Annotated in this window: 55 protein-coding genes and 1 tRNA gene (2 of these 56 only partly in view); 40 read left to right on the top strand and 16 right to left on the bottom strand. The window is 39.1% G+C overall.

Features of this window, described 5'->3' with window-relative positions; translation table 11 throughout:
- From J1G40_RS02800 to J1G40_RS02760, 9 genes are all read left to right on the top strand, one after another.
- On the top strand, positions 1–1,246 hold the 3' portion of the coding sequence (locus tag J1G40_RS02800) for a peptidoglycan D,D-transpeptidase FtsI family protein (RefSeq protein WP_265240771.1). It extends 623 nt beyond the left edge of the window; only the last 1,246 of its 1,869 coding nucleotides appear in the window; its start codon lies beyond the left edge, outside the window; its stop codon occupies positions 1,244–1,246.
- On the top strand, positions 1,236–2,519 hold the full coding sequence (gene rodA / locus J1G40_RS02795; protein WP_265240769.1) for a rod shape-determining protein RodA: 1,284 nt from the start codon (positions 1,236–1,238) through the stop codon (positions 2,517–2,519). Before J1G40_RS02800 ends, rodA begins: the two co-directional genes overlap by 11 nt.
- Positions 2,520–2,753: 234 nt before the next feature.
- Positions 2,754–3,215: a peptide-methionine (R)-S-oxide reductase MsrB gene (gene msrB / locus J1G40_RS02790; protein WP_265240767.1), complete on the top strand. Its 462-nt coding sequence runs from the start codon at positions 2,754–2,756 to the stop codon at positions 3,213–3,215.
- Positions 3,208–3,765, top strand: coding sequence for a peptide-methionine (S)-S-oxide reductase MsrA (gene msrA / locus J1G40_RS02785; RefSeq protein ID WP_265240765.1), 558 nt, complete (start codon positions 3,208–3,210; stop codon positions 3,763–3,765). The genes msrB and msrA overlap by 8 nt, the downstream gene beginning before the upstream one ends.
- A gap of 108 nt (positions 3,766–3,873) precedes the next feature.
- Positions 3,874–4,371 (top strand): peroxiredoxin family protein, encoded by a 498-nt coding sequence (locus J1G40_RS02780; protein WP_265240763.1) that lies wholly within the window; start codon positions 3,874–3,876, stop codon positions 4,369–4,371.
- Positions 4,368–4,898 carry an N-acetyltransferase gene (locus J1G40_RS02775; protein WP_265240761.1) on the top strand — a complete coding sequence of 177 codons (531 nt, stop codon included), beginning with the start codon at positions 4,368–4,370 and terminating at the stop codon, positions 4,896–4,898. The genes J1G40_RS02780 and J1G40_RS02775 overlap by 4 nt, the downstream gene beginning before the upstream one ends.
- A 1-nt stretch (position 4,899) precedes the next feature.
- Positions 4,900–5,148: a peptide methionine sulfoxide reductase gene (locus J1G40_RS02770; RefSeq protein WP_265240759.1), complete on the top strand. Its 249-nt coding sequence runs from the start codon at positions 4,900–4,902 to the stop codon at positions 5,146–5,148.
- A 2-nt stretch (positions 5,149–5,150) separates the two neighbouring features.
- Complete coding sequence (locus J1G40_RS02765) at positions 5,151–5,675, top strand: peptide-methionine (S)-S-oxide reductase (protein WP_265240757.1); 525 nt, start codon at positions 5,151–5,153, stop codon at positions 5,673–5,675.
- A gap of 11 nt (positions 5,676–5,686) precedes the next feature.
- On the top strand, positions 5,687–5,953 hold the full coding sequence (locus J1G40_RS02760; protein ID WP_265240756.1) for a hypothetical protein: 267 nt from the start codon (positions 5,687–5,689) through the stop codon (positions 5,951–5,953).
- 79 nt (positions 5,954–6,032) lie between these two features.
- Here J1G40_RS02760 and J1G40_RS02755 read toward each other — a convergent pair whose 3' ends face one another.
- Positions 6,033–8,162 carry a carboxy terminal-processing peptidase gene (locus J1G40_RS02755; RefSeq protein WP_265240754.1) on the bottom strand — a complete coding sequence of 710 codons (2,130 nt, stop codon included), beginning with the start codon at positions 8,160–8,162 and terminating at the stop codon, positions 6,033–6,035.
- 200 nt (positions 8,163–8,362) lie between these two features.
- Between J1G40_RS02755 and surE the strand changes: the two genes are divergently transcribed.
- The 5 genes from surE to J1G40_RS02730 all read left to right on the top strand — a co-directional run bounded on the left by surE (position 8,363) and on the right by J1G40_RS02730 (position 13,360).
- Positions 8,363–9,142, top strand: coding sequence for a 5'/3'-nucleotidase SurE (gene surE, locus J1G40_RS02750; protein WP_265240752.1), 780 nt, complete (start codon positions 8,363–8,365; stop codon positions 9,140–9,142).
- Complete coding sequence (locus J1G40_RS02745) at positions 9,135–9,419, top strand: hypothetical protein (RefSeq protein WP_265240751.1); 285 nt, start codon at positions 9,135–9,137, stop codon at positions 9,417–9,419. Before surE ends, J1G40_RS02745 begins: the two co-directional genes overlap by 8 nt.
- 32 nt (positions 9,420–9,451) lie before the next feature.
- On the top strand, positions 9,452–10,567 hold the full coding sequence (gene lpxB / locus J1G40_RS02740) for a lipid-A-disaccharide synthase (protein WP_265240749.1): 1,116 nt from the start codon (positions 9,452–9,454) through the stop codon (positions 10,565–10,567).
- A gap of 120 nt (positions 10,568–10,687) precedes the next feature.
- A complete protein-coding gene (locus J1G40_RS02735) occupies positions 10,688–11,251 on the top strand; it encodes a C40 family peptidase (RefSeq protein ID WP_265240747.1) in 564 nt (187 codons plus the stop codon).
- 87 nt (positions 11,252–11,338) lie between these two features.
- Entirely contained in the window at positions 11,339–13,360 is a 2,022-nt protein-coding gene (locus tag J1G40_RS02730) for a ComEC/Rec2 family competence protein (protein WP_265240746.1), read from the top strand.
- On the opposite strand, the gene J1G40_RS02725 is transcribed toward J1G40_RS02730, so the two are convergent.
- The gene (locus tag J1G40_RS02725) at positions 13,357–14,901 is read right to left on the bottom strand and encodes a peptide MFS transporter (RefSeq protein WP_265240744.1); all 1,545 of its coding nucleotides are present in this window, start codon (positions 14,899–14,901) and stop codon (positions 13,357–13,359) included. The genes J1G40_RS02730 and J1G40_RS02725 overlap by 4 nt on opposite strands.
- Before the next feature lie 32 nt (positions 14,902–14,933).
- Complete coding sequence (locus J1G40_RS02720; protein ID WP_265240742.1) at positions 14,934–17,153, bottom strand: S9 family peptidase; 2,220 nt, start codon at positions 17,151–17,153, stop codon at positions 14,934–14,936.
- 165 nt (positions 17,154–17,318) lie between these two features.
- Between J1G40_RS02720 and J1G40_RS02715 the strand changes: the two genes are divergently transcribed.
- Positions 17,319–18,638 carry a hydroxymethylglutaryl-CoA reductase, degradative gene (locus tag J1G40_RS02715; RefSeq protein WP_265240740.1) on the top strand — a complete coding sequence of 440 codons (1,320 nt, stop codon included), beginning with the start codon at positions 17,319–17,321 and terminating at the stop codon, positions 18,636–18,638.
- On the top strand, positions 18,639–19,547 hold the full coding sequence (locus J1G40_RS02710; protein ID WP_265240739.1) for a GYDIA family GHMP kinase: 909 nt from the start codon (positions 18,639–18,641) through the stop codon (positions 19,545–19,547).
- Positions 19,548–19,550: 3 nt separating this feature from the next.
- Here the strand turns inward: J1G40_RS02710 and J1G40_RS02705 are convergent, their stop codons facing one another.
- From J1G40_RS02705 to J1G40_RS02675, 6 genes are all read right to left on the bottom strand, one after another.
- Positions 19,551–21,665 (bottom strand): peptidylprolyl isomerase, encoded by a 2,115-nt coding sequence (locus J1G40_RS02705; protein ID WP_265240737.1) that lies wholly within the window; start codon positions 21,663–21,665, stop codon positions 19,551–19,553.
- Between the two features lie 134 nt (positions 21,666–21,799).
- Positions 21,800–23,089 carry a hemolysin family protein gene (locus J1G40_RS02700; protein WP_265240736.1) on the bottom strand — a complete coding sequence of 430 codons (1,290 nt, stop codon included), beginning with the start codon at positions 23,087–23,089 and terminating at the stop codon, positions 21,800–21,802.
- Between the two features lie 202 nt (positions 23,090–23,291).
- Positions 23,292–23,897 (bottom strand): LPS export ABC transporter periplasmic protein LptC, encoded by a 606-nt coding sequence (lptC, locus tag J1G40_RS02690; RefSeq protein WP_265240734.1) that lies wholly within the window; start codon positions 23,895–23,897, stop codon positions 23,292–23,294.
- A gap of 2 nt (positions 23,898–23,899) precedes the next feature.
- Positions 23,900–25,273 carry a tetratricopeptide repeat protein gene (locus tag J1G40_RS02685; RefSeq protein WP_265240733.1) on the bottom strand — a complete coding sequence of 458 codons (1,374 nt, stop codon included), beginning with the start codon at positions 25,271–25,273 and terminating at the stop codon, positions 23,900–23,902.
- A gap of 40 nt (positions 25,274–25,313) precedes the next feature.
- Entirely contained in the window at positions 25,314–26,579 is a 1,266-nt protein-coding gene (locus tag J1G40_RS02680) for a hypothetical protein (protein WP_265240732.1), read from the bottom strand.
- Positions 26,580–27,308, bottom strand: coding sequence for a type III pantothenate kinase (locus tag J1G40_RS02675; protein ID WP_265240731.1), 729 nt, complete (start codon positions 27,306–27,308; stop codon positions 26,580–26,582).
- Positions 27,309–27,410: 102 nt separating this feature from the next.
- Between J1G40_RS02675 and J1G40_RS02670 the strand changes: the two genes are divergently transcribed.
- The 8 genes from J1G40_RS02670 (at position 27,411) to J1G40_RS02635 (ending at position 33,598) form a co-directional block, all read left to right on the top strand.
- Positions 27,411–27,483, top strand: a tRNA-Phe gene (locus J1G40_RS02670).
- Positions 27,484–27,888: 405 nt separating this feature from the next.
- Positions 27,889–28,443, top strand: coding sequence for an REP-associated tyrosine transposase (locus J1G40_RS02665; RefSeq protein ID WP_265240730.1), 555 nt, complete (start codon positions 27,889–27,891; stop codon positions 28,441–28,443).
- A 212-nt stretch (positions 28,444–28,655) separates the two neighbouring features.
- On the top strand, positions 28,656–29,129 hold the full coding sequence (locus J1G40_RS02660; RefSeq protein ID WP_265240729.1) for a hypothetical protein: 474 nt from the start codon (positions 28,656–28,658) through the stop codon (positions 29,127–29,129).
- A gap of 522 nt (positions 29,130–29,651) precedes the next feature.
- Positions 29,652–30,062, top strand: a complete 411-nt coding sequence (locus tag J1G40_RS02655) for a nuclear transport factor 2 family protein (RefSeq protein WP_265240728.1) — start codon at positions 29,652–29,654, stop codon at positions 30,060–30,062.
- A gap of 360 nt (positions 30,063–30,422) precedes the next feature.
- Positions 30,423–30,593, top strand: coding sequence for a DUF6747 family protein (locus tag J1G40_RS02650; RefSeq protein WP_265240727.1), 171 nt, complete (start codon positions 30,423–30,425; stop codon positions 30,591–30,593).
- Positions 30,594–30,981: 388 nt separating this feature from the next.
- The gene (locus J1G40_RS02645; protein WP_265240726.1) at positions 30,982–31,206 is read left to right on the top strand and encodes a hypothetical protein; all 225 of its coding nucleotides are present in this window, start codon (positions 30,982–30,984) and stop codon (positions 31,204–31,206) included.
- 125 nt (positions 31,207–31,331) lie between these two features.
- The gene (locus tag J1G40_RS02640; protein ID WP_265240725.1) at positions 31,332–32,303 is read left to right on the top strand and encodes a phosphotransferase; all 972 of its coding nucleotides are present in this window, start codon (positions 31,332–31,334) and stop codon (positions 32,301–32,303) included.
- Positions 32,300–33,598, top strand: a complete 1,299-nt coding sequence (locus J1G40_RS02635; protein ID WP_265240724.1) for an ADP-ribosylglycohydrolase family protein — start codon at positions 32,300–32,302, stop codon at positions 33,596–33,598. The genes J1G40_RS02640 and J1G40_RS02635 overlap by 4 nt, the downstream gene beginning before the upstream one ends.
- 19 nt (positions 33,599–33,617) lie before the next feature.
- Here the strand turns inward: J1G40_RS02635 and J1G40_RS02630 are convergent, their stop codons facing one another.
- Positions 33,618–35,006, bottom strand: coding sequence for a type IX secretion system membrane protein PorP/SprF (locus J1G40_RS02630; RefSeq protein WP_265240723.1), 1,389 nt, complete (start codon positions 35,004–35,006; stop codon positions 33,618–33,620).
- A gap of 212 nt (positions 35,007–35,218) precedes the next feature.
- A complete protein-coding gene (locus J1G40_RS02625; RefSeq protein WP_265240722.1) occupies positions 35,219–36,790 on the bottom strand; it encodes a glycoside hydrolase family 32 protein in 1,572 nt (523 codons plus the stop codon).
- Between the two features lie 114 nt (positions 36,791–36,904).
- On the opposite strand from J1G40_RS02625, the gene J1G40_RS02620 reads away from it, so the two are divergent.
- From J1G40_RS02620 to J1G40_RS02595, 6 genes are all read left to right on the top strand, one after another.
- Positions 36,905–37,399: a rhodanese-like domain-containing protein gene (locus J1G40_RS02620; protein WP_265240721.1), complete on the top strand. Its 495-nt coding sequence runs from the start codon at positions 36,905–36,907 to the stop codon at positions 37,397–37,399.
- Positions 37,400–37,463: 64 nt separating this feature from the next.
- Positions 37,464–38,087 carry a TIGR04282 family arsenosugar biosynthesis glycosyltransferase gene (locus J1G40_RS02615; protein ID WP_265240720.1) on the top strand — a complete coding sequence of 208 codons (624 nt, stop codon included), beginning with the start codon at positions 37,464–37,466 and terminating at the stop codon, positions 38,085–38,087.
- Positions 38,080–38,898: a purine-nucleoside phosphorylase gene (locus tag J1G40_RS02610; protein WP_265240719.1), complete on the top strand. Its 819-nt coding sequence runs from the start codon at positions 38,080–38,082 to the stop codon at positions 38,896–38,898. Before J1G40_RS02615 ends, J1G40_RS02610 begins: the two co-directional genes overlap by 8 nt.
- 10 nt (positions 38,899–38,908) lie before the next feature.
- Positions 38,909–39,874, top strand: coding sequence for an arsenosugar biosynthesis arsenite methyltransferase ArsM (arsM, locus tag J1G40_RS02605; protein WP_265240718.1), 966 nt, complete (start codon positions 38,909–38,911; stop codon positions 39,872–39,874).
- An 88-nt stretch (positions 39,875–39,962) separates the two neighbouring features.
- Positions 39,963–40,751, top strand: a complete 789-nt coding sequence (locus J1G40_RS02600) for a DUF547 domain-containing protein (RefSeq protein ID WP_265240717.1) — start codon at positions 39,963–39,965, stop codon at positions 40,749–40,751.
- A complete protein-coding gene (locus J1G40_RS02595) occupies positions 40,744–41,442 on the top strand; it encodes a TIGR04283 family arsenosugar biosynthesis glycosyltransferase (RefSeq protein ID WP_265240716.1) in 699 nt (232 codons plus the stop codon). Before J1G40_RS02600 ends, J1G40_RS02595 begins: the two co-directional genes overlap by 8 nt.
- 12 nt (positions 41,443–41,454) lie before the next feature.
- On the opposite strand, the gene J1G40_RS02590 is transcribed toward J1G40_RS02595, so the two are convergent.
- The 5 genes from J1G40_RS02590 to J1G40_RS02570 form a co-directional block, all read right to left on the bottom strand.
- On the bottom strand, positions 41,455–42,438 hold the full coding sequence (locus J1G40_RS02590; protein ID WP_265240833.1) for an N-acetylmuramoyl-L-alanine amidase family protein: 984 nt from the start codon (positions 42,436–42,438) through the stop codon (positions 41,455–41,457).
- A gap of 63 nt (positions 42,439–42,501) precedes the next feature.
- Entirely contained in the window at positions 42,502–43,764 is a 1,263-nt protein-coding gene (locus tag J1G40_RS02585) for an outer membrane protein assembly factor (protein ID WP_265240715.1), read from the bottom strand.
- Between the two features lie 117 nt (positions 43,765–43,881).
- On the bottom strand, positions 43,882–44,883 hold the full coding sequence (locus J1G40_RS02580) for a glycoside hydrolase family 113 (protein WP_265240714.1): 1,002 nt from the start codon (positions 44,881–44,883) through the stop codon (positions 43,882–43,884).
- 46 nt (positions 44,884–44,929) lie between these two features.
- On the bottom strand, positions 44,930–45,832 hold the full coding sequence (locus tag J1G40_RS02575) for a hypothetical protein (protein WP_265240713.1): 903 nt from the start codon (positions 45,830–45,832) through the stop codon (positions 44,930–44,932).
- A 33-nt stretch (positions 45,833–45,865) separates the two neighbouring features.
- Positions 45,866–46,588, bottom strand: coding sequence for a DUF547 domain-containing protein (locus J1G40_RS02570; RefSeq protein WP_265240712.1), 723 nt, complete (start codon positions 46,586–46,588; stop codon positions 45,866–45,868).
- 226 nt (positions 46,589–46,814) lie between these two features.
- Here J1G40_RS02570 and J1G40_RS02565 point away from each other — a divergent pair, with 226 nt between their 5' ends.
- The 10 genes from J1G40_RS02565 to proC all read left to right on the top strand — a co-directional run.
- A complete protein-coding gene (locus J1G40_RS02565; protein ID WP_265240711.1) occupies positions 46,815–48,116 on the top strand; it encodes an NAD(P)/FAD-dependent oxidoreductase in 1,302 nt (433 codons plus the stop codon).
- A 2-nt stretch (positions 48,117–48,118) separates the two neighbouring features.
- The gene (locus J1G40_RS02560) at positions 48,119–49,702 is read left to right on the top strand and encodes a 4Fe-4S binding protein (RefSeq protein ID WP_265240710.1); all 1,584 of its coding nucleotides are present in this window, start codon (positions 48,119–48,121) and stop codon (positions 49,700–49,702) included.
- Positions 49,703–49,746: 44 nt separating this feature from the next.
- Positions 49,747–50,166, top strand: a complete 420-nt coding sequence (locus J1G40_RS02555; protein WP_265240709.1) for a toxin-antitoxin system YwqK family antitoxin — start codon at positions 49,747–49,749, stop codon at positions 50,164–50,166.
- Entirely contained in the window at positions 50,163–50,852 is a 690-nt protein-coding gene (locus tag J1G40_RS02550; RefSeq protein WP_265240708.1) for a glycosyltransferase family 2 protein, read from the top strand. Before J1G40_RS02555 ends, J1G40_RS02550 begins: the two co-directional genes overlap by 4 nt.
- A 1-nt stretch (position 50,853) precedes the next feature.
- A complete protein-coding gene (locus J1G40_RS02545; RefSeq protein WP_265240707.1) occupies positions 50,854–52,338 on the top strand; it encodes a glycosyltransferase in 1,485 nt (494 codons plus the stop codon).
- A 229-nt stretch (positions 52,339–52,567) separates the two neighbouring features.
- Positions 52,568–53,929, top strand: a complete 1,362-nt coding sequence (locus J1G40_RS02540) for a mannosyltransferase (protein WP_265240706.1) — start codon at positions 52,568–52,570, stop codon at positions 53,927–53,929.
- A gap of 216 nt (positions 53,930–54,145) precedes the next feature.
- Positions 54,146–54,763 (top strand): GNAT family N-acetyltransferase, encoded by a 618-nt coding sequence (locus J1G40_RS02535; protein ID WP_265240705.1) that lies wholly within the window; start codon positions 54,146–54,148, stop codon positions 54,761–54,763.
- Complete coding sequence (locus J1G40_RS02530; RefSeq protein WP_265240704.1) at positions 54,760–55,950, top strand: argininosuccinate synthase; 1,191 nt, start codon at positions 54,760–54,762, stop codon at positions 55,948–55,950. The genes J1G40_RS02535 and J1G40_RS02530 overlap by 4 nt, the downstream gene beginning before the upstream one ends.
- Entirely contained in the window at positions 55,943–56,917 is a 975-nt protein-coding gene (gene argC, locus J1G40_RS02525; RefSeq protein WP_265240703.1) for an N-acetyl-gamma-glutamyl-phosphate reductase, read from the top strand. Before J1G40_RS02530 ends, argC begins: the two co-directional genes overlap by 8 nt.
- A gap of 50 nt (positions 56,918–56,967) precedes the next feature.
- A protein-coding gene (proC, locus tag J1G40_RS02520) for a pyrroline-5-carboxylate reductase (protein ID WP_265240702.1) crosses the window boundary here: on the top strand, positions 56,968–57,671 show its 5' portion. Its footprint extends 97 nt past the window's final position; the window shows 704 of its 801 coding nt (coding positions 1–704); it begins with the start codon at positions 56,968–56,970; its stop codon lies beyond the right edge, outside the window.

Here is a 57,671-nt window from a genome sequence, read left to right as displayed (position 1 = left end):
TGGCCGCTATAAAGGCGGTATTCTGGATACCCTCCCAGAACAGGGAAAAGAAATCCATATCAGTATTGATAAATTATTGCAGGAATACGGGGAACGACTGATGCATGGAAAACGAGGCGGAATTGTTGCTATAGAACCTGCATCCGGAGAGATATTATCAATGATCTCAGGACCAACTTATGACCCTGCATTGCTGGTAGGGCGTGAAAGATCAAAGAACTATAGCAAACTACATTACGATACTATTTCAAAACCATTGTTCGACAGATCCATTTCCTTTGAAAAAGAACCGGGCTCACCTTTTAAAACACTTAATGCTCTTGCGGCATTACAGGAAGGTGTCATAAATCCGATGACCAAAGTCAGATGCTACAACGGATTTTATGTTGGCCGGAATAAAAAAGGGTGTCATTGCGGTGGTGGTTTACGTAATCTCAACAGTGGAATCTATAAATCCTGTAATGCCTATTTCGCGGATACCTTCAGAAAAATATTCGATAAATTTCCCACTACAGATGAAGGAATGGATGTCTGGGAAAAGCATATGAGAAGTTTTGGTCTTGGTGGATACCTCGGTTCGGATATTTATACAGGTCGTCCTGGTAGGATTCCTAATAAAGCATTTTATGACAAATGGTATGGGGACAATCGCTGGACAGCCTCTTACATCATTTCAAATGCCATAGGACAGGGTGAAGTTGCAGCAACACCTCTTCAGCTGGCAAATATGGCGGCCGCAATAGCCAACCGTGGATTTTACTATACCCCGCATGTATTAAAAAAAGTGGAAGGGAAAGACATTACCAATCCAAAGTTTGTGGAACCCAAGCATACCACCATAGACAGAAAACATTTCGATGAGGTAATCAGGGGTATGGCAGATGTGTATAAAAAAGGTACTGCCAAGTGGATTCAAGTACCGGGAATTGAAATTGCAGGAAAAACGGGTACAGTCGAGAATTTTACCCTTATTGATAGTGTAAAAACTCAGTTAACAGATAACTCTGTATTTGTTGCATTTGCCCCTGTAGACCAACCTAAAATAGCTATTGCCGTTTACATTGAGAATGGATATTATGGCGGAAGATACGCTGGTCATATCGCTTCCCTGATGATAGAAAAATATCTAAAGGGAGAAATCACCCGTAAAGATTTGGAAAAAAGAATGTTGGAGAAAACTTTAGAACACGAATATGCCAAACCATACAGCGGAGAAGAATTCAAGATAAACGAATATGTCTGGTAAAAATGTCCTGAAACGGATAGATTGGTTAACCATCTTATTTTTTCTTTTGCTTGTTGCAATTGGTTGGGTAAATATTTATTCCAGCACCTTTTCAGGAAACGAACAATCCATATTCAATTTTGATACACTTTACGGGAAACAATTTTTCTTTATCGGAGTTAGCTTTGCAGCTATTATATTAATACTGGCCCTGGAATCCAGTTTTTATGAGCGTTTTTCAAGTGTCCTGTATATTATATCATTAGTACTGCTATTAGGGTTGTTCCTTTTTGGGAAAACAATTGCCGGTGCCACCTCATGGTACGATCTTGGTTTTTTTAACCTGCAACCTTCGGAACTCGCCAAAGTAGCCACAGCTCTGGCACTTGCAAAATATCTAAGTGACATTCAAACCGATATTAAAAGGAGAAAAGATCAGCTTTATGCCTTCCTGATCATTTTTATCCCGGCCTTATTAATTGTACCTCAGCCAGACCCGGGAAGTGCCATGGTCTTCTTTGCCCTGGTTTTTGTCATATTCAGAGAGGGCCTCCCCTTGTATTACCTCGGGATAGGACTAATGGCCGTTCTTGTTTTTATTACTACCCTTATGTTCGGAACCACCTGGGTAGGGGTTGGATTGGCACTTTTAATCACCGTATTTCTCACAGTCAAAAAGGCAACATTTAAAGTTCCCTTGTTCCCTTTGGCATCATTTTTTGTAATTGCCATCGCTTTTTCACTCTCTGTTAATTTTGTTTTCAATAACGTTTTTGAACAGCGACACAGAGATAGGTTTAGTCTCTGGTTGCGCTTGGAAAAAGACCCCGACAAACTAGAGGAGATTCGGAAAACAATTGGTTACAATACTTATCAATCGGAAAAAGCCATTGAATCTGGCGGGCTATTTGGAAAAGGGTTCCTGGAAGGCACACGAACAAAGGGCGATTTTGTGCCGGAACAGCATACGGACTACATTTTTAGCACAGTAGGAGAAGAATGGGGATTTCTGGGTACTACAACCGTGGTAGTGCTTTTTACGCTACTCCTATTGCGACTTGTATATTTGGCTGAGCGCCAACGTAGTGATTTTAGCAGGATGTACGGATATGGTGTAATTTCTATCCTATTTATTCATTACTTCATAAATATTGGAATGGTCATCGGTGTTTTACCAACCATTGGTATCCCATTGCCGTTTTTCAGTTATGGCGGATCCGGACTTCTAGGGTTTACCGCCCTTCTTTTTATTTTTTTGAAACTCGATGCCAATAGACTAAACGAATGGCTTTAGGCCGCGATATCTGCATTTCTTTCACTTTCACCATCAGGTATATCAAGTTTCTTTATCTATCCTTAAGCACCGTTTTTTCATCTGCCAAATTTACCCTAATTTAAACGCCATTACCCGCTCGTAAAATGTAAGGAAAAGGAATTAAATTCGACCAATATGGTTCATAAACCCTTGCTTCTTAATACTAAGTCTGCGAGGGATTTTTTTAACCAAATAAAAAGAGAAAGGATTTTTATGCTTACCTGGAAAGATGTAATTCATTATTCGGTCAATGGAAATCCCGTGCCCGATAGGAGAGTTGAAAAAACCGAAGAAGAATGGCGAAATCAACTAACTGCTGAACAATTTAGGATAACGAGAAAAAAGGGAACAGAAGCACCACATTCCGGGGCGCTGTGCAGTATTTATGAGGCAGGCAAATACGCATGTGTTTGTTGTGATACCCCACTCTTTGATTCTAGCATTAAGTTTGAGTCAGGTACCGGTTGGCCCAGTTTTACCCAACCGATACAAAACAATGCCATTAAATACGAGAAAGACACTGCCTTTGGAATGGTAAGGGTAGAGGTAATGTGCAATACCTGTGATGCACATTTAGGACATGTGTTTCCTGACGGGCCAGAACCCAGCGGCCTGAGGTACTGTATTAATTCGGAATCTATGAACATTATAAAAGAAGAGATCACTAATGAATAGCAATAAAATGGAATTAGCCACCATAGGCGGAGGATGCTTTTGGTGCATTGAAGCGGTATTTCGCGAAGTAAAGGGAATAGAAAAGGTAGTTTCCGGTTATAGCGGTGGCAATGCCCCCGGCAAACCCACATATAAAGAAGTCTGTTCTGGCTTAACAGGCCATGCCGAGGTAGTTCAGATCTCTTTCGATGCCAATATTATATCGTATGAAGACCTGTTGATTATTTTTATGACCAGTCATGACCCTACAACACTTAACAGGCAAGGTGGGGATGTGGGCACTCAATACCGCTCGGTTATTTATTACCATGATGCACCTCAAAAAGAGATAGCGGAAGTTGTGGTTAAAGAACTAAAAAATTACTATGATAATCCAATTGTTACTGAAATAAGTGCTTTAGAAACGTTCTACGAAGCCGAAGACTATCATCAGGATTATTACGCTAATAACAAAGCCCAGGGCTATTGTAGCGCAGTAATTACGCCCAAATTGGCCAAATTACGGAACCTACATGCCGATAAACTAAAAAATACCGCAGTAGGTTCGTAAAACAATTCAAGAGGTATTAGCTGCAGCAGTTGTTTCTGATTAATCAAGAGCAACTGCTGTTTGCTTTTCAACCTGTATAATTACTAAAAGTAAACAGAATGGTGAATAATGTATAAGAGAGTGAAAGAAGAAAATAGTTTAAAAGCACAAGAATTTGAAGTGAATTTATGGATAGATTCTAAGGGCAACCCAGCTGAACCAATACAACTAATAGATTTAAAAGGGAAATTTAAGGTACTTTATTGCTTCCAGAACTGGTGTCCCGGCTGTCATAGTAAAGGACTTCCCGACCTTAAAAAAATGGTTACTGCATTAGAGCAAAAGCAGGATATTGTTTTTCTGGCCATCCAAACGGTATTCGAAGGGTTTGAAAGCAATACCTATGATAAAATAGCGAAGGTTCAAAAGGACTACGATTTAAGGATTCCTTTTGGTCATGATGCGGGAAAAGATGATAAATCTGTATCTAATATTATGATAAATTATAAAACGGGAGGAACTCCCTGGTTCATATTTATAGATAAGGAAGATAATATAGTTTTTTCAGATTTTCATTTAAATGCAGCGGCAGCAATTCAATATCTAAAAGCACTAGAAACAATATGAACAACATTCCGGCAATTAAACTATACGGCACCTCATCTTGTCATAAATGCCAGTATTACAAATCTTTGTTAGACGAATTATCCTTGCCCTATGAATTCCTGGATGTCCAAAAAAATGAAGAGTATGCCATGGAATTAAAGGGACTTTACAGGAGCGGAAAATTAAATTTTCCAACAATTACCATTGGGAGCAAGAAGCTCAGAAATCCTGACAAGGAGACACTGATCTATTGGTTAAACCTGCTCATCCCTGATAGATTGCCCTTAGTGCATGATAAAGATAACAACCGTTTTACACTATTACTCAACGGTAATCTGGCAGTTGTAACATATTCGCTACATGAGGGTAAAATGTACCTGAATCATTCAGAGGTGCCAATTCATCTAAGAGGGCGTGGAATCGGCAAAGTACTGGTTAACAAGACCTTTGAGCAATTAACCGCTGAAGGGTATATTGCTGTGGCAGTTTGCCCTTTTATTAAAGCAATTGCCAGGCGAAACCCAAAATGGAATGCGATAATACAATAGTATGGAAGTAAGAGAGATTCAAAAAATACCGCTGGGATACTCAGAGGTACTTTATAAGGGTAACAGATATGGGGTCAGCAGAGCAGATTTCAACAATGGAAAAAGTATAAAGCTGTATGCTGAGGAATTGGGTGGCAAAGATTTTATTAGTCTTAACTATTATATTACGGAAAAAGGAGAGGGGTTAAAACCTTGTGAAATGTCTGCTAAAAAAGTGAGACATTTTTTAAACAACTTTAGACAATTGTAATCATGGAACGTTCAAATAAAATTACCAAAATAGGCCTTGGTGGTGGGTGTCATTGGTGCACGGAAGCCGTTTACCAATCGCTTCTGGGGGTCAGGAAAGTGGAGCAGGGTTTTATTACTTCAATAAATGAGGCCAGCAACCCCTCTGAGGCTGTAGTGGTATTTTTCGATCCGGAAATCATTTCTCTGGAGACACTAATCGAAATTCATCTGAATACACACCAAAGTACCTCAGAACACAGTTTTAGGGAAAAATACAGATCTGCCGTTTATCCCTATTCTGATGAACAACAAAGTAAAGCGGAATTGATAATTGGTAATTTGCAGGGGAGTTTTCCCGCGCCAATAATTACCAAAGTCTTGCCTTTTGAAGACTTCAGATTTTCTACTGAAAATTTTCACGACTATTATTATTCAAATCCTGATAAACCTTTTTGCAGAATTTATATAAACCCTAAATTGCAATTGTTGCAGAAAAAATTTGCTGCTGTGACAAATTCGGATAAAATTAGAGCAAGTATCAACTAAACATTACAATCATGATTTTAGACAGTATAAAGAATTTTTTTAAAGCAAAACTAGAAGGTAAAGCAACCGCTGATGCCCCTGAAGGGGTATGCCCTAACTGTTGGGGAAAACAAGAATGGGAAGGGCAGATTTACGAAAAAATTAAAGCTCAAAATATTACCCCGGAGTCTAACACCTATAGTAGTTTTATATATGAGGTTGTGCAAAAATTAGATAAAATTACATTAAAGGAAGATACCTATACCTGTACCACTTGTAATGTTAAGTATCCCAAATAAAGAAAACAGTAAAACACATTTACTATAAATTAAAAAGCCCCGACCTGAGGTCGGGGCTTTTTATACGATTTCAATATTGTTATCCTTTTACACTGGCCAATTTGCCATTCTTGATATTGTTAATTTTAAGATCCTGCAATACATTAATCGCTTCCTCTACATAAACGTCTTTTGCAAGGTTTTTATGCCAGCGATCTCTCTTCTCCCTAAGCACCGGATCTTGTGTAAATAGTTCCTGCTCATACTTTAAAGACTCGAAAGTAAGACGCGAGTCATATTCAGAAAGGGATTTAAAATACTGGGATCTTTCTTTATCCTTTTTGGCCTCACTCTTATAAATATCATAGTTGAGCGAAACTACGGTCTCGTCTTGTTGTTCTTTCAGCCATTGGGCATTTTCTTCAATCAGTTTTATTTGTGGATTGCTGGCCATACGCTTACTACTGCTTTCTATAGTTGCCTCGTAATCGATATACCCATCCCAGACATCGTAATCCGCTGGGGTAATTTTATCCCATCCCAATGGATTTTGCTGATCTCTTTCACCAAGATCTATATAACTGTATCTGTCCGGAACCACCACATCACTTTTAACTCCTTCTAATTGTGTAGAACCTCCGTTGATTCTGTAAAACTTCTGAGTAGTCAGCTTGATAGCCCCTAAATCTCCATGTTCATTGCTTCGGACAATATTTTCCAGAGGAATGACATTTTGTACTGTCCCTTTACCAAAAGTTTGCTTACTCCCAATAACAATTCCTCTTTTATAATCCTGCATAGCTGCCGCAAGAATCTCTGAAGCCGATGCCGAAAGCTCATTTACAAGAACTACCAAAGGACCGTCCCATTGCACTCGCTCATCCTTATCTTCATAAATATCTTTATCCTTGCCTGATGATCTGACTTGCACAATTGGGCCATCTTTAATAAAAAGACCTGCCATTTCCACAACCGTCTTTAAGGAACCACCGCCATTATCTCTAAGGTCAAGAATTAGACCTTCAGCTCCTTCTTGTTTTAGGCGCTCTACCTCTTTCGCTACATCTGTAGCAGCATTTCTTTCGGAATAGTCATTAAAATCAACGTAAAACTTAGGCAAATTAATCAGACCAAATTTCTGATTCCCCTTTATTACTGTAGCCGACTTGGCATAAGATTCTTCGAGCATAACCACATCTCGGGTTATTGACACGCTCTCTATGGAACCATCAACTTTTCTAACAGTAAGATCTACAACAGTACCCTTTGGGCCCTTTATAAGTTTAATAGCATCATCTAACCGCATTCCAACAATATCCACCGAGGGTTCACCATCTTGCCCCACTTTTAGGATCTCATCACCTACTTCCAGCTGCTGATCTCTCCAAACGGGACCTCCGGAAATAATTTCAACAATTTTGGCGCCTTCGGGCTTTTTCTGAAGCCTTGCTCCAATACCTTCAAAATTACCCCTCATACTGATGTCGAACTTTTCCTTGTCATCAGGAGCAAAATAATAGGTATGAGGATCAAACTCATCGACTATGGTATTTATGTATTGTACAAACCAGTCTTTTCTCTCCAGATCATCTACAAAATCAAAAAACTCGTCAAGGGTATTCTTTGTCCCTTCCCTGGCTGCAATTTCTAATTCCTTGGCAGATTTGGCCGTATATCCTTCTTCATCCTTTTCTTTCTGTGCTTCGTTCTTCAGTTTAGAATCAAAAGAACCTATGGTAGCATACTTCAATTGTTTTCTCCAGCGTTCTTTAAGCTTATCTCTGGAATCAACAAAGGCCTGCTTGTCATAATCAACTTCAATTGTCTCTTCAACATTATAATCAAAGGGAACTTCGAGAACTTCTTTATAAATTTCTCTGGCTTCACCCATTCTTTCAATCAATCTCTCATATACCAGGTTAAAAAAGGTGATATCTGTATTTTTTAGTTGTTCGTCTATTTGAAACTTATATTGTTCAAATTCCTGAATATCCTCATCCAGGAAATAACGTTTTGTGGGGTCCACTATATTGATAAAATCTTCAAAAACACTCACGGAGAAGTCATCATTTATGTCCTTAGGCTCATAATGACCTCTTTCTAAGACATAAGTGATAAGATCTAACAATAACTTATCCTTATCATTACTCTCAAAAGATTTATTGGTAAAGCTGCAAGAAGCAACTGCAATTAGAATAACTAAAAATCCAAGCACTAAATTCCTTTTCATGTATTGTTGTTATTTGAAGCAAACCACAATCTCCGAATTGAAATTGTTTAAGGTTGCCAGTATTACTTAATTATAACGAATTCCCTAAGATACTGAAAAAACCATGCCACTCTAAACGCATAACGCATTAAATTTTTGTTAAACGCCTGTCAGCAACAGTCTTATTGAAAAACGTATTTTTGCAGTATAAAGTATATCTAGTGAAAAAACCTCTAATATTAGTCACCAACGACGACGGGATAACAGCTCCGGGACTAAGGGCTTTGGTAAGTTATATGAAAGAAATTGGTGATGTGGTAGTGGTAGCACCCGATAGCCCCCAATCTGGCATGGGGCATGCCATAACCCTGGATAGTACCCTGTACTCCAAAAAGGTCACCATAGACAGCCTAAATGGGGCTACAGAAGAATACAGTTGCAGTGGTACTCCCGCAGATTGTGTAAAACTGGCACTGCAGGAAATATTGGGGCGTAAACCCGATATTTGCGTAAGCGGTATAAATCACGGTTCAAATTCTTCTATTAACGTCATATATTCGGGCACAATGAGTGCTGCAATCGAAGCAGGAATTGAAGGAATACCTGCTATTGGATTCTCGCTCTGCGATTATTCCTGGGAAGCCGATTTTAGTGCAGCAAAAGACAGTCTTATCCAAATTGTAAAGGAGGCTCTAAATAATGGTATCCCAAGCGGGGTAGTGCTTAATGTAAATATCCCAAAATTAAACACAAAGGAGATAAAGGGCGTTAAGGTATGCAGACAAGCAAGGGCAAACTGGAAGGAGAAATTTGATAAACGGACAAATCCAATGGGCAAAAACTATTATTGGCTTACGGCAGAGTTCGAATTGCTGGATGACGGGCTGGATACCGATGAGTGGGCCCTGGCCAACGGATATATTTCGGTTGTACCCACTCAGTTCGATTTAACTGCGCATTCGGCAATACAACAAGTAAACAAATGGAAATTAAATGAATAGAAGAAAGGAAATTATTATTGGCTTTATAGTAGGAATAATAGCCAATACCATTGGTACGCTGCTTTATGTAATGCTATTTTCGGATTACCCCATTACAGAAACTATTCAAGCAGCCATTGAACAGGGTCATATAGGCAGTATTCTGGCTCTTGGAGCTATTCTTAATCTGGTTGCCTTCTTTGGCTTTTTAAAGTTAAAGCGCGATGCCCGGGCAAAAGGAGTGCTCATCGCTACTTTGCTGACAGCAATGATAATTCTCTTTTATAAGATCTTTTAAAGACGCTTTTGTAAATAATTGAATATCGGTCAATGAAATACTATATAATAGCAGGAGAAGCCTCAGGTGACCTTCACGGCTCTAATCTTATCAAAGCATTAAAAGCAAAAGATTCGGAAGCAGTGATAAGATGCTGGGGAGGCGATCTGATGCAGCAGGCCGGGGCAGACTTAGCGAAACATTATAAGGAAATGGCATTTATGGGCTTTGCCCAGGTCCTGGCTAATATTAATACCATTTACAGGAATATCAGATTCTGCAAACAAGACATCCGTGCTTTTCATCCGGACGTTATCATCTTTATAGACTATTCTGGCTTCAATTTAAGGATTGCCAAATGGGCGCGTGAATGTAAATACCGGACAAATTATTATATCTCTCCCCAACTATGGGCTTCAAGAAGCGGGCGGATAAAAAAAATAAAAAGAGATATTGATGAGATGTACGTTATTTTACCCTTCGAGAAAGCTTTTTATAAACAACACAATTATCCGGTGCATTTTGTTGGACATCCACTTATCGATGCCATACATCAAATGCCGAAAATTGATGAAAGCGGGTTCAGGAGCCAGAACGGATTAGACCCTAAAAAACCCATTATAGCTTTGCTTCCCGGAAGCAGGCGTCAGGAGGTACAGAAAGTGCTAAACACAATGCTTTTGGTAACCGATAATTTTCCCGAATATCAATTCGTAATTGCCGGGGCCCCAAGCCTGGAAACGGAATTTTACACCCCATTTCTATCTAATAAAAATGTTCACTTTATAAGTACAAAGACCTACGAACTCCTTAGTTTATCATATGCTGCACTCGTAACAAGTGGAACAGCCACTCTAGAAACGGCATTGTTTAAGGTACCTCAGGTGGTTTGCTACAAAGGAGATTGGTTTTCTTACCAAATTGCTAAAAGGATCATTACTCTGGAGTATATTTCCCTGGTTAATCTGATTCTGGGTCGCCCATTGGTTACAGAGTTAATACAGACGGCACTAAATCCTGTCAATTTAAAAGAGGAACTACAAAAAATACTGGAAGGCCCGGAGCGGAAAGCCCAGTTTGAAGGGTATTACGAATTGGAGAAAAAGCTGGGCGGAAAAGGAGCCAGTGATAAAGCGGCTGCCCTGATCATTGATAATATTTCATCATAAACAGCTACCTATAAATCAGGAATGTTGTAAGTGAATTACTGCGATATTTAAATAATTCTCTAATTTTGGTATATAAATAAGCCCTTTTTACCCCCGAAAATAAGGTGCCAATATTAAAATATGTCTCGTAAACTGCTCTCCCTGTTCGTACTATTTTTAGTTGTTAGCTGTGGCGTTGTCAAAAAAAAGACCTCTTATGGTAAGGAGAGGAAAGTAAGTGTAGCAGCTTCATCAGAAAAACCTGAAAACACTTCAGTAACAGAAGAAACAGTTGTCGCTGAAAAGAAAGAGATAAGCCCCAAAAAAGCCGAAAATATTATAAGCACCGCCATGTCTTATTCAGGGGTGCGTTATAAATACGGGGGCACTAGCCGAAAAGGGATGGACTGCTCTGGCCTGTTATATGTTGCCTTTGGACAACACAATGTGGTACTTCCAAGAATTTCTTATCATATGGCGAATGAAGGAAAGCGTATTAAAGTCAATAATGTCAGCAAAGGAGACCTCCTCTTCTTTAAAACAAGTAAAAGAGGAAAGAAAATTAACCATGTGGGTCTGGTAGTTGCGGTAGAAAATGACGAAATAAAATTTATCCATTCTACCTCTTCAAGAGGGGTGATTGTCTCCTCACTTCGCGAAGGGTTCTGGAATTACGCCTTTGTAAAAGCTACAAGAGTGCTTTAATTCCCCGGAAAACCTAAAGGTTTAGTACTTCTGCAGGAAGAATGCAGGGAAAACAGTTAGGATAGGCTATAAAAGCTTATCCTAATAATGAAGTTGCTTCAATTCATTCCCATTAAACTTAATTTCCTTCTGATCGTTGGTATTTGCCTGGGAGCTCAGCTAGAAATACCAATAGTTCTTACGTTAATCTTCATAGGAATATCCCTTGTTGTCCTTGGCATTATTTTTTCCATCCCGCAATACAGGCACAGTATTTCATTTGGTATCATTGCAGCCCTTTCCACAATATGTCTTGGGGTACTTACCATTTCACTTGCAGAGACAATGCCCGGTAACAATCACTACACCCAATTTGAATTAACCAAATCCCAATATTGGCATCTGAAAATAAGAAAAGTACTAAAGTCGGGTTACAATGACCAGTATATAGCTGATGTTAAAGGAATTGACCGTAAGAAAGTCGGCGGCAAATTACTGCTAAGTATATCCAGGGACAGTAGTATTGAAAAATTAAATGTAGATGATGAAATTGTATTGTGGGCATTGGCTAAAGCATTAAAACCTCCTTTAAATCCTCATCAATTTAACTACAGCAGATATATGTCTGGCATGGGTATATATCACAGCATACGCAGCAGTCCACATGGCGTCTATAAAAAACCTGATGCCCAAATAACCGTTGTGGGGCTTGCAGCAACGGCTAGAAATACAATTTCAAATCGCCTTAAATTCTACGGGTTTCACAGCGATGAATTGGGCATAATACAGGCCTTGCTTCTGGGAGAACGGAATGAAATTACTTCTGAAATCCATAGCAATTATAAAGATGCGGGTGCTGTGCATATGTTGGCGGTATCAGGTCTGCATATTGGTATCATTTTATTAATATTAGATTACCTGCTGCGACCCTTAGTACTACTTGCCAATGGCAAAAGAATAAAATTGGTTCTCACAGTATTTTTACTTTGGTGTTTTGCAATACTAGCCGGCTTATCAGCCTCAGTGGTCAGGGCAGTCACTATGTTTTCCTTCGTCGCCTATGCTTTATATCTCAATAGGCCAGGTAACACTTTCAATATTCTGGCCCTGTCCATGTTTTTTATTCTTCTTCTAGTAGACCCTATGCTTTTATTTCAACCTGGGTTTCAGATGAGTTATCTGGCCGTAATATTCATTGTATGGATGTATCCGTTGCTCCGGAGGTTATGGCATCCCAGGTATTTTATTTTGAAAAAAGTATGGCAGCTGTTCAGTGTGTCTATCTCGGCACAGCTAGGGGTACTTCCTATTAGCCTGTATTATTTTCATCAATTTCCTGGATTATTTTTTGTTTCGAATTTACTAATACTTCCTTTCCTCGGTATACTACTCGGACTCGGGATAGTAGTGATCCTACTAGCTTTGACCAATCACTTACCCTTGTTGCTGGCAAAGGCTTATGCCAGTCTTATACAGCTAATGAATACCCTGATAAGTTGGGTAGGCAGACAGGATGAATTTATCATTAAAGATATTTCATTTGATGGCGTACAGTTGGTTCTTTCCTATCTGGTGATATGCACTTTGATATTTCTTCTTTCCAATATCAACGGGAGAGCTGTTATTTTGCTTTTAAGTGGAATTCTGGGTATGCAGGGCTGGTCCCTATATCTGATTCAATCCGATATCAAGAAAGAGCAGGTCTTAATTCTGCATCAAACTGCTAACTCTGTTGTATTGCAACAAAGCGGGAGAACACTCTTTGTTTATGATGCTGACGCTAAACGGGCAGCTAACCTGGTTAACGACTATAAGGTGGCAGAAAGGATATCGAAAGTGGTACATCTGCCATTAAGTAGCGGTTATAAAATGGCAGAGCAGCGGCTTTTGGTTATAGACAGTTTTGGTATTCTCCCCCTTAACCACAAACCAGAAATACTATTCCTTAGACAATCTCCAAAAATCAATCTCGAACGTTTTTTGGACCAAAGCACTCCAAAACTGATAATTGCTGATGGTAGTAATTATCTGAGCTTCATAGCCCGTTGGAGAAAAACCTGCCAGCAAAAAAAAATCCCTTTTCACTATACAGGTGAAAAGGGAGCTTATTATTTTTCGAAGGGGAATTAATGTACTTTTCCCATCAATTTCTTTATCAAAGGAGATGCCAGCAATACAATAATCCCTGCTCCAAGGGCATATTTGGCAATTAAATCAAAGCCGCCGGTATATACCTCCAGGGTATCAAAACCGCCTACATTTTTGTCTGTGCTTTCAATGGCCAATTGTTTGCCAATGAAACCAACCACCTGGAATGCAAAGGCCGATGATAAAAACCACACCCCCATCATAAAAGCTACAATCCTTTTGGGTGAAAGATCGGTTATTTTTGAAAGCCCCACTGGCGACATAAAAAGTTCTCCAACAGACAACAAGAAATACATTAGCAACAGATATGCAAAAGGAACCAATCCGTTTTCATTGGCACTTGCGCCACTTAAGGCCAGAATGTAAAAACTGATACCGGCAAAGACCAGGCCGAGTCCAAATTTATAGGGCGTCCTGGGGTTTTTCTTTGTTTTGGACAGGTAGGTCCACAACATGGATATTGGTATAGCCAGAATAATGATGAACATAGAGTTTAGAGAATTGGTCTGTGCGGCAGACATTATACCTCCTAAATCCACATTCCTTGCTGCGAATAAGGTTATTACACTTCCGGAGAGCTCATGAAACCCCCAAAATATGGTCATAAATACCGTAATTAGAATAGCGACAAAAAGTTTTTTTCGCTCGTCCAATGTAGCCTTGTACATGATATAACCCAGATAGGCAAAAATTAAGATGGCAAGCAATTTAAAAATTACATTTACAATATTCTGATCTTCAAAAAAAGTACCTTCTGTACCCAGAGATTTGTATGAAGATAACAGGAAAGCTATCAGGGGAGCAGAAATTACGGCCAATACAGGCACCAGCACCCCCTGGCGAATACCAAGAACCTTTTTTTGCATTACATGTTCGTTTGGTGGCAGTCCCCTATTACCAAAAACATTTTTCCTGATACCACTCCAGAAGAATATCAGTCCGGTAAGCATTCCAATTCCTGCCAGTCCAAAACCATAATGCCATCCATATACAGCGGCCAACCAACCACAAAGTAGTGGCGCTACCCATCCTCCTATATTGATCCCCATATAGAAAATGGTAAAGCCAGAATCTTTCCTGGGGTCTCCATCTTCATACAATGTACCGACAAAGGTTGAGATGTTAGGTTTAAAGAACCCGTTTCCAACTATTATCAGGGAAAGCGCAAGAAAGAAAGCAATATCGTGTTCAATGGCCAAAACAAAATGACCAATGGCCATTAAAATTCCTCCTAAAAAAATTGAGTTCCGCATTCCGAGGATCTGGTCAGAAATTCGGCCCCCTATCACGGTTGATGCATATACCAGTGAGCCATAAGATGCATACACTGCGGCTGTAGCAAAATCGCGTTCAACAAGGGCTTCAAAAATTACATTTACCATATAAAGGGTAAGCAGCGCCCTCATTCCATAAAAACTGAATCGCTCCCACAATTCGGCAAAAAACAAATAAAAGAGTCCTTTAGGATGTCCGAAGAGTTCTTGTTGCTCTGGTGCTTGTGGGGTGGTAGAATTAGTTTCCATTGTATATTTAGTTTAGTTTGGTAGTGTTACAATTAGCCTTTTATTGGTGCTTTCTCTGGCATGTCTATCTTTTCTCCTCTTTTATCACCAAGGTTTTTATGAATAAATTCTGTCATTTTTGTATACAAATGCAAGGAGGTATTTCCTCCCCGTATCCTGTGATTTTTATCGGGGTAGATGGCCCATTCAAATTGTTTGTTGGCTTGTATTAAGGCCTCAGCCATCCGCATCGTATTCTGAACATGTACGTTATCATCTCCTGAACCATGAACCAACAGGTATTTCCCCTTTAGTAATTCGGGATAATTAAAGGGAGAGTTGTCATCATAGCCATCCGGATTCTCTTCAGGAGTCCGCATAAACCGTTCGGTGTAAATGGTGTCATAAAAACGCCAGCTGGTCACCGGTGCAACGGCTACCCCCACTTCAAAAACATCGTTTCCTTTCAGAAGGCTGTTTGTGGCCATATGGCCTCCAAAACTCCAACCCCATATCCCGGTTCTCTCCTCGTCTATATATGGTATTTGACTCAATTGCCTTGCTGCCTCTATCTGATCTTCTGTCTCGTATTTTACCAGGTTCAAATAAGTAACTTTTTTAAAATCCCGGCCTTTATATCCAGTCCCCCTTCCATCAACACAGACAATAATATATCCTTCTGAAACAAGTAGCTGATGCCAGTAGTCCTTGTCTGCCATCCATTTGTTTGCAACATTTTGAGAACCCGGACCACTGTACTGGAACATTAGTAGTGGATACTTCTTTGCAGGGTCAAAACTTTTGGGTTTAATCATATACATATTAAGGTCATTACCATTAACCGCAATGGTACTGAAAACCTTGGGACTTAATTCATATCCTTTAAGTTTCTCCCTGAGTGCATTATTGTCTTTTATTTGCTTTAACTGCTTTCCTTTTAGTGCCTCGTGGAGGGTATATTCCGGCGGAGAGGTTGCACTGGAGTATGTGTTTATGAAATAGGTGAAATCAGCACTGAAATCGGCCTTATTGGTACCTTCTTTTTCGGTAAGTCTTTTTTTGCTTTTGCCTTTGCTGTCCACGCTATAGACATCTCTGTTAATAGATCCGTTTTCTGTGGATTGGTAATAAACCCGATCCTTGTTTTGGTCATAACCGTAATAACTGGTCACCTCCCATTTTCCTCTGGTGATCTGATTTTTCAATTTACCGTCTGAATCATATAAATAAATATGATTATAGCCATCTCTTTCACTGGTCCAGATAAAACTATCATCAGCCAAAAAAGTAAGGTCATCGGTAATATCCACATAAGCGGCATCTGTTTCTTCCATCAAAACTTTAACCGTATTGTTGCTGGCATCAACGGCATGGAGTTTTAAATGGTTTTGATGCCTGTTAATAGATTGTACGCTAAGAGAATTTGGATGATGCATCCACTTAATCCTTGGGATATAATAGGCATCGCCCATATCTACCGCAGCCGTATTAGCCGCAGCTACATGGTATAAATGCAAACTCACTTTTGCATTTTCCTGCCCGGCTTTCGGGTATTTAAACTGACTCTGTTCGGGATACATCTTAGTGCCGTAGATATCCATTGAAAACTGCGGTACATTGGTTTCATCAAATCGCAAAAAAGCAATTATAGTGCCATCCGAATTCCATTGAAAAGCCCTTACAAATGCAAATTCTTCCTCATAAACCCAATCTGTTATTCCGTTAATAATCTTATTTTTTTCACCGTCGGTAGTGATTTGTATTGTTGTATTATCACTGAGGTTCTTGATGTAAATATTATTCAGGTAAACATAGGCTACTTTTGTGCCATCTGGCGAAAAAGTTGGTTCCTGAATTTTATTTTCTGACAGCTTGCTCACTATTTTTGTCTTCAAATCGTAAACAAAATAGATTCCCAGTTTGGAATGCCTGTAAACGCCCTCTAATTCCGTTGCCAGGAGCAATTTACTTTCATCCTTACTGAAGGTATATGAACTAATAGAATCTACGGCAGATAATTTAGCAGAAGATGCCAAACTACGTACTTTTTCCTGGGTTTTGTAATCATATAAATCAACACTTGTAATGCCAGTGGTCTGGTCCGAATTAAGCACAGTATACTGACTCCCGTTTTTCATAGAGCGCAATTCTTCCAGGCTTTGTGTTTTAAAAGTCTCGTCCCAAATTTCCCGAAGATCTATCTTTTTTTCCTGCGCATAAGAGGTAATACCTGCGCAAATGGCAATAAACAGCACCCAAAATTGCTTATTCATATAATTGTTAAAACAGTTACAAACTTTCAAGTTTACTAATATTTTCGCTAAAAAAATAACTTTGCTCACAATTATTGAGCTTTGGAGATCATGTTTATCCAGTGATAACAGGCTTTCTGATCTATTCTGCTATTCACTATCTTTGAAAGGAGAAATACCGCTATTATGACCAAGCCGATTCAGGGATTTTCCCGTCTCACCAAATTGGAAAAAATAAATTGGATTGCAACCAATTATACCCAGAATCCTGAAGCCACAAAAAAATTGTTGCAACAGTATTGGAATTCAGATTCGCAATTGCAACAATTGCATGATGAATTTATAGAAAATACTATCAGCAACTACTACCTTCCTCTTGCTGTTGCCCCTAATTTCCTGATCAACGATAATTTATATGCCATACCAATGGCTATTGAAGAAAGTTCTGTTGTCGCCGCAGCAAGTAAGGCCGCTAAATTTTGGTTAGACAGAGGAGGTTTTAGAGCAGAGGTCATCGGTACAGAAAAAATTGGTCAGGTGCATTTTTTGTACAATGGAGATTTCGATAAACTTGAGCGTTTTGTTATTCAAATTAAGCCCAAATTAATTGCTGATGCCGCCCCTATAACCGTGAATATGGAAAAAAGAGGTGGCGGAATAAAAAGTATTACCCTTCGTAATAAAAATGAGGCCCTGGCAAATTATCACCAGCTGCATTGCTCCTTTGAAACCGCTGATGCGATGGGCGCTAACTTTATCAATTCGTGCCTGGAACAATTCGCCACAACCTTGAAACGAGAAGTCAATAGCTCAGATATCTTTAATGAGGAAGAAAAGGGTATCGAGATTGTTATGAGTATTCTTTCTAACTACGTCCCCAACTGCCTAGTAAGAGCGGAGGTGAGCTGCCCCATTGAAGATCTGAGCGAAGAAACGACTATTTCATCTCTTGCCTTTGCAAAAAAAATGGTAAGGGCAGTGGCCATTGCTAAGTCGGAGCCTTATAGAGCCGTAACACATAACAAAGGGATCATGAACGGGGTAGATGCGGTTGTGGTTGCCACCGGCAACGATTTCAGGGCAGTAGAGGCAGGCGTACATGCATATGCTTCAAAAGACGGGAGTTATTCCAGTCTGACTCATGCCAAAATAGAAAATGGGCATTTCTATTTTTGGATTGAAATTCCATTGGCATTGGGTACTGTTGGTGGACTTACCAGGTTACATCCATTAGTAAAACTGGCACTTGAAATTCTTAGGCAACCCAGTGCCAAAGAACTTATGCAGATTGTAGCAGTAGCGGGATTAGCACAGAATTTTGCGGCCCTTCGTTCTCTAGTCACAACGGGTATTCAACAAGGGCATATGAAAATGCATCTGCTAAATATCCTTAATCAAATGGGCGCCTCCGATAATGAAAAAGAACAGCTACTCAATTATTTTAAAGAACATCCCATTACCCACAATGCCGTTGTAGAAGGGTTAGAAAAAATCAGAAGTATTTAAATGACGAATAGATATCATAGCAATGGTAAACTACTGCTTAGTGCAGAGTATGCTATACTGGACGGTGCACTTGGATTGGCCGTACCTACAACCTATGGGCAGTCGTTACACATTGCTTCCAATAAGACCGGCAGACTGCACTGGATGAGTAAAGATCATAATGATGCACTGTGGTTCGAATTCCATTTAGAACTAAACAATATCAAACTCTCCATGGTCAACTCCAAAACAGGAGAAACTCTTAAAAAGATATTGCTTGCTGCTCAAAGACTGAATCCGGAATTTCTGACCGGCAAGGAGGGGTTCACAGCGGAGAGTAAAGTAGATTTTCCAATGAACTGGGGATTGGGCTCTTCATCTACCCTAATAAATAATATATCAAATTGGGCCGCCGTTGATCCTTATAAGTTATTGCGTGAAACTTTTGGAGGTAGCGGTTATGACATTGCTTGTGCCCGTCATGATACCCCTTTACTATATCAATTAGAGAATGATATACCAAGGGTAAAGGAAATCTCATTAGATCTTCCCTTTACCTCTAAGTTGTACTTTGTATACTTAAATAAGAAAAAAGATAGTAGAGAAGGAATTTCTCAATATCGGGAACAACACTTTGACAAAGCCTTGCTGATCAACCAAATTACGGAGATTACAGAAAATATGACAAATTGTAAGGGTCTGTCCGATTTTGAATCCCTGATGCTCCGTCATGAATCATTACTTTCAGCAGTATTAGGATTACCAACTGTAAAAGCAACTCTTTTCCCAGATTACCCTTTTGCTATTAAAAGTCTGGGGGCATGGGGTGGTGATTTTATTCTGGCAGCCGGGAATGAACAATCACCGCATTACTTCAACTCCAAAGGATATGAAGTAGTTATTCCGTATGAAAAAATGGTGTTGTCCTAGCGATTAGTAGAAAACAGATCTGTTGTCTTTAATTTCCGCTTTTTCTTTTAGAGCATTAAATACTTCGCTACTAACACGAGCGGCATTAGCCGTCTGTAAAGAAGTGGCATAAGTGGAATAATTCTCCAACTCAGGAGCTTCTTCCTTTTTAGTCACCTCCAATTTAAAAATTCCGGTTTCGCCTTCAATTAATCCTGAGGCTCCTCCCTGAGCAAGTGAAAATGCTGTTCCTATTACCAAAGGCTCCCTGCCTGCCCCTGGAATGGTTGGGGTTTTTACAGTTAAAGCTGTGGCTGTAGATATATTCGTATTGTTGGTAGACGCCAGATCTTCCAGTGACTTCCCGGTATTTTCCGCCTTAATCTTAGCGGCCTTCTTACTCTTTCTGATTTTAGCCAATACTGTGGCTGAAGCATCTTCAACATCCATAAGGCCTTCGTTGTACTTTGCAGTTACCTGAACCACGGCATAGCCATTATTTATACCAAACCTCTTAATATCTCCTAATTCGGTATCATCATTAAATGCCCATTGCACTAAGGCTCTCTGGGTACCCAGTCCGGGTAGATTTTCATCCAGTTCTTTTAACCTGTTCACAGGGCGCATCACATATTCGTATTCTTTGGCCAATTCTGTAAAAGGTTGTTCCGAAGAAGTTGATGCCATTTCAAATTTAGTGGCATCCGTAAATAAGGTATTAATGGTCTCTTCAGAGGGCTCAATAGATCTGGTAAGATCTGCTATTTGTACGATGTCTCTCTTTTCATCGACTTTTACAATATGGAATCCAAACTCTGTTTCAACCAATCCAACAAATCCTATCCGATTGCCAAATGCAAAATCATTGAACTTGGGAGTCATTACTCCTTCCTGAAAAAATCCAAGATCCCCTCCCTGAGGTGCCGAAGGACCATCAGAATTGTCCCTGGCCAGTTCGGCAAATACAATTCCTGATTTTTTAGCCTCTATTAAAATCTCATTAGCTTTGGCTTCTGCCTCTTCTTTTGTTCTTTTTATTGCAGGGTTAGCACGTTCTGCACCCTCATAAGTAATTAGAATATGACTGGCTTTTACAGAACCGTTAGCTTTTCTTTTAATCATTTTTGAAACCTTAAATGCCTCTCCGTCTCTGTAAGGACCAAACAACTCTCCGGGCTGCAATGCCACTAGTGTATCGGCAAACGCGGTAGGAAGATCTTTATGTGCTTTGTAAATGGTATCAAATTTAGTATCTGAGTTTCTGTCCAAAAAGGCAGCTACATCGGTAGTATTTCTAAAACCTGCTTCAACGTAAGTAGTATCTTTTGCCTCGGTTACCGTATCCTCAATAAGGGCAGTAACAGCTTCCTTAATAGCTGCTTCGTCCTGGAGAGAAGGTTTCTCTTCAAAATAGACAAATTGAATATCCCTGGCGCGCTCCTGAGTGTACTCGTCTTCGTGATTACTTATATAATCTGCTATTTCCTTTTTAGAGATAATTATGGTGCTGTCCGGAATGTTTGTGTAAGGTATTCTTACATATCTTATATCCACTTTGTCATTGGCCAATTTATAGTCCAATTCACCTTCTTTCAGAGTAGCACTGGTTCCCGCTTTTATTAAATTATAATAGGCCTGTTCTTTTGCACTTTGTATTATGGCTTCTTCATCTTGCAACCAATCCTGGTATTGAGCCGGGGCATTTATTCTTAGTTCATTGAGGAAATCTATGAACTTATTCTCATCAAAAAGGCCGCTTTCATCCAGAAATTGAGGGTTCTGGGTAAATCCCGGGCTAGATTTAATTACGTTAATAATCTGATCTTGTTCAATTTCAATTCCAAGATTCTCTATTTGTTGTCCTAAGATGGTATTTCTTTCTACCTGGCTCCAAACACTATTTACCAATTGCATGGAAGAAGTTGTTGGTCCGCTTCTCCTGGAAGCCCTTTCCACCTTTCTTCGAAATTCATCAATAGAAATTTCATCTCCATTAATTTCAGCTATGGCAGATCCTACCTTACCTCCTGAAAAATCATTACTAGTAAATATTCCGGATATTACAAATGCAAACAATGCCATCCCAATGATAAGGATCAAAACTGTTGTACGTTTTCTAATATTCTCTAAAATTGCCATGGTATAGACTTTTTAAATCAGTTCGCGAAATTACCACTTTCTTTCCTCTATTTAAAACTTTTGCATTATAAAAATGATGAAGTTAGCTTCAAAACTAAGGAGGCATGAAGGGTTTTGCTATTTAGTTACGGGTGTTATTCTTTCTCCCCAACCTTGAGGGTAACTAAATCTATCTTGGTACTGGATACTTCCAGAACCGTAAACAAGAACTGCTCTACCTGAATCTCTGAATCTTGCTCCGGGATCTCACCTGTTTCATTAACAATGAGCCCACCAAGTGTTTCATACTCTTCACTTTCGGGTAGCTCCAGGCGGTAATTTTCGTTCAGATAATCCACTTCGAGCCTTGCAGAGAATTTAAATGTGTGCTCATCAATCTGTTCTTCGTACAGGTCTGTACTATCGTGCTCGTCTTCAATTTCACCAACCAATTCTTCAACAATATCTTCCACGGTCATAATGCCACTTGTACCACCATATTCATCCAGAACAACGGCAATACTCTTGCGCTTTTTGGTCAGCACATTGAGGATGTCATTTATCAGCATGGTCTCTGGCACAAACTCTACAGGTAACAGTATGCTTTTTATTGTTTTTGGCTTTTTAAAAAGTTCATAAGAGTGAACATATCCTATAATATTATCTATTGTATCCTTATACACCAGTATTTTTGAAAATCCGGTTTCTGAAAATAATTTCGTCAGGTTTTTTGGGGTTTCATGAAATTCCACAGCCGTAATTTCCGTTCTCGGAATCATAACCTCCCTGGCTTTTACAGTAGAAAAATCGAGCGCATTTCTAAAAATCTGAATTTCGGAGTCTACCTCATCCTTTTCTTCCACGGTTTCCATTTGCTCTGAAATGTAATCGCCAAGTTCCAATTTACTAAAGGCCAATTGCACTTCATCTCCATCAGTTTTAAAGAAGGATTTCAATATAAAATCGGACACCCAAATCACAAAATCCGAAATAACAGTAAAGAGGATATAGAAGAAATATGCGGGGATTGCTAACACTTTGAGCAAAGTATTCGCATAGATCTGAAACAAAACCTTGGGCAAAAACTCAGCTGTGAGTAAAATGATTATAGTAGATATAATAGTCTGGGTCAGAAGACTAAAATCTGTAAGGAGTAAGGTCACAAAACCACTATCTGAAGGCAGCAACCCGGTAAACCAATTCATCAGCAAATCTCCCATATAAAGTCCATAGACTACCAGGGAAATATTATTTCCGATAAGCATGGTTGCAATAAACTTGGAAGGCTTTCTGGTAATTCTTGTGAGTACTTTGGCAAGAATTCCCTGTTGCTTTTTTTCTAATTCAATATGGATTTTATTGGCCGAAATAAAGGCGATTTCCATCCCTGAAAAAAAGGCGGACAAGAGTAGTGAAATGACAATAATGGCTATGGATAATTCCAATTTTATTTTTGATTATCTCTTTGGCGTTTTTCGAAGCGCTTTCTGTAGTTCCGTCTAAATATGAACATTCCAATAGATACCAGTGCAAAAAATATAAATATATAGGTGTCTTTTGGATTTTGATCCCAAAGTGTGACGATCTTATAAACAGAAACAATAGCCACAACTAGATATAGGTACTCCGTGTATCTTAATATTTTAATCATTTATCTTCTTCTTTAATAAGCATTAATCCCGTGGTCTTATGCGCCTCGAGCACACTAAATTCTTTATTGAAATCCATCCCTTCCCCATCCATTATTGTACCATCTTCGGGGTTGGTATATTGAAACGGAGCCTGTGTAAAGATCCATTCATTGACCTGATCATAATACAATTGTGGTGTTACCAATCTTTTACCATCATGGGTTTCCAAAATAACATTCCCTTGTAAATCTATCAAATTTGTACTGGAATACAGAATTCCGTAATCAGCAGTGATGGTACTTTTGTTATTCTCCTTATCAAAATACTCTACATACAGCCCTTTGGGAAAGGTCTTATGTGGAAACCTTAGATTATCAAAGTCCTCGCTAATAGGGCTGGTCAGTACGGCAATAATTTTTGAAGGCTCCACACCCTCACTTTTTAATTCAGCAGCAGTTTCTGTATAGGTAAGCACAAAATTTTGTGCCACTCCCTGAGGAAAAATAGGCTCTCCTGCTTCTTCTCCTACACGCTTGTAATTATCTGAACAGCTTAAAAAAAACATTGCCACAGAAAAAACTGCGGCAATGTTATAAATTTTATTTCCAGTAAATTGTGTCATTCTTATAGATTAGGCACTTTTACGCTGCCTCCTACCCAACAATTAAAAGATACTGTTTTACCAGCCATGCCTGAATTAAAGATGTCTGTTTTTGAAGGTGCCTTAGCGCTATAACTAGCAGCAGATTGTCTGGCTCTTCCACTAAGAGAAGGATCTACTCTGCCGGCTTTACGTGCCATGTCTGCAGCCTTCCAGTACATTGCTCTTTTCTCAAAAGGAGAGCTTCCACAAGCATTAGCACTACTTGCATATAATGCTGCAATTAACAGATATGCTTTACCACTTGCCGAATTAGCATTTATCGCTTTTTGAGCATAGCTTCTGGCCGTCCCTTTACTACCACTTCTTCTGTAGATAGTAGCAATCTTGTACATAAGATTAGACCTTTTGTATGTATCAGTTTCAAGTTCTCCAGCCTTATTAAAGTCGCTTATCGCACCATTCTTATCCCCAGACTTTAACTTTAGCATTCCGGCATACATGTATGCATCTGCTGAAGGGTCTAGTGCCAATTGAGCTTCAAACAACTTCTGGAACATCGGGTCTTCAGTACATTCTTTGCTAAACATTCTTCCAACCGCACGTTTTACCCATTGGATATCTCCTTTTTTAGCATCAAAACTTTTTTCATATAGTGGAATCAGGTTACCGCAATCTGCAAGAGCTCCTAATTTGGAGTCTACACTTCCGGCAATTTTACCATACGACTGAGAATTTGTAGTGGCCACTTTCAACCTTCTTTTCTCTTTGGAAGTTAGAGTCCCAAGAGAATCTTTTGGAAGCAGCTGGGTAATAACACCTGTTAATTTTTTATTTTCATCTTCAATTTTCTCAGTAACATCATCATATACATCGAAAACCTCCTGAAGTTCTTTAGCACCAGATCCATGAAGATCCACTAAACTTGAGAAGTAAAGGTAAAGTGCTTTTGGGTTTTTAAAATTCCCCCTGTCATTCTTAAATGCATCGCTCAGGATATCATATATCTCTGTATTCGAAGCCATTTTATTGTCATACTTTAAGAGGGCCTTGTCTATCGCAACACCCGCTTTTGAGAATTTAGTGGGAAAGTATTTAATACTGTTATCATGCAGATCTAACAGGTCCTGGATATAACCATCTTTCTCGGAACCTGAAGAATTTTTTATTTTATCCGCTAATATTCTTTCACCGTAAGTGAAGTTAGCCCGGTTAACATCGGGGCAATTCTCATAAACCATTTTCCAAGGCGTATACGCCGCATCATAGTTTTTCACTTTCACATGCTCAGAATATATGGAAAGGTTAGTCATACATTCTGGATTCTGACCCTGAGCATTACTTATGCCCATGCTTGCCAAAAAAGCAATCATCATTAAGTAAAGTTCCTTTTTCATTTTATAAATTGTTTAAAGCGGTTAATGTACTAAATTTTTATTAATCTATTTGCCTTTTTCTAAACCATCTATCGTTTAAAGACAGTCCTATATTCACTTTCAGGTAGTTTTCCCGAATTAAATCAGCGGTGGTTGTTCCTCTCGATCCCAGTTCAAAACCAAGATTCAAATTAGAGAAACTTCCGCCCAATGGTAATCCAAGTCCAAAAGTTATGCCAAAGTCATTAATCTCTGTGTTGTTCACTATCATGCCAGTATTCTCCATTCTAACCCCGGCTCTGTAGGTTACTCTTCTTAAATAATTGGCGAACGAAGAATAATCCGGTACAAAGTATGCCCCTATTGCAATACTACTTGCATCCTGATAGCTAATATTTTCCACATCCACAAAATCGTTGGTAAAAGAACTCAGTGCCTGGAATCCGTATTCCGCTCCAAGAAACCACTTTTTATCTTCTCCAAATCCCAGACCAAGAGTTGTCCTGGTCGGTATTTTTAATTCTGTATTTCTAAGACCCTGTGCTGCCAGGTCCACATCTATGACCTCAATATCCGCACCAGTGTTCAGTGAAAATGATCCTATGCTCTGAGTATTCTCAGAAGTAAGATTTACCTGGGTATTCACTGTAACAGAAGTAAAGAGGGTATACTTATCATTAAAAGTGGGTGTATATGTAGCTCCATAATTGAAATCAAAACCATTAATTTTAGACTCTCGCCGATCAATGGTTCCAAATTGAACCCCTTCTACGCTTTGCACTCTTCTATTGGTGAGTGTACCGAAATTAAAGTTTGCAGTTGCCCCCAGATGTAGATTGGTGGCTAGCTCAACACCAAGTGAGAAATACGCCTGGTTAAGCCCCCCATCTCCACTATACTGATTGAGTACGGTTGCCTGGTTGCTGTTTAAACTTTCCGATAACAGGTTATAACCTACTGAAGAGTATGGTTTTAAACCAAAGCCCGCTGCCATTTTAGGACTAATTGGAAAGCCAAGAGAAAGGTACTCCACATTGGAAACGCTACTTTTCTCCTCATCTGTAAAGCTATTTAAGCGAATTTCTTTATGCGACAAACCAACAGAATAAACCGTTAGTCTAAGTTTGCCATAAGCGGCCGGGTTTCTAAGGTTGAGATGAATACTATCTGTATACATACTTAACCCCCCCATCATTTGGTTTTCTATAGTTCCGGCAGACCTCAGGTCTCCGATTCCAAAAAATGAATATGGGGAAACTGTACCGTTCTGAGCATTTGCCCCGTAAGCGATGAGACAAAGAAAAACAATCAGGATTTTTTTTACCATCTAGCGTTTGTTGTATTCCAGCAAATAATTCAAGCCTTCCAGGAGAAAATTAGAATGCGCAAATATGGTATTTTTTAGTCGTTTAGACAAAAATTGAGCATCCCCGCCTGTTAAAATAACTGTTAAATCTTCGAATCTTGATTTGTATTGATTAATGATGCCGTCTATCTCCTGGCAGATACCATTAACTACGCCACTGTGTATACTCCCCTCAGTAGAATTTCCAATTAAATCTAATAAGTCCGAAGATTGCAGCAATGGAAGCCGCGAAGTTTGATTGTGCAGGGCCTTATATCTCATGTCCATTCCAGGAGAAATAGCACCTCCCAGATATTCTCCACTATCATTTATAATATCGTAGGTAATACAACTCCCTGCGTCAATCACCAGGGTATTGCCATTGGGGTTAAAGTAAAACGCTGCAGTTGCAAGTGCTATTCTATCCACTCCGAGGGTATTTGCGGTAGCGTAGTAATTTTTAAAAGGTACCCGGGATTTATGACTCAGTTGATGGACATCACAAAAAATAGTGAGTACATCCAGGTCTTTTTTCTTTAATTGCCCCACATTAGATACTATAGCCCTTTTTATGTTGGGATATTTGTGCAATAAGGTTTTAACACTTTCGGGAAAATCGTTAATTGCCTTTTTTTCGATAAAGATCATACGCGATTTGTCGAAGACTGCGATCTTCAGCAAAGTGTTACCCACATCGATAATAAGGTTCATAGTACAAAGATCAATAATTGTAAAAAAACAACAGCCTTTTTTCCCTTTTTTGTTTGTAGTTCCTAAATTTGAAATTATATTTGCCCCCTCTTTCAAGAGGATGGTACCTTAGCTCAGTTGGTAGAGCAACGGACTGAAAATCCGTGTGTCCCTGGTTCGATTCCTGGAGGTACCACATCAAGCACAAAAACCCGTTCTGTACAGAACGGGTTTTTTATTCCCCGACACCGTGTAAAGCTTGCTTTTCTAAAGGGGCGGGGAATATAAAAAGCACCGCTGCAAGCGGTGGGTTTTTGTACCTGCCTGCCGGCAGGCAGGTTTGCAGCAGGGGGAGTCAAAGGAACACCGAGCTTGTTCAATAATCATTAAACAATTAGCAATAAACAATGCGAGATGATGCGGCTGGAGAAAGTGAACAGTGAACTAGATAGCGCGGATTTGCAATCCCAGATAGCGCGGATTTGCAATCCGTGCTATACTAAACATCCCAGATAGCGCGGATTTGCAATCCGTGCTATACTAAACATTCAACTAGAAACTGCAATGACATTGCACTAGGTCTTGTTAATTTGGTATACCTATGTCTACCAAATACAAAGCTACAATGCCAGATGTGCTATACTTTATTACAATAAGCACGACAGATTGGATAGATGTTTTCACTAGACTTAGACAAAAATACCTTTTGATAAATAGTCTTAAATACTGCCAAAAAGAAAGAAGACTGGAAATTTATGCCTATTGTATTATGACTAGCCATATTCACTTACTATGTAAAGCAAAGGATGGCCAGTTATTGTCTGATATTATTCGCGATTTTAAAAAATACACTTCAAAGAAGATTATAGAAAATATTATTGGATATCCGGAGAGCCGAAGAGAGTGGATGTTGAATCACTTTAAAAGGGCTTGTTCGCATTTAAAAAGAAATCAAGTTTACAAAGTTTGGCAGATCGGTTACCACGCTGAGATTGCCAGGTCTAATTGGTTTATAAAACAAAAAATTAATTACATTCACAACAATCCGGTTATTGAAAAAATAGTCGCACGTCCTGAAGATTACATTTTTAGTTCGGCTAGAAATTATGCGGAATTGGAAAATGAATTGGACATTGCGGTTTTATTTATTGCGTGAGCGTTAGCACGGATTATAAATCCGCGCTATCTGGTGTTGGGAACAAGATATTCGACTTGGAATGAGGAATATTGGAGGAGTACAGAAAGATCCTCCATTTCCAATGTGATATTTATCTCCATATGTAGTAGATTTAAGTTGGGATAGAAAAGATTGTAGGTAATCATGTTAGGAATATTATTGTTATTTTGTTTAATACACAAAATTCCGAAATGGAGGTATTTATTGGTAAGCGAATTAGTGATCTTCAAAAAGAGGACATATTATACACTACCGAAATTGAAGGGGGAGGTAAAATGCATACTTTAATTGGACTTAGGGACGCATTTTGTTCCAGGCCCCTAAAAAGTATAGTGATTACAACCAAAAAAAATGATGGCATTGAATCAGTCTCTTTTCAACTCGAAGGTCTCTTAGACGTTTCATTTTATAAGCAAATGGTTGATAGATATGGTAAGCCTGATTTACTTTATAAGCGCGGTGAGGAAACATTTAGAGAGGAAGTAATCACTGAAAAATCAAACCAAATTACGGAATCAAAAGGACGCCTAGTTGAGTGTGGTTTTGAAGAAAATCCGCTTTTTATTGTGTGGGCTAGTAACTCTTTCTATGTGCAGATTCTAAATAAAAAAGAAATCAATAAAATTGACATAACTTTTAGTCAAGAGAATAATTTTTTTCAATAATTTAAATAATTATTTCACCTCGTAAATTGATATGGTATTATCTAGAAGTAATGCTTGTAGGATCCGAATGCATTAGAGCAGAATTAAAAAGGTTTTTTGTACCTGCCTGCCGGCAGGCAGGTTTGCAGCCGGGGAGTCAAAGGAACACCGAGCTGGTTCAATTAACAGTAAACAATAATCAATAAACAATGGGAAGCGAGGTATCTCCTGGCTTTTTCAATTAACAGTAAACAATTAGCAATAAACAATGCGAGATGATGCGGCTGGAGAAAGTGAACAGTGATCAGTAAACAGTGAACAGTATGCAGTAAGTAGTAAGTAGTAAGTAGTAAGTTGTAAGTAATGATCGGCGCATATGAACAACTACAGTATTTTGTAATACATAATATTTATAGTACCTTATAAATCAATAATTCCCTCGTCATTTGCCCGGTTTTAGTCGCCTGTGGAATGCTAAATTTCTCCTTAGGCTATAAGTACCTGGCGTATCATATAATAATTAACCTTTAAACAACCAACTCTATGAGTAATGTAGATGTAATTAAGAATGCCTACGCGGCATTTGGACGGGGTGACGTACCTGCCGTATTAGGTGCTATGGATCCTGAAATTAAATGGCATGAAGCCGAAGGAAACCCTTATATGCCCAGTGGGGAAGCTATTATTGGTCCGGATGGAGTATTAAATCAACTCTTTGCACGTTTAGCAGAAGAATGGGACGGTTTTGAAGTACATCCGAATTTGTTTTATGATGCCGGAGATACAGTAGTGGTAGAAGGACGGTATTCCGGCACTTTTAAGGCCACTGGCAAGTCGCAGGACACCCAGGTATGTCATATCTGGCATTTAAGTGACGGAAAGGTGACCAAGTTTCAGCAATATGTAAATACTGCTGCGCTTCAGGAAGTAATGGGGGTACACGCCAGTAGCTAGCCCAGCCAGCTTATTTTTACTAACAGTATTGATCAATTACCGGATAATGAGGCGCTATATGCCTTGTTATCCGGTAATTATACTTTGAAATGAACCCAATTTTTCAGTGCAAATACTCTGAAATACCCCCTTTTTATACCAGCTCCCTTGTTTTTTCAATAAAAAGACCCGCTTATCCTGAATATTGCCCGATTATCTAATGCAGGCATAATACCGTACATCGATTAAGTCCCTAAAATCACGGGGAAAGACAGCCAAGATGCATTTCATCGATACTTTTCCTATTCCATATCGAAATTTTCACCTCGATATTCCATAAGCATGCAACTTTGTACTCATAAACCCCGAAATATTTAACTAATGAAAACAATATTACTTTTTAAAGAAATTTATGCGGAAGCTTTTAAAAACCTTGGGAACTACCTGGTTCGAAATTATTTCAGGGCGTTTGCCTGGTTTAGCTTCGTGATGCTACTTGTGGTACTCTATGCCTTTGTGTTCAGAGTATATACAGGTTTTGCTTTTGATTAAAACCCACTGATTATGAAAATAAGAGGAGAATTCCGAGACTTTTTATTTGCCATTGCCAGTTTAATTCTGGTCATCTTTGTTTGTACAGTGGCAAAATTATTTGAGTTATAATAAAATCCGCTGAGCTTAAGTATATAATAAGTTCAGCGGATATATCATATCCACTATTTAGCCTTGCTCGTTTACCAGTATTGCTAAGGTCGTAACTTACCCTATGGCCGATCTTTAAACAACTTTTTACACTCCCTTCTACCCCTTTAGCAGCTTTTACCGATTTTTTTCATAAAAAAATCACAAAATAGTTTCTTTCGATTAGTCCATAAACAGTAATTATTGTACGTTTATGACTTTTTAGCTTATTTAGAATAACTTTACATAAAAATACACCATGGAATTAATTAAAGAAGCTTTGGAGTTTGAGAAAACAACATTATCTCATATGTCTACCAGTGACAGGGTAGCTGCATCCAGGGAAGCCAAAAGATTAATTTTGTCTATTAACGAAATCTACAAAAAGACCAAAGATGCAAGTCTTATGGATCTGATGAAACGATTGACCGAGAAGAAGCAAAAGATAGAGAAGCGACTTAAAGGAAGACCGCTGACATCCTAATGAACTCTATTCAATGTCTCAAAACCTTTAATTCAAAGTAATCTAAAGAAGTACCGGCATTCTATTTCAAAAATTACTCCCACCATATTATTTTTATCTTGTAGTGGCACCTAAAGCCTATTGTCGTGATAAATTTTAATCTGGATACCCCCATTTCTGATTTTCAGGACTATCTGAACAAAAGGGGATGGCTCTTAGCTAATGAAGAAATTCTTAGTGTGGAAAAACCCGGTGAAGGTAATATGAATGTTGTGGTACGACTTATTACCAACCAGCGTTCATTTATACTGAAACAGTCGCGTCCGTTTGTTCAAAAATATCAACAAATTCCTGCTCCATTAGATAGAATTGCCGTAGAATTTCAATTCTATGATGCTGTAAAAAATGATGCCATTGCTTCCCATATTCCTGAAATTTATGGATACGAAGCACCGGACTACCTATTGCTGATGCAAGACCTGGGCAATATAGATGATATGACCCAAATATATGCTGCCAGAAAGATAGAGTCGCGAGTATTAGACAAGCTATTAAGCATCGTTACTGAAATACACAGCGCTCGCCCTACCGAAAATTTCCCCTTAAACCTGGAATTGAGGCAGCTGAATTACCAACATATTTTTGAGCTCCCCTTTCTGGAAGAAAACGGGTTTCAGCTCGATGAAATTCAGCCTGGATTACAGGCGCTATCAAAACCGTATAAAACAGATAAGGCACTTAAAGAAATTGTGGCTTTAGTGGGCCAGCAATACCTGTCCCCGGGAGACACATTGATCCATGGGGACTACTATCCGGGAAGTTGGATGACTGTGGAGGATAGTGTATATGTTATTGACCCGGAATTTAGTTTTGTGGGATTTGCAGAATTTGATTTAGGGGTGATGTGTGCACATACAATCATGGCAACTATGGAATACTCTGATCAGGAATATATTCTAGGTAAATATTCTGGTAATATAGACCGCTCTCTTGTTAAAAAAGTTGCCGGAATTGAGATCATAAGAAGGTTAATTGGTCTTGCACAGTTGCCCCTGCAACGTTCTATAGATGAAAAAGACTATCTTTTACAACAGGCCAGAAAACTAATTATGGGATGAAAAATTGGACAATTGCAATTGGACTATTATTAACAGTAATTTCCTTTTCCTGCAAAGAGCAGGTAGCTGAAGTATATATTCCGGAGCCTATTAAGCTTTCCTATGGACAGGATACCTTGCAGCTGAGTAAAGAAGAATACCATGACAAAGTATTGGGTGCCCTGGTGGGATCTGCCATAGGTGATGCCATGGGGGCCTCTACCGAAATGTGGCACCGGACAGATATCCAAAGACAATACGGATACATAAGCGGGCTTACCCCCGCCACCAGGGTGCAATCTCCCGAGGGCACCTGGGAAAACAACCTCAACGCCGGTGCAACCACAGATGACACCCGTTGGAAACTACTTATGGCAAAATATTTTATTCGCCATAAAACAGCTAGAAACGCCACAGTATTTGCCGAATTTATCAGCAGCTACTACCAATCTGTTGCTGCACAACTTGGAAATAAAGACATCTTAAATCAGCCCGATGCGCTTGATGCAAAATTAGAGCCGGTAGACTGGATTAAAGAATGGGCACGGGTGGCCATAGCATATCAAAAAGGAACAGAAGAATACCTTAACGCCCAACACCGCTTCTACGGCGGGGAAATGTCTTGTGCCGGAATGCTCTACACCCCAATGATAGGCCTGGTGAACCCCAACCCGGAAGCCGCCTACACTGATGCTTACAACCATACCATATTCGACCTGGGATACGCCAGGGATATCTCTGCCCTTGTTTCCGGACTCACCAATATGGCATTGCAGACCAGTGATATGGATTCTATAATCAATACGGCAATTTTTATAGATCCACTACGGTATCAGGACAGTAGGCTTGTAGGCAGAATATCTGCAGATATCGCTCTTGCGGCCAGAAAAAGTGTCTGGCTTTCTCGTGAGATTGAAGTTGCTGACACGGTAGATCTGAAAGCCGCTATGGGTATTATTAAACCCAAAGGGTATAATGGTAGCAACACTGAGTGGATACAACAGGATTTTGTTTATAACCAGCTGGAAAAAGATAAAAAGGCTATCGCATTCCATTCCGGTGAAATTTGGCAAATATTAATTGCTTCACTTGAATTTGGGGAGGGAGATTTTGAAAAAACTATTCAATTCATTGTCAACTATGGCCGGGATAATGATACTGTTGCTGCAGTGGCAGGAATGATTCTTGGTGCCAAAGATGGTTTTAGCGGCTTACCAAAAAACTTAAGTGAAGAAATACTGCGTGTAAATAAAGAACAATTAGGTATAGATCTGGAAACCCTGGCAAGTTCGATGGTCGATGAGTTGTACAAATAAGGGATTACGTCAAAAAGGCTTATTCCACCTCGAGCAGTTTCACATTTTTAAAATTCCTGTCTAGCTTATGCGCCCGTAAACGTTTATTTGCTTCCGCCCCGTCAAAATCCGAATCTATATATACATGAAGTGGTCCATTGGCCTCTTTTCTCCCCATTCTTGGGAAATATATGCTTCTATCTAACCCTTTCATAAAGGTTTCGGCCTGCTTTGGTGTATCAAAGCTCCCTACAACAACATAGAATCCTTTTGCTAAAATGCCAGTTTCCTTATCGGCTTCCGGTGCGTCAAGTAAAGGACTTTGTTGCTCTTTCCGCTCAACCTCCGTCTTGGGTTGCTCTTCTATTACAACCTCTTCAGCAGCTTGTTCTTCTTTTATCTTAATACGCTCGGCCTTTTCTGCTTCTTTTTGGGCTTTAACGGCTTCTTTGTTTTTCTCCCTTTCAGCTTTCCTTTCCTCTCTTTTGTTCTCTTTTATTTCGTCAACTTCTTCTATATTGTCTTTTACATTTCTCAGCCACTCCGGCTCTTCTTCATCAGCCATAAAGAATTTGTAAGAAGCACTGATCCCATGTACATCTTCAAAGTCTGTACTTCCCATGGCCGTCTCATAAGAATATCCAATATCTAATGCCTTTATGACCCTGACTCTAAATGCCGGGTTAATAGAATAATCATTTCTGTAGGCGAGGCTAAACTCTACCTTGTCTGCGTAATTTGCTTTAACCGCCCCTTCATATATGGCCTCATCCAAATAACTGAGATAGCGAAACATCGGGGTGATTCTTACCTTATCCGCGGCCCTCCAATGGTATAGGGCATAGGCCGAAAAGCCCTCCTCAATGCCATAAAACAGTAATTGATTTTGATTTTCCAATACAACACTCTGAACCGGCAAGCTATTTAAATATCCGCCTACGGTGATATTCCTGTTAGTATAATGGATACCAGCCTTGTAAATGAAATCTATATTATTATTGGTGACATCCGGAACATAGTTGAGCCCTGGCGGTAGCATGCTCAAAGGCCGGCTATCCTGTTTCCTTGATTCTCCGCCCCCCGATAATCCTAATTTTAAGAAGTGGTTGTATTCTCCCAGTCCTACCTTAACTGCAGTAGTGAACATAACAGTGGAATAGTCGTAGAAATCATAAGAATCATTGAAGTAATCCAGGCCAAAAGCAACATTGTCATAAAGTGCAACCTGCGCATTTAACCATTTTGTGGTATGCTGAAAATCCGAATTTGAAAATTGAAGTAGTCCTGTAGACTGTACTCTTTGCCCCTCTCCTATGTAAGAAGGATCATTTAAGAATGGATAGAGCAACTCCTGATCCGGAACAATAAGCCGCTGGGAATAAACAGAATTCCCCAGGAGCACACAGAAAAGCAGCAATAAAATTCTCATCAGATTTGGGTTGTGATGCGCGAAAACGAAAAACAATAAAATAGTCAGAGGAAGTCAATGGATATTGTCCATTTCTAATTAGATCGCCCCTGGAAATAGTATAACTAAAAAATGAAAGGTTTATTTTAATCCCTAAGCAATTCTTTTGGCTTAAGCTACTGACCATAAGTAATTTGCCCGAAAATTCACGATAAATACGAAATGTATAATAGTTAGCGCCAGACAGATTCTGCTTTACTTACTTCCAAGTTGTTTATCGTCATTACGGAATCAGAGGAGTTAACCATTTTAAGCTCATTAAAATTTTCGTTTGGAAAAATCTGTGCGGTCATCACGTACTGCCCTTTATTTATAAAAATTTCAATGGAAGACCAATCTATCAATATCCTGAATTCATTTTCCTGCTCCGGAAGGTCCTGAACGGGCATCTTTTGGACAATGCTCCCAAAGTCTGCCTGAAAATCGGTTTTGCCAGATTTTGTTCTGTCCAAAGTGAAAATCTTCTCTGTACCATCCAGAGTAAGTATCACCTTTTCATTCTTATCATTCGAAAAACTCAAATTAAAATTCTTTGCCTCGGTGGTAAAACGCACTTCTCCCTGGTTAAGATGATTGTACTGAATACTGTCTGTTCCCATGGCCGGTATACTTAAATTTCTTGCTTCTTCCTTCCTTAATATGGCATCTAAACCGTCAATGGGATAATTTGCAAGTAAAATCTCATCTCCAAAACTTCTAAGGGTAAGTGTTCTGGGCAGTGTCATGGCACTTCTCCATTGCTTTGTAGGAGTATCGCGGGCATAGCTCCAGTTACTCATCCATCCTATAAATAATCTGGTATCATCCGGTACCTCGTTATAGGTAACCCCGGCATAATTGTCTGTTCCCCAATCTATCCATTTTGCATCCTGCTGAGATGTGGTAAAAGTAGTACCATCAAAATCGCCGATAAAATATTGAGTGCCACTGCCTCCATTGGGCGCCCCGGGATTAATACTAATGATCAGCACCCATTTCTCGGCGCCATCACCATCTACTTTTAAAGGAAATAAATCCGGGCATTCCCACACCCCTCCATGGGCTCCATGCTCCTTGCCAAACTCGCTCATAAACTCCCAGGATTTCAAATCCTTAGAATTGTAAAACTGGGCCCTGTCCCCAGCCACCAAAACCATAATCCAACGCTCTGAAGCCTGGTGCCAGAACACTTTTGGATCTCTGAAATCTTTAATGCCGGGATTGTCTATGACCGGATTACCGTTATACTTTTCCCAATTCTCCCCGTTGTCCAGGCTATAGGCAATACCTTGTGTCTGAAAGTCTAATTCTCCACTTTTTTCTCCTTCCATATTATGGTAGGTGAATATGGCAACCAATGGAGGGTTTTCCGGGGTTCCAAATCCGGAAGTGTTTTCTTTATCTACTACGGCACTTCCTGAAAATATCAAGCCCTTTTCATCAGGATATAATGCTATTGGCCGATGCTCCCAAAAAACCATGTCTTTGCTAATTGCGTGCCCCCAATGCATGGGTCCCCAAACAATATCTTCCGGATAATACTGATAAAAAAGATGATAAATTCCCTTGTTATAAACTAGTCCGTTAGGGTCGTTCATCCATTTTTCCTTAGGTGTAAAATGGAATTGAGGCCTATAATCTTCCATAAGAGGTATTTCGTTTACATTATCAATTTCTTTAAGGGGTATTTCCCTTGATTTATCCTTACAAGCGGTTATTCCTAAAATTAAAAAGCATATAAAAAGTGCTGATCCGGACAATCTCATAACTTTTCTTTAATTGGTTAAAAAAACAAAAACTAATATACACATAATTGCTGTTAGCCAAGGGTATAAAAACCGACAAAACCCTATCTTTGAATCTATAATTTGATCCTCTAAATGCGTATCACAAAATGTATCATATTGGTTTTGTTTCTTATAACCACAGCATGTGGGCAAGATTCCATAGATAAGAGCCTGCGAAGGTTAAACGATGAAAGTGTCCCCTACATTTATGGAGATGACCTTAACTCAAAGGAGGTAATTCTTTTAGATACCAGGAAAAAAGAAGAATATAAAATCAGTCATCTGAACGCTGCACTTTGGGTAGGATATGAGGAGTTCAGAATAGATAGTATTTCAAAGTTGATTCCCGATAAAGATAAAGCCGTGGTTGTGTACTGCTCTATTGGAGTGCGGTCCGAAGACATTGGGGAAAAGATGATAAAGGCAGGATTTACTAATGTTAAAAACCTTTACGGTGGAATTTTTGAATGGAAAAACCAAGGTTATCCCGTTTATAACCCAGAGGAAATGGAAACAGATTCTGTTCATGCCTATAGTAAGAAGTGGGGAAAATTATTGACTAATGCCATTAAAGTGTATGACGATTAAAACGAAAATTAGAGAGATATAACGGCAGCAACTATCCTTCTTTGCAAAATGAAAATTAAAACTATTGACAGCTTCTAAAGACCTACTAATAATATTCACACGAAATCCTGAATTAGGTAAGTGCAAAACAAGACTTGCGGCAACTGTTGGCAACAAGACGGCATTGGAGATATATGAATTTCTTCTTGAACATACGGTTGGCATTACCAGAAAAATTGATCCGGACAAAGTGGTGTATTATTCGGAAGCCATTTGGGAAAATGATATCTGGTCAAATGCAGTTTACGATAAAAAACTTCAGGAAGGCGATGACCTCGGAGAGAAAATGCTCAATGCCTTTAATGAAGGCTTTAATGCAGGTTACGAGCATATCATTATTATTGGGAGCGATTTATACGACCTTTCGGAAAAAGATCTTATTCATGCATTTGAAAGGCTGAGAGAAAATGATTTTGTACTTGGCCCGGCACAGGACGGAGGTTACTATTTATTAGGTATGAACAGACCTAAAATATCATTATTTCAAAACAAAGAGTGGGGTAGATCTAATGTACTTGCAGCAACACTTAGCAATCTTGAGGGTGAAAAGTACGCACTCCTCGATGTCCGTAACGATGTGGATATCTATGAAGACATCAAAGATAATAAGGCCTTCTTACCATTTTTAAAACATCTGAAGAATGACTAAAAAGCAACTTGAAGAATCTGTAGCTTACCTTAGAAAAAAGGGATTTGATGCCCCCGAAATTGGTATTGTGCTCGGTACTGGCCTGGGCAAGCTTGTAGAAGAAATAGAAGATCCTATTGAAGCGCATTATCATAACATCCCTTTTTTCCCTTTGGCAACAGTAGAATTCCATAGTGGGAAATTGGTTTATGGAACTATCACAGGTAAGAAAGTAGTAGTAATGCAAGGCCGCTTCCATTTATACGAAGGGTACGACCTGCTAGACATTACATATCCCATCCGTGTGATGCATTTACTCGGTATTAAAAAACTTTTTATTTCTAATGCTGCCGGGGCAATTAACCTGAATTTCAAAAAGGGAGATATTATGCTCATTGAAGACCATATAAATCTCCAGGGAGGTTCTCCTCTGGCATTTAAGCAAGTAACAGAATTTGGTGAAAGGTTTGTGGATATGATAGAGCCATATGATCCGCAAATGAGGAAAGCCCTGCGAAAAATTGCCAGGGACAATAGCATTATTCTTCAAAGGGGGGTATATGCTTCGGTTGTTGGTCCACAATTGGAGACCAAGGCAGAATATAGGATGCTCAGAACGCTTGGGGCCGATGCCGTAGGTATGAGTACCGTTCCAGAAGTAATTGTAGCCAATCATTTACGACTACCTGTTATAGCAGTTTCTGTCCTGACAGACGAATGCGATCCGGATAACCTTAAACCGGTAAATATCCATGAGATCATAGCGATTGCAGGAAAGACAGAACCCAAAATGATTAGATTATTCAAGGAATTGATTAAAGAATTAAATTAATTATAAATACATGAGCTATTTAACGGCTACGAACGACTTGTACAAAGAAGCCGCCCTAACACCAGATATTGGTCTTTGTTGCACCACTAACCCGGTTTGGCAGTTCCCGGGTTTGTCTATCCCGAAAATAATGCAAGAGATGAACTATGGTTGCGGAAGCACAGTTGCTGCCCAGGATCTCGTTAACAACCCCAGGGTGCTATATGTAGGCGTTGGTGGGGGTATGGAGTTGCTGCAGTTCTCATATTTCTCAAGACAGGCGGCCGGGGTAATCGGAGTAGACGTGGTAGATGAAATGCTAGAAGCTTCAAGGTTAAACTTCAAAATAGCAGAGGAAGAGAACGATTGGTTTAATAGCGAGTTTGTACAACTTATAAAGGGAGATGCTTTAAACCTGCCTATTGAAGATGAAAGTATAGATGTGGCTGCGCAAAACTGTTTGTTTAATATTTTTAAAGCGGAAGATTTAAAAAAAGCAATTAATGAAATGTACCGCGTATTAAAGCCGCATGGCCGCCTTGTAATGAGTGATCCGGTATGTGAACAGCCTATGAATGACAAGTTGAGAAATGACGACCGGCTTCGTGCATTATGCCTAAGTGGTAGTATTTCAATTAAAGACTACGTTAAAGTACTTACGGATGCTGGTTTTGGGACTATTGAAATCAGAGCACGTAAATCTTACCGTGTACTTTCACCCAACCATTATCCTACGGACGAATTAGTACATATAGAAGCTATCGAAATTGCAGCCATTAAAGATGCTATGCCCACTGACGGGCCATGTATTTTTACAGGGAAGACTGCCATTTACTTCGGTAATGACGAATATTTCGATGACAATAAAGGTCATGTGCTATTGCAAAACCAGCCATTGGCAGTATGCGACAAAACCGCCGATGCCCTGGCCGCAACTTCCGAAGAAATACATATAAGTGAAAGTACCTGGCATTATGATGGTGGTGGTTGCTGTTAAATCTCTAGTAGCAAATTAATCGTAAGATGCTAAAAAGGTAACCGTAAAAATATATAGATTCAGATAGAATGTTCTAATGATGTTAAGAATGCTGCTCTTAATTACCTCTTTGCTGACTTCCTTTTGCCAGCTGCATAATTACGAGGTTGATAAACCACTAAATATTGGGCATGGGTACAATATGGATATTGATCATAAGTCAATTGCTGAAAAAAACAAGATGCTGCAATCTTTAAACCATGGCGCCTGGAACAATTTACTTAAAAAGCACGTGGATGCTAAAGGGAATGTCAACTATCAAAATTTTAAGAATGATATTGAGGTTCTGGAAAAATATTTGGAATATTTGGCCAATAATACCCCAGAGCGTCAAGTAGACATAAATGAACGCCTGGCCTATTATATTAACTTGTACAATGCAGCAACCGTAAAGCTAGTACTAGATAACTATCCCGTACAAAGCATAAAAGACATAGATAGTCCCTGGGGTAAAAAAAGGGTCAGAGTTGGTGGCAAAATGCTTTCTCTTGGGCATATAGAACATAAGATTTTGAGAAAGATGAACGAGCCCAGGATACATTTTGCTATCAATTGTGCTTCTTTTTCCTGCCCAAAGCTGCTCAATGAAGCCTTTGTCGCTCAAAGCATCCCATCTCAATTACAACGAGTGACAATAGATTTTATTAATGATAAGACAAGAAATATCATTACCAAAGACCGCTTACAACTTTCTAATATTTTCAAATGGTACAAGAAAGATTTTACCCACTCCTCTTCTCTGGCGGAATATATTAATGCCTATACCAACGAAAGTATTGAGAGTAACGCAAAAATTCAATTTTTAAAATACAATTGGAATCTGAACGAAAATGAGTAACCCCCGAATAAGTATAATAATTCCTGTGCTAAATGAAGAAGATGCAATTCTGAAAGTTTTGCGTTATCTGAAGCATAATAGTTCAGAGGAACTTATACAGGAAATACTGGTGGTAGATGGCGGAAGCAAAGATAACACCGTTCAAATCGCGAAAGATTTTGGTGTGGATGTAATTATTTCTTCCAGGGGTAGGGCAAAACAAATGAACCTTGGTGCAATGAATGCCAGAGGAGATATTTTCTACTTTCTACACGTAGATACGCTACCCCCAAGAAACTTTGATCAGAGTATCATTAATGCTGTTCACGAGCGGCACGAAGTTGGTTGCTTTCAACTGCAGTTCGACAGCAACAGCAGGTTTTTAAAGTTTTTTGCCTGGTTCAGCAGGGTAAACCACACTATTTGTCGTGGTGGGGATCAGTCGCTTTTTATAACGAGAAAATTATTTTTCAAAGCAAAAGGATTTAATGAGGATTACATAGTATATGAAGACAATGAATTTATTAGAAGATTATACAAAAAGACGTATTTCAAAATCCTTCCACAACGCGTGCAGACCTCAGCAAGAAGATATGAAGAAAGAGGGATAGTACAATTGCAATATCACTTTGGAATGATACACCTCAATTACTATTTGGGGGCAGGTCCGGAGAAATTATATAAGTATTATAGGAGAAACATCATAATTTAAGGTCTTAAGACCCTATTCTTCATAATCCAGAATTACGCCTTCACTGATCCATTTGGCCAGTGCCTGACGATTATCCGCATCCAGTATGCGCCGTTGATCTTTTTTATTTCTAATGTTCCCGATTTCAATATAGGCCATTGCCGGATAGGTGTTTTTAACCATATACAAACTGCTTCTATCCTCAAAAGTTCCTGTATATGTTCGGTTCGGCTGGTATTTTTTATATTTCTTCTGAAAGGTCTTATGAATACTTTCGGCCAGTTTCTTACCACTTCTGCTTTTCTCATGATGATAGAAAAAGACATCAATATTCTGCCCTTTGGTTCTACTATCTACATGAGTAACTATAAGGCGCTGATGCTGTCCTTTATGCTTTTTATATAATTTATTTACTGCATCTACCCGTTGTTTTAATCGGGCTACCTGGTTTAAAGGAATCCTGTCATTGGGATAGGTGACCTCATCTTTATCCATTTCAAGGATACGATCGTCCCGGATACCATCATCAGGATCTCTTATAATAACATATACCTTGGCTCCATGAGAAAGTAGTTCCCTTGCCAGGCGAAGGGTGACATCGTAGGCATATTCATCTTCAGAAATAGATTTGCTGACATAGGTTGTCATAGCTCCCGGATCGGGGCCCCCATGTCCTGAAATCAGATAATAAACAGTCCCCTCTAACCGATCACTCTTAATTTCAATAAGCTCATGATCTTTTCCAAATATGGGATAAGTAACTCCCGCAACCGGTTTAGTGGTTGTTTTAATTATAGAAGCATCCTCTGTTTTATCCTCAGCGTTGGGTAATTTATAGGCCAGGCCTTCATACAGATGCACACTATCCCTTAGATTGTCCCGGTTTAATGCAACGAAATCATCATATAATTCATAAGGGTTTACCCCGTTTTTTCTCAACAGCGAATATATCCCATCTCCCCTTTCGGCTATGACAATTTGCAATGCTTCCTGCCCCTGAACAGAAACAACACCCATCAATAATATGGCTAAAACCAAGCCCGTTAAATACCTCACATTAAGAATTTACTACAAAGATTATTAAAAATACTGTCCAATTCCAAAAACTATGCCACTGGCAGGATCATTTGTAATTCCGTAACCATAGTCGATTCTGAAAATTGCATTGAAAATTCTCTTGTGGATGAACCTAATTCCAATTCCCGGATAAATACGGATATTCTGACTATCACTAAAATCGCCAAAATCGCCTCCGGGGTTGCGCCAGGACCCCCCGTCTATAAAAACATTGCTTTGTAATACAAACCAATTTTTATCTATCCAGGTATGTCTGTACTCCGTATTAAATACAATTGCCCCAGTACCCCTGTCTATGGTATTACCGACTCCCCTGATATTTAAATTATTATCCAGGGTAAAAGGTGCAAATGGGCTATCCACGTTGCTGGCCAGCCCCAACCTGAGCCTGCTTGCCCAGTTACCTCTTTCTCCTATCCTTTTATAATAAATGAAATCGTTAAACCCTATAAGGAATTCCGGAAGAGCAGTATCCGAACTTCCTACATATTGGAAATTCAAAGTAGACTTAAAACCCGAAAGATATTGATAGAAATATTGAATATTATCATAATTATAGATCAGTTTTATCAGATGTTTATCCACCTTTAACGCCTGTGGCACCTCCGGGCTGGTTGCTCCAAAGAGATATTCATAATCTTCGGTAAACAAACTTCCTCCTAGTTCTATGCGGTTTTGAAAATTAATCTCGTACATGGCCAATAACTCCAGGCCTTTGTTGTTGTACTTGTAATCTGCCGTTCCATTTTCAAAAAAAACGGGTTCCTGCGTAGTCAGATCATGATAGTTAATGGCCAATCCGAAGCTATTACTAAAAAGCTGTGGGGCTCTGATACTGATTCCGAAAGAATTGTATATATCGTACTGATAAAATCCGCCCAGAGTTATATTTCTACCAAGAAAGTTAAATTCCTGTAAGCCTATTCTAAATGCAAACTCGTCTGTGCTAGAAGTATACACATTGGCATAAGGTATTAATGTAAAGTTCTCTTCAATGGTATATGCTACCTGATATTTGCCCAGGCCCAGATGCACCACTTCATAATCGGCATATGCAACTGAGGGAAGTCGTTTAAGCCGGTTAATATCATCGATTATTCTAATGGAATCCAGGGGTTGTCCTTTCTGAACATCGGAGAGCTGTCTGACAAAAGTAGTTTTCAACTTTTTTAAACCTGAAATTTTCAAAGCCACCACTACTGGTTCCTGGGCCGTCAATGCCAACCCTAAAAACAAGCAAAAAACAGACAGGCAGGTCTTGATCATGGAGGGTGTTTGTTCTACACAAACAAAGATAGATTATAGATGTAACAAAAATATCACACCGCCTTTAGAAGCATATACCTAGATTTTAAATGTGTTGATTTTGCTAAGTACTTAAGATCAGTACTGGCTGTAGAAATAACCTATTACTTCCTGAGCAGGCTTGTTCTGTGGAGTAAACCTATTATCATCTCCTCCTCCGGCCCTTTGGTGATGAATAAACCACTTCCAGACATATCCGCCGGCAAACCACTCTTCTCCCCAGAATTCTTCAAAAATAGCCTTCTTGGCATTTACTTGTCCATCCAAATTAACAGCCTGTTCATTCCTGTCTACCAACCAGGGTTTTTTGGCCGTAAAATCCATACTCCTATATCCAAACTCGGTAAATAATACCGCCCTATTATATTTTCTTGAAAGCGCACCTATTTTCTCTTTCCAGGGTTGCCAACCCAGTTTTAATTGATCAACAGTTGGGGTTTTCTCTTGTGATAAAGGAAAGTAAGCGTCAATTCCAATATAGTCCAATTCTGCCCAAAACGGGGTTCTCTTATATTCATCCCAGTTGGCAGCATATGTAAGTTTGCCTTTATACACCTCCCGGATTTTTTTTATGAGCCCGCTCCAGTATTCGGGCCTGTTTTCCACAAATTTTTCAAGCTCGGTCCCAATACAAAGCAGCTCGGCATTCACATCTCTTGCAAGCCTTGCATTAGCCATGATAAATTCCTCATAAGAGGCTTCCAAAGCCTGCCAATCTGCTTCCGAATCCATAGACAATGTCCCAGTAAACGTTCCATTACTTATCCAGATCTGGGGTTTTATCATCACCTTAAGGCCATTCTTTTTGAGTAATTTGATGTATTGTTTTGCACCTGCTATTGTTTCACCAAACCATTGCCTGTCCGTATCAAAGATGATCTCCGGGGAATTTACATTTCTTATAAAACCAAAGGGCATTATTGCTGCGTGGTTGGCATGTACCTTCAACACCTGATCTATGTGTTCCTGATTTGCTTTATCGCGAGAAGCCACAAAGCTTACGCCATTTATTTTTGCTGCTTTCTGACTGCTACAGGCAAATTGAATAAAGCATAAAAAAAGAAGTCCTAATTTTTTCATCAGAAATAATTTAAGACTTCTAAAATAATGTATTTCTAATATTATCTCAGAAAATAGCTCTCAATCCTATGTTAAAAGTTTCACCAAGGCCGGTGTTGTTCCCTCTCACAAAATTAGTATAAAGCAGCTCCAGGTTAAGTGCATTGGTGAGTTGGTATTTAGCCCCTCCACCCAAAGCGGTAAAATCCTGTGCAAAACCTTCCCCGAGATCAAGGCGCTGAGCATGCTGGGCTAGCACCAATACCGTAAATTTTGAACTGGGAAAATAACTGAGAAAAACCCCGGGAATTAGATTAAGGCTATTGTTCGCAAAACTCTCCTGCTTATCCCCAAAGCCCAGTTCTGTGTTGAGTTCTGTAAAGAGTTGCCACTTGTTCCCTGGAAAGGTATAATCGTAAAAAAATCTATTTTGCCAAATGAAGCCCTTCTGATCCAGAAAAACACCATTCTCGGTTTCATTATCTACCAGAGGAATAAAAAAGGAGCTTTGAATAGAGAAATTACTAAGTGCGGCAATAGGTACAAATTTCACAGAAGGAGCAATTGAGGTTAAACCACTCCTGGCTGTGCCTTCTTCCCCGTCAAATTTAAATACGTCTAAGGCCTTTCTATCATTAACCACATTAGACCTGATCTCAATGATTGCACCAACATTCCATCTTTTGTTTTCACCTACTCCCGTGTACGCCTCTAAAGTTGATGTAAAAAAGGTTTCCCTGGGTTCTTTTCCATCCGAAAAAGTGCTCTTGGTTTGAGTATATAGATTGTTAAACCACTTTAAATCCCACTGGCCCTTTCCAACAAGTTTAGAAGGAGTATACTGTTGAATATTGCTCTTCTGCAGCAAAGTATCCTGCTGGTCTTTTGCCTCATCAGAGTGTTGTGAAAATCCCACTGCACTTGTATTGAGAAACACAAGAAAGCACATTATTTTTATCATCTTTTTCATATAATTTTTTGTGATTAATTCTAGATGGTACTATTATTTTAAATCGTTAAGTGTCCAGTCGTACGAGTAATATCCTACCCTATAATTAGTCGGTATTTTACTTTCCCGGTATCCGTTGATAAAATCTATCAGGGTCTTATTTTCCCGGGTAAAATCTTCTTTATACCACTGGAAAATCTGGGAAACTTTGATCTTATTTTTATTCAATTGAATAAAGTCCGGGTTGTTTAAAGACAAGATGGTTTGCCTTTGCAACTGACCATTTAGGGTAGACGGCAAATAGGCCATATCGATAATCGGCGGACATCCTAAGCCGGCACATACCAAAACAAAATGAAAGCGGGCTTCTGAGGGAAATTTTGCCCGCAATAATTGGTTTTCAATATCATTGAGGCTAATATCCATCCCTCCGATAGCATGTTTATCCTTATCAAAAAAACCGTCGATATCTAAAGGAGATTTTACAGGATAGTTAGCTACAATCCCTTTTATAACCAAAAGGTTGTAACCATTGATCCAGAAAGCCTGGTATTCTTCGGGATTCTCTGTAGTCACATTGATTGACGTAGCCATTTTCAACAATTCATTCAGCAGCCCCGGATTAGATTTTATTTCATTATAAGCAACCTTACCGTCTTTAACATAGGTCTCAAAAAATGAAGCTGACTTTTCAAAAAATTGGGTCGTATCCTGCCCGAAAGACAATGAACCAGCCAGCAAAAACAGGCTGGAGAGTAAAATTATTTTCCTTTTCATCTGTAAATATTCATTGGTTAATCCCGGCTTAGGTCGGGCAGATTTGTACATCCCTACAGCAGCTTATTCTGTTTTATGAAATATTTAGGATGCTCCAAATCAAGTGATAACTTCTCCAAAGGACATAAAAAAGTATCACGCTTTTATAACGAAAATAAATTATAACTTACAGCTTAAGTTTTTTGGTTTAACACCGACCTAAGCCACAACCACCTTTAATTCACTTATGGAAAATATTATCATTATTGGAAATGGAATTGCCGGCGTAACTGCAGCAAGGCACATAAGGAAACTTTCAGATAAACGCATAATTATTGTATCTGCAGAAACGGACCACTTCTTTTCCCGTACTGCTTTGATGTACGTTTATATGGGTCATATGAACTTTGAACATATAAAACCATATGAGGATTGGTTTTGGGATAAAAATAAAATAGAACTCGTTCGAGCCTATGTAAACCAGGTCGACACCGATAAAAAAGAATTGATACTGGAAAATTCCAGAGTCCTTCAATACGACAAACTCATAATTGCTACAGGGTCTAAACCCAACAAGTTTGGCTGGCCGGGGCAAGACCTTCATGGCGTACAAGGGTTGTATTCTAAACAAGATCTAGATCTACTAGAGGTGAACGCCCCCAATAAGGAAATTTGCAAACGGGCCGTTATTGTTGGTGGTGGATTAATAGGTATAGAATTAGCGGAGATGCTCAGAAGCAGGGATATTCCAGTGACTTTTCTGGTTAGAGAAAAGAATTTTTGGGATGGGGTACTCCCAGATGGTGAGTCTAAAATGATAAATGAACACATAAGGGAGCATCATATAGACCTTAAACTAGACACTAACCTGGTAGAAATAATCGCTGATGAAAATGGGCGGGCAAGTGCTGTTATTACAGACAAAGGTGAGACTATACCCTGTAACCTGGTTGGCATTACACCCGGTGTATCACCAAACATAAATTTCTTAAAAGATTCCGGGCTAGAGCTGGGAAGAGGGGTTAAGGTAAACAGGTTTCTCGAGACCAATATCTCAGATGTATACGCAATTGGAGATTGTGCAGAACAGCATGAACCTATTGGCAATAGAAGACCCATAGAGGCAGTGTGGTATACCGGCAGAATGATGGGTGAAACCCTTGCTCAGACCATTTGTGGAAACAGGATACAGTATAAACCAGGACATTGGTTTAATTCTGCCAAATTCTTCGACATAGAATATCAGACCTATGGCTGGGTTTTCAGTAACAGGAGTAAGAAAGATGTTGAAAAACATTTTCACTGGCGACATTCAAAAGAAAAAATTTGCATTACCGTTGCTTATCATAAAGCATCCCGTGAATTTCTGGGAATAAACACCTTTGGTATCCGTATGCGCCATGAGGTTATGGACCAATGGCTGACAGAAAAAAAGGATGTGGATTTTGTAATGAGACATCTTCAAAAAGCCAATTTCGATCCTGAATTCTATAAAAAATACGAAAAAGAAATTTTTAACTCCTTCCAGGGACAACTTACACCAGCGTAAATATGAACACAGTAGATAGAAATATGTCCTTAACAGGAGAATCGTCTAATGCGATCAGTAACCAGCAAAAGATTTCTAGTTTTATAGGGCTGGCAGGGCTGGCCATCTTAGTTCTTGCCTTTTTCAATACCAACTTTCCAAATAAAACACTTTGGCTCAGTATGTCGCTCGGACTTATTACTGCAGGAACAATCTGGTTTAGCAAAGCTTCTTATGCTCACAAGCACAAAGGAATTAAAAATGACAGGGTCTTTTTTAACTCAATTTCAGGAAGGGGATTTTGGGGATGGATCCTGGGAATTTTTGTAACCGGGTTTTATGTTGTGCTCTACTTTTTCCCGGAATATATGGGACTTGTAAAAGATGGTTCCAACGGTGGGGTTATTGCGCTTTTTGATCCATTGAGCAAAGCCCTGAGCGGAAACCCGGCAAGCCAGTGGTTTGTGTACGGCACCTTATACACTATCGCTATCCTGGCTTTTGGGATAAAGTTTATCTGGAAATACAGACATAATAGATATGAAATAATCCGGACAGTAAGTGTAATGTTTTTTCAAACTGCATTTGCCTTCCTAATCCCGGAAATTATGGCCCGACTCAACGGAAAGCTGCCCTATTATGACTTAAAAAACATCTGGCCGCTGAACTATTACAATTTCGAAAGATATAGAGTGAACAGCTTTATAGATGCAGGTGATGTGGGAATGGGCATGCTTATATTCGGAGTAGTATCCATATTTGTAATATCACCGGTATTAACCTATTTCTATGGAAAAAGATGGTATTGTTCCTGGGTGTGCGGTTGTGGTGGCCTGGCAGAAACTGCCGGGGATTCGTTCAGACAATTGAGCGATAAATCATTATCTGCCTGGAAAATTGAACGCTGGGTAGTTCATAGTGTTGTTGTCTTTGTTACCCTGATGACCATAGCAGTAATCTACTCTTACCTGGGAAATGACACCAGTAAATACTGGCTTACAAAAGATGTCTTTTTAATAGGATCCGCTGCCATTATGACTTTGGTATTTGTGCTGGTAATGGTTTTTAAACGAGATCAGTTGCAGAAAGATGCCAAATATGGTGCAATAGGTTATTTTGTTATCATCCTGGCTCTTATTGGATTTCATTATTTAAGCGGAGAAGGCAATGTTTTTTTGTTTAAATCAGAAACCCTTAGAAAAACCTATGCCTTTCTTATTGGAGCTGTTTTTTCCGGTGTTATCGGTGTAGGCTTTTATCCCATATTCGGGAGTAGGGTTTGGTGCAGATTTGGATGTCCGATGGCTGCCATTCTTGGATTTCAACAAAGACTTTTTTCCAGATTTCGCATTACCACCAATGGCGGTCAATGCATTTCATGTGGAAATTGTTCCACCTATTGTGAAATGGGAATAGACGTCAGGGCTTATGCTCAAAAAGGCGAGAATATTGTTCGCTCTAGCTGCGTAGGTTGTGGCATTTGTTCTGCTGTTTGCCCACGAGGGGTTTTAAAACTAGAGAACGGCCCGCTTAAAGGTCGTATTGATAGTAATCAGGTACTTTTGGGAAATGATGTGGATCTTATGGACCTGGTGAATCAAAAATAACCCTAATTGATAAAACCTTCGTCATTAGAACTTAAACAAGTATAATGCTCTCAAAATCAGCCCTGTTTTTCATATTTATAGCAATTTCCGCTCTACTTGCCACAGAAACGAATAAGGCATATTATAAGGAATACTACCAAAGCGGAACATTAAAATCACATGGGTGGAAATATCAAGGTCAGAAAACCGGATATTGGTTCTTTTACCATAAAAACGGAATTTTAGAAAAAGAGGGGCATTTTATTAAAGGAAAAATGACCAATTGGTGGATATTTTATGACCACAATGGCCTGATAAATCATAAGTGCCAGTTAAATAATGGCAAAAAAAATGGATATTGTCTAAAATATTACCAAGAAAAACTTAGTTCAGCTGTTAAATACTCCAATGGGAATAAGGTAAAGGAATGGTACGATCTAAACAGTTTTAAGAAAGAAAATAAACTCTCCGATTTGAAAAAATGACAGACATCAGGGTTATCATCCCGGCATTTAATGAAGAAGATTCTATTGCCAAGGTTATTAAAGATATTCCGGATATCGTATCCGAAATAATTGTTGTCAGCAATAACTCTACCGACAAAACTATTGAAAATGCCCGAAAAACAGGTGCCACCGTGCTTTCCGAAGACAGAATGGGATACGGTTATGCATGCCTCAAAGGGATGGATTATGTGGCCAAACAATCCAAAACCCCCGATATCATCGTATTTATTGACGGAGATTATTCTGATTACCCTGAAGAACTCTCCAAACTAGTAGCACCAATACTAAACGACAATATTGATTTTGTAATTGGGGCCCGTGTAAAGAGACTAAGAGAAGAAGGGAGCATGACACCTCAGCAGGTTTTTGGTAACTGGTTAGCCACTTTTCTAATGAAATTCCTATTTAGGGCAACATATACAGACCTTGGACCGTTTAGAGCAATAAAATATGACAAGTTGCTATTGTTAGCCATGGAAGACAAAACCTATGGGTGGACAGTGGAAATGCAGCTAAAAGCACTTAAAAAGAAACTGACATATACCGAAGTACCAGTGCGTTATAAAAAAAGAATTGGTATATCAAAGGTATCTGGTACAGTAAAAGGTAGTATATTTGCAGGCGTAAAAATCCTGGGTTGGATATTTAAATATAGCTTGAGGTAAAATGGGAATAATTATAGCTTACATCATCATGGGAATCTACAGTGTTGCACTGTTATTGATTTTCTTTTATAGTCTGGCACAATTGAACCTATTGGTCAATTATCTAAGTCAGAAAAAAAGGAATGAAGTGGCCCCAAAATTCAATCTTCTGGACCCAAAGGAAATTCCTTTTGTTACCATCCAACTTCCCATCTATAATGAGGAGTATGTAATGGAGAGATTGTTAGAAAACATCTCCAAAATAGAGTATCCCAACAGTAAATTAGAAATTCAGGTTCTGGATGATTCCACAGACGATAGCGTCATAGATACTGCTGCCCAAATAAAGAAGCTTCAGGACAAGGGGTTAGACATTCAACACATACGCCGCGAGAACAGAGAAGGTTTCAAGGCCGGTGCCCTGAAAGAAGGTCTTAAAATTGCCAAAGGTGATTTTGTAGCCATATTTGATGCCGATTTCTTACCTGCATCAGATTGGTTAAAGAAAACAGTTATATATTTTAAAGATGAAGAAATTGGTGTGGTACAGACGCGTTGGGGGCATATTAACCGCGATTATTCTACGCTGACCAAAATTCAGGCATTTGCCCTGGATGCACACTTCACATTAGAACAGGTAGGCAGAAACTCCAAAGGGCATTTTATAAATTTTAACGGGACTGCAGGAATCTGGAGAAAAGAATGCATCCTTGATGCCGGTAATTGGGAGGGAGATACGCTAACAGAAGATCTAGACCTAAGCTACAGAGCACAACTGAAAAACTGGAAATTCAAGTACCTTGAAGATGTAGAAACACCTGCAGAGCTTCCGGTAGTAATAAGCGCTGCCCGCTCCCAGCAATTCAGATGGAATAAAGGAGGTGCCGAGAACTTTAGAAAAACTGTCTGGAGTGTTATTACATCAAAAAACATTTCTTTTAAGACTAAATTTCATGGGGTAATGCACTTATTAAACAGCAGTATGTTTCTTTGTGTATTCCTGGTGTCACTACTGAGTATCCCTGCCATGTATATTAAAGAGATATTCCCACAATTTGATATCTTTTTTAATATGCTTAGCTTTTTTGTTCTAAGTACTATTATACTTTTTATCTGCTATTGGTTTACCTATAAGAGTATTCAGGGAAGCAGTTTTGACAATTTTGTAGACTATATAAAACTATTCTTTACTTTTTTCTCGGTTGCCCTTGGATTTTCACTTCACAACTCCATAGCCGTTTTGGAGGGTCATATGGGAAAACGCAGCGAGTTTGTCAGAACGCCTAAGTTTAACCTGAACAGTTTAACAGATAGTTGGAAAGACAATAAATATCTCGCCAAAAAACTATCGCCCAATATGATATTAGAATTTGGCCTCATGGTATATTTCCTCTTTGGAATGTACAGTGCCATACCCCTGAACGATTTTGGATTATTTCCTTTTCACCTGATGTTATTTTTGGGCTTTGGATTTGTTTTCACTAAATCTCTTACTTCCAGGGTTTAATACTCTTATTCTAATAATTTAATTTATCGGTGCTTTTTGATCCGAAAATCCTTTGCCTCTATTGGGGTGATAAGATCTATATCAGAATTCTTACATTAAAACCACGAGTATAATTTTATTTAATTTCAGAACTTCGCTCAAATTAGAATTAGTATGCAATTTGATCTCTGAAATTTTCAAAAATTAAATTATCTTTCGGTTCCTGGAAATATCCATAAACCTGGGAATTATGACTAACCGACTTGTATCTTATTGGAAACTTCACAGATTGCCAATACTCATGATACTGTTTTCCGCATTATTCTATTTTGCCTTTGGATATGACCTGGTTCGAACAGACATGATTAAGCTGGTAACACTTTTTGCAGCCCTGTTTTTTTTCTGCTTTAAATTGATTCAATTTGAAAAATGGAATTTCAAATTTCTCTTGTTCGCCGGGATTCTCTTTCGACTTGTATTTCTACTGGCTACACCTAATCTCTCTCAGGATTTCTATAGATTCATTTGGGATGGAGAGTTGGTATTGCTCGGCATAAATCCTTATTTGTTTCTTCCGGATCAATTGATAACCCAGACAGATCTGATGGTTAACAATGCCCATGAGCTACACAATGGAATGGGGCTGCTCAGCGCAAGGCATTATAGCAACTACCCTCCTCTTAACCAAGTACTATTTAGCCTCGGAGCCTACTTTGGTGGAAATAGTCTCCTTGGAGCTATAGTAGGGTTGCGACTGATTATAATTTCAGCGGACATAGGCATCTATTATTTTGGCAGAAAATTACTTAAGAAACTCAATAGATCTCCCCATTTAATTTTCTGGTATTTCTTAAATCCACTGATCATCATAGAATTGGCTGGTAATCTCCATTTTGAAGGGGTAATGCTGTTTTTCTTTATATGGTCTATTTATCTATTATCTATTCATAAGTGGCTACTCGCCGCGGTTATATACGCCTTTTCTATTTCAATTAAGTTAATACCTCTGATGTTTTTACCGCTATTCCTGAAACATCTCGGTTTTAAGAAAAGCATGCTATTTTATATGGTCATTGCCGTCGTATCCTTTGCCCTCCTATTGCCCTTTTACTCTCCGGAATTTATTGATAATTACTCAAAAACGGTTGGATTGTGGTTCTCTAACTTCGAGTTTAATGCCGGCATTTATAATGTCGTTAAAAAGATTGGTATTCAGTTCGATGCCAAGCCCTGGGAACTTATTAAACAGTATGGTAAAATAACTCCTTATTTAACAATTGCAATTGTTTTGCTGATGACCTTTCTAAGGAAAAATGAAAAACTATCAGTTCTATTGGTCTCTATGTTAATTACAGTGGCTAGTTATTATTTCCTCTCAACCACGGTTCATCCCTGGTATATTATATTTCTAGTTTTACTTACAATTTACACCGATATAAGATTTCCATTATTTTGGTCTGCCATGATCATTTTGAGCTATTCTGCCTATGCAAACCCGGACTATAAAGAAAATCTGGGGCTGCTGTTTATTGAATATTTCATAGTGTTCGGATTCTTAGTCTATGAATTTCTCAGATTAAAAGGACCTAAAATGCTTTTTCATAAAAATTGATCCTCAAATTATGATAGTTCAATATAATTTGTACTTTTGACTTTCAATGAAAACAAAGGCATACATAACTCTTTACTTCCCAGCCGCCATTTTGGCTGCTGCTTTTGTTCCTACCCGCCGTCGCCCGTAAGGGTGCGTTCCAATATTGGAAATAGGTGAGTCCATTTCTGCAAAATCCACAATTTATTCGTATTTATTCATTACAAACACTTGGCAATGGAAATTATAATTGCTAACGAATCACATATTAAATTCGCCCAGATTATCAGCGACACCATTACAGAATCCGCTAAGGTCCGTGGAACAGGTATTGCCAAAAGATCTCCGGAATATATTATAAAAAGACTGGAAAATGGCAACGCTATAATTGCCCTGGAAGGAGAAAAATTCGCCGGCTTCTGTTACATTGAAGTATGGGGCCACAAAAAATACGTGGCTAACTCCGGGCTAATAGTCCACCCGGATTTTAGGAATCAGGGATTGGCTAAAAAAATTAAGAGCGCCATATTTGAACTTTCGAGAAAAAAGTTTCCCGACGCAAAAATATTTGGGATAACTACCGGTCTTGCTGTGATGAAAATGAACTACGAATTGGGCTATAAGCCGGTAACATTTTCAGAACTAACGGACGATCCCTCTTTCTGGAAAGGATGTCAGACCTGCAAAAACTTCGATGTACTTACACGTACCGAAAAAAAAATGTGCTTGTGTACCGGCATGCTTTATGACCCTTTGCACAAAACGAAAATCAAAAAAGACAAGGTGAACAGTAAGGCATTCAAAAGATTAAAAAGTATTAAGGAACAATTGTTTCTAAAAAAAGGAAAGAAATGAGCAAATTAGTTTTAGCATATAGCGGAGGATTAGACACTTCTTATTGTGCCAAATATCTCTCTAAGGAAAAAGGATATGAGGTCCATGCCGTGAGTGTAAATACCGGGGGATTTTCGAAGGAGGAAATAGCCCAGATAGGTGAAAAGGCCCAACAACTGGGGGCTAAAAGTTATACCTCATTAGAAGCAGTAAATACCTTCTACGATAAAGTGGTAAAGTACCTTGTTTTTGGTAATGTGCTTAGAAATAATACATATCCTCTTTCTGTAAGCGCAGAGCGAATTGTGCAGGCAATAGAAATAGTGAAATACGCTAAGAAAATAGGAGCAAAATACATCGCTCATGGAAGTACTGGTGCAGGCAATGATCAGGTTAGGTTTGATATGATCTTTCAAATCATGGCTCCGGATATCCAAATTATAACCCCAATTCGGGACCACAAGTTATCAAGGGAGGAAGAGATCTCGTATTTAAAGGAAAATGGTATCGCCTATTCCTGGGAAAAAGCAAAATACTCTATCAATAAGGGACTATGGGGAACCAGTGTCGGAGGAGAAGAAACTTTAACCTCAGATAAACCATTGCCCAACTCGGCCTATCCCAGCCAGGCAACGGCAACTGCTTTCAAAACTATAAAACTCAGTTTTAGAAAAGGTGAATTAGTTGCCCTGGACGATAATGTGGCTCATCCCGTGGAGGTCATTACAAAACTTCAGGATTTGGCTTCGCAATATGCTATTGGAAGAGATATCCACGTGGGAGATACAATAATCGGAATCAAGGGAAGGGTAGGATTTGAAGCAGCAGCAGCCCTTATCACTATAAAGGCGCACCACTTATTGGAAAAACACACCCTGAGCAAATGGCAGCAATTTCAAAAAGACCAACTTGGGAATTTCTATGGAATGCTATTACACGAAGGAAACTATTTGGATGAGGTAATGCGGAATATTGAAGCTTTCCTCACAGATACTCAGAAAAATGTATCTGGCGATGTCTTTGTAAGCCTGCATCCTTATAGATTTGAATTGGATGGAATTTCCTCAGAACATGACCTTATGAATGCTTCTTTTGGAAGTTATGGTGAAATGAATAAAGGCTGGACTGCAGATGATGCCAAAGGTTTTATCAAAATACTTTCAAATCCTGGAAAAATTAGTAACCACGTAAATAATGATCATGATTAAAGCAGGTATTATAGGTGGCTCTGGATATACCGGAGGGGAATTGATAAGAATTTTGCTGAATCATCCTGCCGTAGATATAAATTTTGTCTACAGTACAACCAGGGCAGGAAAAAAAGTGACTTCTGCACATCCGGATCTTTTGGGGGTCACTGAACTTGAATTTACGGGCAACGTAAATCCGGATGTCGACCTGGTCTTTCTTTGCCTGGGTCATGGTAATTCAAGTAAATTTTTAAAAGCCAATACATTCTCTTCTAAATCTAAAGTCATTGATCTCAGCAATGATTTCCGGCTTATGAATGACGCCAATTTTCTAGGAAAACAATTTGTATATGGCCTCCCTGAATTGAATAAAAACAAAATTATAGCATCCCAATTTGTAGCCAATCCAGGTTGTTTTGCAACAGCAGTACAACTGGCACTTCTGCCGTTGGCCAGCAAAGGCCTGTTGGGAAATGCAGTACATGTAAATGCGGTAACAGGAAGTACAGGTGCTGGCGTAAGTCCAACAGCAACTACGCATTTTAGCTGGCGAAATAACAATGTATCCTGGTACAAGCCTTTTACTCACCAGCATCTCGGTGAAATTAATGAAAGCCTGTCATCCCTTCAGCCAGATGCCGGAGAACTATTTTTCCTGCCCAACAGAGGAAATTTTACCAGAGGTATCCTGGCCACGGCCTACACCCAATTTAAGGGGTCAGAGTCGGAAGCAAAACAGCTTTATGCCTCATACTATTCCGATGCACTTTTTACGCAACTAACCGATGATCCAATTCACTTAAAACAAGTGGTAAATACAAATCAGTGCCATATTCATATTCATAAGCACAAAGACACGCTCTTAATCACATCGGCCATAGATAATCTTTTAAAAGGAGCATCCGGACAAGCCGTTCAGAATATGAATCTTATGTTTGGGTTAGAAGAAGGGGATGGGTTGCAGTTAAAAGCAGGAGTATTCTAAATTCATCCAAAGGCTAGACACGAAAAAAATAAAAACAAATTATCAAAGCAATGAAAATAGCAATAATAGGAGCAGGAAATTTGGGGTTGTCGATAGCAAAAGGAATTTTGCATAGTAATGGCGCTACCACAATGTACCTGACTAAACGAAACATTGATAGCATCAAAGATTTTGAAAAATATGGAAATTTAACTGTCTCCTCAGATAACGAGGAGGCTGTTAAACAATCTGATGTATTAATTTTTGCGGTACAACCGGGGCATTTTGCCAATATTCTTGAAGATATTAAACATTTGCTTACTGAAAAGCATGTGGTGATATCCACAATTACCGGATTCAGTATCGCCAGGATGGAGTCTATACTTGGGAAAGATAAATTTATCATCAGAAGTATGCCTAACACGGCAATTTCGGTAGGCAAATCAATGACGTGTCTATGCACAAACGAAGCTGGCAAAAAGAGAATAGACCTTGCCAAGGCCATTTTTAACAGAATGGGGCATTCTCTGGAAATACCTGAAGAGCAAATGCAAGCCGCCACTGTTATTTGTGCCAGTGGTATAGCCTTCTGGATGCGCTTGATACGAGCCACCACTCAGGGGGCCATTCAATTGGGCTTCGATGCAAAAGAGGCCCAGGAATTAGCGGTGCATACATGCGATGGAGCAGCCGGGCTTTTAATAGCTTCGGGCAACCACCCTGAAGAAGAGATTGATAAGGTAACTACCCCTATGGGCTGCACTATTCAAGGGTT

Source organism: Muriicola sp. Z0-33 (assembly GCF_026126425.1).
Classification (GTDB): Bacteria; Bacteroidota; Bacteroidia; order Flavobacteriales; family Flavobacteriaceae; genus JAFMPW01.
Note: the sequence above shows the minus strand (reverse complement) of the source record. Positions and strands in the feature narration are given on the sequence as shown.

Bases quoted from the DNA above. Each gene is read 5' to 3' on its own strand.
- rodA (WP_265240769.1), top strand. From the start codon at position 1,236: ATGTCTGGTAAAAATGTCCTGAAACGGATAGATTGGTTAACCATCTTA.
- msrB (WP_265240767.1), top strand. From the start codon at position 2,754: ATGCTTACCTGGAAAGATGTAATTCATTATTCGGTCAATGGAAATCCC.
- msrA (WP_265240765.1), top strand. From the start codon at position 3,208: ATGAATAGCAATAAAATGGAATTAGCCACCATAGGCGGAGGATGCTTT.
- J1G40_RS02780 (WP_265240763.1), top strand. From the start codon at position 3,874: ATGTATAAGAGAGTGAAAGAAGAAAATAGTTTAAAAGCACAAGAATTT.
- J1G40_RS02775 (WP_265240761.1), top strand. From the start codon at position 4,368: ATGAACAACATTCCGGCAATTAAACTATACGGCACCTCATCTTGTCAT.
- J1G40_RS02770 (WP_265240759.1), top strand. From the start codon at position 4,900: ATGGAAGTAAGAGAGATTCAAAAAATACCGCTGGGATACTCAGAGGTA.
- J1G40_RS02765 (WP_265240757.1), top strand. From the start codon at position 5,151: ATGGAACGTTCAAATAAAATTACCAAAATAGGCCTTGGTGGTGGGTGT.
- J1G40_RS02760 (WP_265240756.1), top strand. From the start codon at position 5,687: ATGATTTTAGACAGTATAAAGAATTTTTTTAAAGCAAAACTAGAAGGT.
- J1G40_RS02755 (WP_265240754.1), bottom strand. From the start codon at position 8,162: ATGAAAAGGAATTTAGTGCTTGGATTTTTAGTTATTCTAATTGCAGTT.
- J1G40_RS02745 (WP_265240751.1), top strand. From the start codon at position 9,135: ATGAATAGAAGAAAGGAAATTATTATTGGCTTTATAGTAGGAATAATA.
- lpxB (WP_265240749.1), top strand. From the start codon at position 9,452: ATGAAATACTATATAATAGCAGGAGAAGCCTCAGGTGACCTTCACGGC.
- J1G40_RS02735 (WP_265240747.1), top strand. From the start codon at position 10,688: ATGTCTCGTAAACTGCTCTCCCTGTTCGTACTATTTTTAGTTGTTAGC.
- J1G40_RS02730 (WP_265240746.1), top strand. From the start codon at position 11,339: ATGAAGTTGCTTCAATTCATTCCCATTAAACTTAATTTCCTTCTGATC.
- J1G40_RS02725 (WP_265240744.1), bottom strand. From the start codon at position 14,901: ATGGAAACTAATTCTACCACCCCACAAGCACCAGAGCAACAAGAACTC.
- J1G40_RS02720 (WP_265240742.1), bottom strand. From the start codon at position 17,153: ATGAATAAGCAATTTTGGGTGCTGTTTATTGCCATTTGCGCAGGTATT.
- J1G40_RS02715 (WP_265240740.1), top strand. From the start codon at position 17,319: ATGACCAAGCCGATTCAGGGATTTTCCCGTCTCACCAAATTGGAAAAA.
- J1G40_RS02710 (WP_265240739.1), top strand. From the start codon at position 18,639: ATGACGAATAGATATCATAGCAATGGTAAACTACTGCTTAGTGCAGAG.
- J1G40_RS02705 (WP_265240737.1), bottom strand. From the start codon at position 21,665: ATGGCAATTTTAGAGAATATTAGAAAACGTACAACAGTTTTGATCCTT.
- lptC (WP_265240734.1), bottom strand. From the start codon at position 23,897: ATGACACAATTTACTGGAAATAAAATTTATAACATTGCCGCAGTTTTT.
- J1G40_RS02685 (WP_265240733.1), bottom strand. From the start codon at position 25,273: ATGAAAAAGGAACTTTACTTAATGATGATTGCTTTTTTGGCAAGCATG.
- J1G40_RS02680 (WP_265240732.1), bottom strand. From the start codon at position 26,579: ATGGTAAAAAAAATCCTGATTGTTTTTCTTTGTCTCATCGCTTACGGG.
- J1G40_RS02675 (WP_265240731.1), bottom strand. From the start codon at position 27,308: ATGAACCTTATTATCGATGTGGGTAACACTTTGCTGAAGATCGCAGTC.
- J1G40_RS02665 (WP_265240730.1), top strand. From the start codon at position 27,889: ATGTCTACCAAATACAAAGCTACAATGCCAGATGTGCTATACTTTATT.
- J1G40_RS02660 (WP_265240729.1), top strand. From the start codon at position 28,656: ATGGAGGTATTTATTGGTAAGCGAATTAGTGATCTTCAAAAAGAGGAC.
- J1G40_RS02655 (WP_265240728.1), top strand. From the start codon at position 29,652: ATGAGTAATGTAGATGTAATTAAGAATGCCTACGCGGCATTTGGACGG.
- J1G40_RS02650 (WP_265240727.1), top strand. From the start codon at position 30,423: ATGAAAACAATATTACTTTTTAAAGAAATTTATGCGGAAGCTTTTAAA.
- J1G40_RS02645 (WP_265240726.1), top strand. From the start codon at position 30,982: ATGGAATTAATTAAAGAAGCTTTGGAGTTTGAGAAAACAACATTATCT.
- J1G40_RS02635 (WP_265240724.1), top strand. From the start codon at position 32,300: ATGAAAAATTGGACAATTGCAATTGGACTATTATTAACAGTAATTTCC.
- J1G40_RS02630 (WP_265240723.1), bottom strand. From the start codon at position 35,006: ATGAGAATTTTATTGCTGCTTTTCTGTGTGCTCCTGGGGAATTCTGTT.
- J1G40_RS02625 (WP_265240722.1), bottom strand. From the start codon at position 36,790: ATGAGATTGTCCGGATCAGCACTTTTTATATGCTTTTTAATTTTAGGA.
- J1G40_RS02620 (WP_265240721.1), top strand. From the start codon at position 36,905: ATGCGTATCACAAAATGTATCATATTGGTTTTGTTTCTTATAACCACA.
- J1G40_RS02610 (WP_265240719.1), top strand. From the start codon at position 38,080: ATGACTAAAAAGCAACTTGAAGAATCTGTAGCTTACCTTAGAAAAAAG.
- arsM (WP_265240718.1), top strand. From the start codon at position 38,909: ATGAGCTATTTAACGGCTACGAACGACTTGTACAAAGAAGCCGCCCTA.
- J1G40_RS02600 (WP_265240717.1), top strand. From the start codon at position 39,963: ATGCTGCTCTTAATTACCTCTTTGCTGACTTCCTTTTGCCAGCTGCAT.
- J1G40_RS02595 (WP_265240716.1), top strand. From the start codon at position 40,744: ATGAGTAACCCCCGAATAAGTATAATAATTCCTGTGCTAAATGAAGAA.
- J1G40_RS02590 (WP_265240833.1), bottom strand. From the start codon at position 42,438: ATGGGTGTTGTTTCTGTTCAGGGGCAGGAAGCATTGCAAATTGTCATA.
- J1G40_RS02585 (WP_265240715.1), bottom strand. From the start codon at position 43,764: ATGATCAAGACCTGCCTGTCTGTTTTTTGCTTGTTTTTAGGGTTGGCA.
- J1G40_RS02580 (WP_265240714.1), bottom strand. From the start codon at position 44,883: ATGAAAAAATTAGGACTTCTTTTTTTATGCTTTATTCAATTTGCCTGT.
- J1G40_RS02575 (WP_265240713.1), bottom strand. From the start codon at position 45,832: ATGAAAAAGATGATAAAAATAATGTGCTTTCTTGTGTTTCTCAATACA.
- J1G40_RS02570 (WP_265240712.1), bottom strand. From the start codon at position 46,588: ATGAAAAGGAAAATAATTTTACTCTCCAGCCTGTTTTTGCTGGCTGGT.
- J1G40_RS02565 (WP_265240711.1), top strand. From the start codon at position 46,815: ATGGAAAATATTATCATTATTGGAAATGGAATTGCCGGCGTAACTGCA.
- J1G40_RS02560 (WP_265240710.1), top strand. From the start codon at position 48,119: ATGAACACAGTAGATAGAAATATGTCCTTAACAGGAGAATCGTCTAAT.
- J1G40_RS02555 (WP_265240709.1), top strand. From the start codon at position 49,747: ATGCTCTCAAAATCAGCCCTGTTTTTCATATTTATAGCAATTTCCGCT.
- J1G40_RS02550 (WP_265240708.1), top strand. From the start codon at position 50,163: ATGACAGACATCAGGGTTATCATCCCGGCATTTAATGAAGAAGATTCT.
- J1G40_RS02545 (WP_265240707.1), top strand. From the start codon at position 50,854: ATGGGAATAATTATAGCTTACATCATCATGGGAATCTACAGTGTTGCA.
- J1G40_RS02540 (WP_265240706.1), top strand. From the start codon at position 52,568: ATGACTAACCGACTTGTATCTTATTGGAAACTTCACAGATTGCCAATA.
- J1G40_RS02535 (WP_265240705.1), top strand. From the start codon at position 54,146: ATGGAAATTATAATTGCTAACGAATCACATATTAAATTCGCCCAGATT.
- J1G40_RS02530 (WP_265240704.1), top strand. From the start codon at position 54,760: ATGAGCAAATTAGTTTTAGCATATAGCGGAGGATTAGACACTTCTTAT.
- argC (WP_265240703.1), top strand. From the start codon at position 55,943: ATGATTAAAGCAGGTATTATAGGTGGCTCTGGATATACCGGAGGGGAA.